The organism is Streptococcus parasanguinis (genome assembly GCF_047463195.1).
Lineage (GTDB): Bacteria > Bacillota > Bacilli > Lactobacillales > Streptococcaceae > Streptococcus > Streptococcus parasanguinis_R.
Window position 1 is genome coordinate 115,344 of sequence record NZ_JASHEI010000005.1, and the last position, 57,671, is coordinate 173,014.

General features: G+C 43.0%; 56 protein-coding genes and 2 tRNA genes (2 of these 58 cut by a window edge). 55 read left to right on the plus strand and 3 right to left on the minus strand.

The window, feature by feature from the left end; all coding sequences use genetic code 11:
- From QM870_RS05890 to QM870_RS06115, 46 genes are all read left to right on the plus strand, one after another.
- Positions 1–982: the 3' portion of a VanZ family protein gene (locus tag QM870_RS05890; protein ID WP_070590493.1), read on the plus strand. It extends 140 nt beyond the left edge of the window; the window shows 982 of its 1,122 coding nt (coding positions 141–1,122); its start codon lies beyond the left edge, outside the window; its stop codon occupies positions 980–982.
- A gap of 283 nt (positions 983–1,265) precedes the next feature.
- Positions 1,266–1,532 (plus strand): ACT domain-containing protein, encoded by a 267-nt coding sequence (locus QM870_RS05895; RefSeq protein WP_003004214.1) that lies wholly within the window; start codon positions 1,266–1,268, stop codon positions 1,530–1,532.
- Positions 1,533–1,550: 18 nt separating this feature from the next.
- The gene (locus QM870_RS05900; RefSeq protein ID WP_070595600.1) at positions 1,551–2,888 is read left to right on the plus strand and encodes a PFL family protein; all 1,338 of its coding nucleotides are present in this window, start codon (positions 1,551–1,553) and stop codon (positions 2,886–2,888) included.
- A gap of 81 nt (positions 2,889–2,969) precedes the next feature.
- Positions 2,970–3,659: a histidine phosphatase family protein gene (locus QM870_RS05905; protein WP_003004248.1), complete on the plus strand. Its 690-nt coding sequence runs from the start codon at positions 2,970–2,972 to the stop codon at positions 3,657–3,659.
- A 123-nt stretch (positions 3,660–3,782) separates the two neighbouring features.
- Positions 3,783–4,484 (plus strand): histidine phosphatase family protein, encoded by a 702-nt coding sequence (locus tag QM870_RS05910; protein WP_414369008.1) that lies wholly within the window; start codon positions 3,783–3,785, stop codon positions 4,482–4,484.
- The gene (locus QM870_RS05915; protein ID WP_037607303.1) at positions 4,474–5,247 is read left to right on the plus strand and encodes a M15 family metallopeptidase; all 774 of its coding nucleotides are present in this window, start codon (positions 4,474–4,476) and stop codon (positions 5,245–5,247) included. The genes QM870_RS05910 and QM870_RS05915 overlap by 11 nt, the downstream gene beginning before the upstream one ends.
- Positions 5,248–5,415: 168 nt before the next feature.
- Positions 5,416–6,450, plus strand: coding sequence for a heat-inducible transcriptional repressor HrcA (gene hrcA, locus QM870_RS05920; protein WP_070449781.1), 1,035 nt, complete (start codon positions 5,416–5,418; stop codon positions 6,448–6,450).
- 24 nt (positions 6,451–6,474) lie between these two features.
- The gene (grpE, locus tag QM870_RS05925; RefSeq protein ID WP_414369053.1) at positions 6,475–6,999 is read left to right on the plus strand and encodes a nucleotide exchange factor GrpE; all 525 of its coding nucleotides are present in this window, start codon (positions 6,475–6,477) and stop codon (positions 6,997–6,999) included.
- Between the two features lie 244 nt (positions 7,000–7,243).
- Positions 7,244–9,067: a molecular chaperone DnaK gene (dnaK, locus tag QM870_RS05930; RefSeq protein ID WP_414369010.1), complete on the plus strand. Its 1,824-nt coding sequence runs from the start codon at positions 7,244–7,246 to the stop codon at positions 9,065–9,067.
- Positions 9,068–9,236: 169 nt separating this feature from the next.
- Positions 9,237–9,869, plus strand: a complete 633-nt coding sequence (locus tag QM870_RS05935; RefSeq protein ID WP_414369012.1) for a DJ-1/PfpI family protein — start codon at positions 9,237–9,239, stop codon at positions 9,867–9,869.
- A gap of 154 nt (positions 9,870–10,023) precedes the next feature.
- On the plus strand, positions 10,024–11,157 hold the full coding sequence (dnaJ, locus tag QM870_RS05940) for a molecular chaperone DnaJ (RefSeq protein ID WP_003004734.1): 1,134 nt from the start codon (positions 10,024–10,026) through the stop codon (positions 11,155–11,157).
- Between the two features lie 161 nt (positions 11,158–11,318).
- Complete coding sequence (locus QM870_RS05945; protein WP_414369014.1) at positions 11,319–14,855, plus strand: family 20 glycosylhydrolase; 3,537 nt, start codon at positions 11,319–11,321, stop codon at positions 14,853–14,855.
- Positions 14,856–15,144: 289 nt separating this feature from the next.
- Entirely contained in the window at positions 15,145–15,891 is a 747-nt protein-coding gene (truA, locus tag QM870_RS05950; protein WP_003004657.1) for a tRNA pseudouridine(38-40) synthase TruA, read from the plus strand.
- Positions 15,884–16,645, plus strand: coding sequence for a bifunctional hydroxymethylpyrimidine kinase/phosphomethylpyrimidine kinase (locus tag QM870_RS05955; RefSeq protein WP_414369017.1), 762 nt, complete (start codon positions 15,884–15,886; stop codon positions 16,643–16,645). Before truA ends, QM870_RS05955 begins: the two co-directional genes overlap by 8 nt.
- The gene (locus tag QM870_RS05960; protein WP_049491359.1) at positions 16,635–17,105 is read left to right on the plus strand and encodes an ECF transporter S component; all 471 of its coding nucleotides are present in this window, start codon (positions 16,635–16,637) and stop codon (positions 17,103–17,105) included. The genes QM870_RS05955 and QM870_RS05960 overlap by 11 nt, the downstream gene beginning before the upstream one ends.
- 3 nt (positions 17,106–17,108) lie before the next feature.
- Positions 17,109–17,672, plus strand: a complete 564-nt coding sequence (locus QM870_RS05965) for a TIGR01440 family protein (protein ID WP_134974614.1) — start codon at positions 17,109–17,111, stop codon at positions 17,670–17,672.
- A gap of 128 nt (positions 17,673–17,800) precedes the next feature.
- Complete coding sequence (gene tig / locus QM870_RS05970) at positions 17,801–19,084, plus strand: trigger factor (RefSeq protein ID WP_021154454.1); 1,284 nt, start codon at positions 17,801–17,803, stop codon at positions 19,082–19,084.
- A 226-nt stretch (positions 19,085–19,310) separates the two neighbouring features.
- The gene (gene rpoE / locus QM870_RS05975) at positions 19,311–19,895 is read left to right on the plus strand and encodes a DNA-directed RNA polymerase subunit delta (protein WP_003010182.1); all 585 of its coding nucleotides are present in this window, start codon (positions 19,311–19,313) and stop codon (positions 19,893–19,895) included.
- A 387-nt stretch (positions 19,896–20,282) separates the two neighbouring features.
- Positions 20,283–20,978: a B3/B4 domain-containing protein gene (locus tag QM870_RS05980; protein WP_414369020.1), complete on the plus strand. Its 696-nt coding sequence runs from the start codon at positions 20,283–20,285 to the stop codon at positions 20,976–20,978.
- 173 nt (positions 20,979–21,151) lie between these two features.
- A complete protein-coding gene (locus tag QM870_RS05985; RefSeq protein ID WP_414369022.1) occupies positions 21,152–22,765 on the plus strand; it encodes a CTP synthase in 1,614 nt (537 codons plus the stop codon).
- A gap of 124 nt (positions 22,766–22,889) precedes the next feature.
- A tRNA-Leu gene (locus tag QM870_RS05990) sits at positions 22,890–22,975 on the plus strand.
- A gap of 80 nt (positions 22,976–23,055) precedes the next feature.
- Positions 23,056–23,508 carry a hypothetical protein gene (locus QM870_RS05995; RefSeq protein WP_414369024.1) on the plus strand — a complete coding sequence of 151 codons (453 nt, stop codon included), beginning with the start codon at positions 23,056–23,058 and terminating at the stop codon, positions 23,506–23,508.
- 344 nt (positions 23,509–23,852) lie between these two features.
- Positions 23,853–24,734, plus strand: a complete 882-nt coding sequence (locus QM870_RS06000; protein WP_003004573.1) for a class II fructose-bisphosphate aldolase — start codon at positions 23,853–23,855, stop codon at positions 24,732–24,734.
- A gap of 84 nt (positions 24,735–24,818) precedes the next feature.
- Positions 24,819–25,757, plus strand: a complete 939-nt coding sequence (locus QM870_RS06005; protein WP_414369026.1) for an alpha/beta fold hydrolase — start codon at positions 24,819–24,821, stop codon at positions 25,755–25,757.
- Between the two features lie 359 nt (positions 25,758–26,116).
- Entirely contained in the window at positions 26,117–27,109 is a 993-nt protein-coding gene (locus QM870_RS06010) for an ABC transporter ATP-binding protein (RefSeq protein WP_414369028.1), read from the plus strand.
- Between the two features lies 1 nt (position 27,110).
- Complete coding sequence (locus QM870_RS06015) at positions 27,111–27,929, plus strand: ABC transporter permease (RefSeq protein ID WP_414369030.1); 819 nt, start codon at positions 27,111–27,113, stop codon at positions 27,927–27,929.
- A gap of 1 nt (position 27,930) precedes the next feature.
- Positions 27,931–28,716, plus strand: a complete 786-nt coding sequence (locus tag QM870_RS06020) for an ABC transporter permease (protein ID WP_414369032.1) — start codon at positions 27,931–27,933, stop codon at positions 28,714–28,716.
- Between the two features lie 100 nt (positions 28,717–28,816).
- Positions 28,817–28,889: transfer RNA gene (locus QM870_RS06025), tRNA-Thr, on the plus strand.
- A 199-nt stretch (positions 28,890–29,088) separates the two neighbouring features.
- On the plus strand, positions 29,089–29,400 hold the full coding sequence (locus QM870_RS06030; protein WP_049506410.1) for a LiaF transmembrane domain-containing protein: 312 nt from the start codon (positions 29,089–29,091) through the stop codon (positions 29,398–29,400).
- Positions 29,401–29,699: 299 nt separating this feature from the next.
- A complete protein-coding gene (locus tag QM870_RS06035) occupies positions 29,700–30,146 on the plus strand; it encodes a LytTR family DNA-binding domain-containing protein (protein ID WP_003004160.1) in 447 nt (148 codons plus the stop codon).
- A 4-nt stretch (positions 30,147–30,150) separates the two neighbouring features.
- Positions 30,151–30,846 (plus strand): LiaF transmembrane domain-containing protein, encoded by a 696-nt coding sequence (locus QM870_RS06040; RefSeq protein ID WP_014712935.1) that lies wholly within the window; start codon positions 30,151–30,153, stop codon positions 30,844–30,846.
- Positions 30,847–30,964: 118 nt separating this feature from the next.
- Complete coding sequence (gene rpmB, locus QM870_RS06045) at positions 30,965–31,153, plus strand: 50S ribosomal protein L28 (RefSeq protein ID WP_001140948.1); 189 nt, start codon at positions 30,965–30,967, stop codon at positions 31,151–31,153.
- Between the two features lie 283 nt (positions 31,154–31,436).
- Entirely contained in the window at positions 31,437–31,802 is a 366-nt protein-coding gene (locus QM870_RS06050) for an Asp23/Gls24 family envelope stress response protein (protein ID WP_003004393.1), read from the plus strand.
- A 2-nt stretch (positions 31,803–31,804) separates the two neighbouring features.
- A complete protein-coding gene (locus QM870_RS06055; protein ID WP_013904691.1) occupies positions 31,805–33,469 on the plus strand; it encodes a DAK2 domain-containing protein in 1,665 nt (554 codons plus the stop codon).
- A 282-nt stretch (positions 33,470–33,751) separates the two neighbouring features.
- Complete coding sequence (locus tag QM870_RS06060; protein ID WP_342983558.1) at positions 33,752–34,306, plus strand: SP0191 family lipoprotein; 555 nt, start codon at positions 33,752–33,754, stop codon at positions 34,304–34,306.
- A gap of 134 nt (positions 34,307–34,440) precedes the next feature.
- On the plus strand, positions 34,441–34,632 hold the full coding sequence (locus QM870_RS06065; RefSeq protein ID WP_023027681.1) for a hypothetical protein: 192 nt from the start codon (positions 34,441–34,443) through the stop codon (positions 34,630–34,632).
- 72 nt (positions 34,633–34,704) lie between these two features.
- Positions 34,705–35,622: an ABC transporter ATP-binding protein gene (locus QM870_RS06070; protein WP_414369035.1), complete on the plus strand. Its 918-nt coding sequence runs from the start codon at positions 34,705–34,707 to the stop codon at positions 35,620–35,622.
- A complete protein-coding gene (locus QM870_RS06075) occupies positions 35,591–36,331 on the plus strand; it encodes an ABC transporter permease (protein WP_201087675.1) in 741 nt (246 codons plus the stop codon). Before QM870_RS06070 ends, QM870_RS06075 begins: the two co-directional genes overlap by 32 nt.
- Positions 36,328–37,425, plus strand: coding sequence for a sensor histidine kinase (locus QM870_RS06080; RefSeq protein WP_414369037.1), 1,098 nt, complete (start codon positions 36,328–36,330; stop codon positions 37,423–37,425). Before QM870_RS06075 ends, QM870_RS06080 begins: the two co-directional genes overlap by 4 nt.
- 1 nt (position 37,426) lies before the next feature.
- Entirely contained in the window at positions 37,427–38,026 is a 600-nt protein-coding gene (locus QM870_RS06085; protein ID WP_301362732.1) for a response regulator transcription factor, read from the plus strand.
- 188 nt (positions 38,027–38,214) lie between these two features.
- Entirely contained in the window at positions 38,215–39,915 is a 1,701-nt protein-coding gene (locus QM870_RS06090; protein WP_003004603.1) for an acetolactate synthase large subunit, read from the plus strand.
- Positions 39,908–40,384 (plus strand): acetolactate synthase small subunit, encoded by a 477-nt coding sequence (ilvN, locus tag QM870_RS06095; protein WP_023919316.1) that lies wholly within the window; start codon positions 39,908–39,910, stop codon positions 40,382–40,384. The genes QM870_RS06090 and ilvN overlap by 8 nt, the downstream gene beginning before the upstream one ends.
- 68 nt (positions 40,385–40,452) lie before the next feature.
- Positions 40,453–41,475 carry a ketol-acid reductoisomerase gene (gene ilvC, locus QM870_RS06100; RefSeq protein WP_003004157.1) on the plus strand — a complete coding sequence of 341 codons (1,023 nt, stop codon included), beginning with the start codon at positions 40,453–40,455 and terminating at the stop codon, positions 41,473–41,475.
- 76 nt (positions 41,476–41,551) lie between these two features.
- On the plus strand, positions 41,552–42,802 hold the full coding sequence (ilvA, locus tag QM870_RS06105) for a threonine ammonia-lyase IlvA (RefSeq protein ID WP_101770829.1): 1,251 nt from the start codon (positions 41,552–41,554) through the stop codon (positions 42,800–42,802).
- A 110-nt stretch (positions 42,803–42,912) separates the two neighbouring features.
- Positions 42,913–43,806, plus strand: a complete 894-nt coding sequence (locus QM870_RS06110; protein WP_003010253.1) for an SPFH domain-containing protein — start codon at positions 42,913–42,915, stop codon at positions 43,804–43,806.
- 108 nt (positions 43,807–43,914) lie between these two features.
- A complete protein-coding gene (locus QM870_RS06115) occupies positions 43,915–44,130 on the plus strand; it encodes a capsule biosynthesis transcriptional regulator (RefSeq protein WP_003004771.1) in 216 nt (71 codons plus the stop codon).
- A 118-nt stretch (positions 44,131–44,248) separates the two neighbouring features.
- On the opposite strand, the gene QM870_RS06120 is transcribed toward QM870_RS06115, so the two are convergent.
- Positions 44,249–44,989 (minus strand): amino acid ABC transporter ATP-binding protein, encoded by a 741-nt coding sequence (locus QM870_RS06120; RefSeq protein ID WP_003010256.1) that lies wholly within the window; start codon positions 44,987–44,989, stop codon positions 44,249–44,251.
- A complete protein-coding gene (locus QM870_RS06125; RefSeq protein WP_014712948.1) occupies positions 44,989–46,551 on the minus strand; it encodes an ABC transporter substrate-binding protein/permease in 1,563 nt (520 codons plus the stop codon). Before QM870_RS06125 ends, QM870_RS06120 begins: the two co-directional genes overlap by 1 nt.
- A 117-nt stretch (positions 46,552–46,668) precedes the next feature.
- On the opposite strand from QM870_RS06125, the gene QM870_RS06130 reads away from it, so the two are divergent.
- The 9 genes from QM870_RS06130 (at position 46,669) to sufB (ending at position 56,884) form a co-directional block, all read left to right on the plus strand.
- On the plus strand, positions 46,669–48,576 hold the full coding sequence (locus QM870_RS06130; protein WP_414369040.1) for a DUF2207 family protein: 1,908 nt from the start codon (positions 46,669–46,671) through the stop codon (positions 48,574–48,576).
- 108 nt (positions 48,577–48,684) lie between these two features.
- Positions 48,685–49,521 (plus strand): undecaprenyl-diphosphate phosphatase, encoded by an 837-nt coding sequence (locus QM870_RS06135; RefSeq protein ID WP_049485791.1) that lies wholly within the window; start codon positions 48,685–48,687, stop codon positions 49,519–49,521.
- A 135-nt stretch (positions 49,522–49,656) separates the two neighbouring features.
- On the plus strand, positions 49,657–50,394 hold the full coding sequence (gene mecA, locus QM870_RS06140) for an adaptor protein MecA (protein ID WP_003004768.1): 738 nt from the start codon (positions 49,657–49,659) through the stop codon (positions 50,392–50,394).
- Positions 50,391–51,548 (plus strand): glycosyltransferase family 4 protein, encoded by a 1,158-nt coding sequence (locus QM870_RS06145; protein WP_155173101.1) that lies wholly within the window; start codon positions 50,391–50,393, stop codon positions 51,546–51,548. The genes mecA and QM870_RS06145 overlap by 4 nt, the downstream gene beginning before the upstream one ends.
- Before the next feature lie 134 nt (positions 51,549–51,682).
- The gene (sufC, locus tag QM870_RS06150; protein ID WP_003004238.1) at positions 51,683–52,453 is read left to right on the plus strand and encodes a Fe-S cluster assembly ATPase SufC; all 771 of its coding nucleotides are present in this window, start codon (positions 51,683–51,685) and stop codon (positions 52,451–52,453) included.
- A gap of 66 nt (positions 52,454–52,519) precedes the next feature.
- A complete protein-coding gene (sufD, locus tag QM870_RS06155; protein WP_414369043.1) occupies positions 52,520–53,782 on the plus strand; it encodes a Fe-S cluster assembly protein SufD in 1,263 nt (420 codons plus the stop codon).
- A gap of 9 nt (positions 53,783–53,791) precedes the next feature.
- The gene (locus tag QM870_RS06160) at positions 53,792–55,018 is read left to right on the plus strand and encodes a cysteine desulfurase (protein ID WP_414369045.1); all 1,227 of its coding nucleotides are present in this window, start codon (positions 53,792–53,794) and stop codon (positions 55,016–55,018) included.
- Positions 55,005–55,439, plus strand: a complete 435-nt coding sequence (sufU, locus tag QM870_RS06165; protein ID WP_003010276.1) for a Fe-S cluster assembly sulfur transfer protein SufU — start codon at positions 55,005–55,007, stop codon at positions 55,437–55,439. The genes QM870_RS06160 and sufU overlap by 14 nt, the downstream gene beginning before the upstream one ends.
- Positions 55,440–55,471: 32 nt before the next feature.
- Positions 55,472–56,884, plus strand: coding sequence for a Fe-S cluster assembly protein SufB (sufB, locus tag QM870_RS06170; RefSeq protein ID WP_003010279.1), 1,413 nt, complete (start codon positions 55,472–55,474; stop codon positions 56,882–56,884).
- A gap of 56 nt (positions 56,885–56,940) precedes the next feature.
- Here the strand turns inward: sufB and QM870_RS06175 are convergent, their stop codons facing one another.
- On the minus strand, positions 56,941–57,671 hold the 3' portion of the coding sequence (locus QM870_RS06175) for a serine hydrolase (RefSeq protein ID WP_414369047.1). The gene runs 511 nt beyond the window's last position; only the last 731 of its 1,242 coding nucleotides appear in the window; its start codon lies off the right edge, out of view; its stop codon occupies positions 56,941–56,943.

The following is a 57,671-nucleotide window of genomic DNA, read 5'->3' on the forward strand; positions in this document are numbered from 1 at the left end:
TATGCTTTACTTGATGACGGTCTATCTCTTGGTGATCTTGCCTCTGCCAGATCCAAGTAAGATTCATACTAGCTACTCGGAAATGGTCAATCTCCATCCCTTTGCTTTTGTGGTGGATTTTTTCAAGGAGAGCCCCTTTGATTTAGCGCAGACTGGTACTTGGATTCAAGCCCTTAAGCATCCAACTTTTTATGTGCCTGCCTTTAATGTCCTGATGTTGATTCCTTTTGGGATGTATCTGCGCTATTATTTTAAGTGTGGTTTTAAGAAAACGATTCTTCTGACAGCCCTCTTTAGTCTCTTTTTGGAGCTGACCCAGTTATCAGGTCTCTATTTTCTGTATCCGGGTCCTTACCGCCTAGCAGATGTCGATGATATTATTCAAAATACTACCGGTGGTGGAGTGGGCTATTTGCTCGGTTGGTTCCTGGTTTGGTTATTGCCAACACGAGACGAAATTGACGAACATTCTTTCCGAGTAGGGACCAGAGTATCTGGTTTTCGGATGGGTCTTGCCTTCTTGATCGACTTTGTGATGCTATCCTTGCTTTACGAGGTAATCGAGCGTTTGGAGACGATTCCTTATGTAGCGGTTTTGGCTGTTTATTTTGGTTTGATTCCCTTGTGGCGAGGCAAAACCTTGGGAATGGCTTTATTGAAATTCCGCTTGCATTTTGACAAGCAAAAATGGCTTCGCACCATCTGGCGGGGAATCCTAGTAGTAGGTTATTTCTATCTGATTCCTCAAGGGTTGTTCTATTTGATTTCGCTCTTGAATAGCGACTTGACGGACAATTCCCTCTTAACCCTGTCCATGATTTTATTGCTCTTCTTTATGCTTTTATTGTACCTGATTCTCACTCTTGCCATCGTCTTACTCAATCGTCGCTTTCCCTTTGACCGTCTAGCTGGGGCTGAGTATGAGAGTACGGTGCGCGTGAAGAAAGAGCTCTTAAAGGATGAAACTGAATCATCAAAATAGAGAGAGTGGGACAGAAATCGGTAATTCGTTAGAATTTGATTTCGTCGTCTCACCTCCGCACAGTTGAGTAGGGCTGTAAAAGCTGATGAAATCAGCGTAGTAGAGCCCACTCAACCACTGCGTCTTGCTCGACAATCCAAAAACAATTGAGAGGCTAGGACTTTTGTCCCAGCCTCTTTATTTTTTTATACACATAAAAATATACGAACGTTCCCAGTTGAGAAGGGCGATTTTAAGGGGATTGTGCTACAATGGAAGCAAATAGATAGAATGGAGCAGTGAAATGAAAGCAATTATTACAGTCGTTGGTAAAGACCAAAAAGGAATCGTAGCGGGTGTTGCAACGAAAGTAGCAGAATTAGGACTCAATATCGATGATATCTCTCAAACTGTATTGGATGAATACTTTACCATGATGGCGGTCGTATCGTCAGATGAGAAAAAAGATTTCACACAGCTTCGTTCAGAGTTGGAAGAATTCGGTCAGTCTCTGCATGTGAAAATCAATATCCAAAGCGCAGCGATTTTTGATGCTATGCACAATTTGTAAGATAGGGGTTGAGAATTTATGGACATTAGACAGGTAACAGAAACCATTGCCATGATTGAGGAGCAGAACTTCGATGTTCGGACCATCACCATGGGGATCTCCCTTCTAGATTGTATCGATCCAGATATCGAAAAGGCGGCAGAAAAAGTCTACAATAAGATTGTGACAAAGGCCAAGGACTTAGTGGCTGTTGGGGATGAGATTGCGGCAGAACTTGGCATTCCAATTGTGAATAAACGGGTTTCAGTCACTCCAATTTCCATTATTGGGGCAGCAACCAATGCGACAGATTATGTACCCTTTGCCAAGGCACTAGATCGTGCGGCCAAAGAAGTTGGGGTCAACTTTATCGGTGGTTTCTCAGCCCTTGTTCAAAAAGGCTACCAAAAAGGGGATGAAATCCTCATTAATTCCATTCCTCGCGCCCTTGCAGAGACGGATTTTGTCTGCTCTTCAGTCAATATTGGATCGACCAAGACGGGGATCAATATGACAGCTGTCCGAGATATGGGCCGTATCATTAAAGAAGCATCCCAAGCAGATCCAATGGGGCCTGGTAAGCTCGTAGTTTTTGCCAATGCAGTAGAAGATAATCCTTTTATGGCGGGTGCCTTCCACGGTGTCGGTGAAGCGGATGTTGTCATCAACGTTGGGGTTTCAGGACCTGGTGTCGTCCAAAGGGCGATCGAAAAAGTTCCAGGAGCTAGCTTTGATGTATTGGCTGAAACAGTCAAGAAGACAGCTTTCAAGATTACCCGTGTCGGTCAATTAGTCGGTCAAATGGCTAGTGAACGCCTAGGAGTAGAGTTTGGAATTGTCGACTTGTCTCTCGCACCAACACCAGCTGTTGGGGACTCGGTTGCCCGTGTCCTTGAAGCCATGGGGCTTGAAGTGGTAGGAACCCACGGAACTACCGCAGCGCTGGCTCTGCTCAATGACCAAGTGAAAAAAGGTGGCATCATGGCTTGTAACCAAGTCGGTGGGTTGTCAGGTGCCTTCATTCCGGTCTCAGAAGATGAAGGGATGATTGCGGCGGTCCAATCAGGTCATATCAACCTGGAAAAATTGGAAGCCATGACAGCCATCTGTTCCGTCGGTCTAGATATGATTGCCATCCCAGCAGATACTCCAGATACAACCATTGCGGCCATGATTGCCGACGAAGCAGCTATCGGGGTGATCAACCAAAAGACAACAGCCGTTCGGATCATTCCTTATGGTAAGGAAGGCGATATGTTAGAGCTCGGTGGACTTCTTGGGTCTGCTCCGGTAATGAAGGTCAACAAAGCTTCTTCAGCTGATTTCATTGCCCGTGGTGGCCAAATTCCAGCTCCGGTTCATAGCTTTAAAAACTAAGAGAAATCTAGTATAATAGTAGAAAATAGAAAAGTCTGTGATGATGAAACTCCAGACTTTTTTCTTGAAAAAGGAGACAAGATGGCTAAAACAAGATTATTTGTGATTCGTCATGGGAGAACCATGTTTAATACCATTGGCCGTGCTCAAGGTTGGTCAGATACACCCTTGACAGCAGAAGGAGAACGAGGGATTCAAGCTCTAGGAATCGGCTTGCGTGAGTCCGGTTTGGAGTTTACTCGAGCTTATTCCAGTGATTCAGGCCGTGCCATTCAGACCATGGGGATCATTCTTGATGAATTGGGCTTGAAAGACCAGATTCCTTATCGCTTTGACAAACGGATCCGCGAGTGGTGTTTTGGTAGCTTTGATGGGGCCTACGGTGGGGAGCTCTTTCACGGTGTTGTGCCACGCGTGCTAGATGTAGAAGACTATAAGACTTTGACCTTGGAAGACTTGGCCAATGGCATCTGCCAAGTAGATACAGCAAATTGGGCTGAACCATGGGAAGTCTTGAAAAACCGAATCCTAGAAGGTTTTGAAGCCATCGCCAAAGAAGTAGAAGAAAATGGTGGAGGCAATGCCTTGGTGGTCAGCCATAGTTGGACCATTCAGACCTTAGTCTGCTTGGTCGAAGGAAAACCAAATCTCAATCTGCCTCTTTCAAATGGTAGTGTTACCCTTGTAGAATATGAAGATGGAGTATTGACGGTTAAGGGGTTCGGAGATAGCAGTTACCGTGAGGTCGGTGAAAGTTTGCAAGAATCCTAGTCCGTCCTGAAAGGCTGACCCTTTGGTCATGGCCTTTTCTTTTTCTCACAACTTGTAAGAGCTTTCCTACTTTCTTTTTGCAAAAAATGATATAATGAAAGAGATACATACGGAGGTAATACAATGACAAAAACCAGATTATATATTGCTCGTCATGGAAAAACCATGTTTAATACCATTGGACGGGCACAGGGCTGGTCAGACACTCCGCTGACAGAAGCAGGAGAGCGTGGAATTCGAGAATTAGGACTTGGTCTCAAGGAAGCTGGGCTTTCTTTTGAAGAGGCTGTTTCGAGTGATTCTGGACGCACCATTCAAACCATGGGAATTATTCTTCAAGAACTCGGTCTGACAGGAAAAATCCCTTATTGTTATGACAAACGGATCCGCGAGTGGTGTTTTGGCAGTTTTGACGGTGCTTATGATGGCGATCTCTTCATGGGGGTTTTACCCCGTGTCTTTAAGGTCGATGATTTCCATCAGTTGAGCCTAATGGAGTTAGCAGAAGGGATCGTCGAAGTGGATACAACTGGATGGGCTGAATCCTGGGGTACCTTGAGTGGCCGGATCCTAGAAGGATTTGAGGCCATTGCAAAAGAGGTAGAAGCAGCTGGCGGTGGCAATGCTATTGTGGTCAGCCACGGCATGACGATTACGACCTTGATTTATCTCATCGATCCAAAAGCGGTCGAAGAATTGGTCTTGGACAACGGAAGCGTGACGGTTTTGGCCTATGAGGATGGTGCCTTTCGTATTGAAAAGATTGGGGATATGTCCTATCGTAAGGTTGGAGCAAAACTTCTAGAGGGTGGCCATGACGAATAAGTATAGACGCGCAAGAAAAAAACGTAAGAAATGGTGGCCTTACCTATTGAGTTTCTTTCTTCTTGTGGTCCTTGGATCGGGAATTGGTGCTTACTTAGCGAAGCCAAGCTTGTTTTCAGGGCTTCAGTTTTGGAAGGCTAAAAAAACAGCTGTAACGACTCCCTCTTCTTCTAAGAAAAAGAAAGAAAAATCAGATTTACCAGCCGTTTCGACCAAAGACTGGCAGTTGATCTTGGTTAATCGTGACAATGTGAAGCCTGAGCTGAACCCACAATTGACAGATGTGGATGCTATCAAAGTGGATAGTCGGATTGTAGAACCAACTCGTCAATTCTTAGAAGCAGCTCGAAAAATTGCCCCAGAAGAAACCTTGATATCAGGCTATCGAAGTGTGGCCGAACAAACAGAGCTCTATAATGAACGTGTTGCGCAACTAGAGGCTAGTGGTCTTTCGCATGAAGAAGCTGAAAAGCAGGTGCAGACTCAGGTACAGGTCCCTGGTGCTAGTGAACACCAGACGGGACTTGCGATTGATATGAGTGTCGAAGCTGGCCAAAGTGATGAGTTGGGCATGCAGCTGGCTGCCATCGCACCGCAATATGGCTTTGTCCTTCGCTACCCAGATGGGAAGAGCAACATCACGGGTGTGAATTTTGAGAATTGGCATTTCCGTTATGTTGGCGTAGAAAATGCTCAGTATATGGCCAAGCATCAGCTAGTATTGGAAGAATATATTCAGCTATTGAAAAAAGCTGGCAAATAAGAGGAGATTCACTTCTCTAGGTCTTAAGAATGATTTTTAGCACTCTTGAAAAAAGAGTGCTAATTTTTTGGATTTTTCTCTTGACTTTCTTTTGGATGGGTGTATAATAGAATCATAGTTTAGCACTTGAGTGTTTAGAGTGCTAAAAAATGAAAGAGAGGTGAGGTCATGGTTACAGAACGTCAAAATGAGATTCTCAATCTTGTTGTCGATATCTTTACCAAGACCCACGAACCAGTCGGTTCAAAAGCGCTACAAGATGTCATTCAATCCAGTAGTGCGACCATTCGAAACGACATGGCTGCCCTCGAAAAACAAGGCTTACTTGAAAAGGCCCACACTTCGAGTGGCCGCATGCCTAGTCGAGCTGGTTTTCAATATTTTGTTCAGAACTCGCTTGATCTAGAGTTGATTGATGAGCAAGATGTCTACCAGGTGGTGAAAGCCTTTGATTTCGAAGCCTTTAAGTTAGACGATATCTTGGATGCTACAGCTAAGTTACTAGCCCAAATGACGGGCTACACCGCAGTCATTCAGGATGTTGAACCGACACGTCAGCGCTTGACTGGTTTTGAGATTGTTCCATTATCCAATCACGATGCCTTAGCGGTGTTGACCTTGGATGAATCAAAGCCCGTCACCGTCCAGTTTGCCATTCCAAAGAATTTCTTAACCAGTGATTTGGAAATCTTCCATCAGCTGGTTCAAGAACGCTTCATTGGAAATACAGTCTTGGATATCCACTACCGTTTGCGGACAGAGATTCCACAGATTGTACAGCGCTATTTCAAGACGACAGACAATGTCTTGGATCTCTTTGATTACGTCTTCTCGCAACTGTTTCAAGAACTGGTCTTTATAGAAGGAAAGGTTTCATCATTAGCCTACGCCGATCTTCAGACCTATCAGTTTTTGGACAATCCCCAACATGTAGCTCTCGAGTTGCGAGGGGGGATGCCAGAAGACCAAATGACCCAGATCCTGGTTGCAGAATCCCAAGAAAAGGCCTTGAAAAATGTGACGGTGATTAGTCACAAGTTCCTGGTTCCTTATCGTGGGATGGCCCTCATGCATGTGATCGGTCCCGTAGAGATGGATTACAGGCGTGTGATTAGCCTGGTCAATGTCATCGGACGGGTACTGGTTATGAAGTTGACGGACTACTACCGTTACCTCAACAGCAACCATTATGAAGTAAATTAAGATCAAATGAAAGGGGTGTATGCCTTGACAGAAGATATCAAAAAAGAAGACGTGAAAGAAGAGGAAGTTGCCCAAACAACTGAAGAAGTTGTAGAGGAAAGCAACCAACCTTCTGAGTTAGAAGAAGCACAAGCGCGTGCTGAGGAATTTGAAAACAAATACCTTCGTGCTCATGCAGAAATGCAAAACATTCAGCGCCGTGCTAATGAAGAACGTCAACAATTACAAAAATACCGTAGCCAAGATTTGGCAAAAGCGATCTTACCATCACTGGACAACCTCGAACGTGCCCTTGCCGTCGAAGGATTGACAGATGATGTGAAGAAGGGCTTGGAAATGGTCCAAGAAAGTTTGGTACATGCTCTGAAAGAAGAAGGAATTGAAGAAATTCCAGCGGACGGAGCCTTTGACCATAACTACCACATGGCCATCCAAACCTTACCTGCAGATAACGAACATCCAGCAGACACCATCGCACAAGTCTTCCAAAAAGGCTACAAACTCCATGACCGCATCCTACGCCCAGCCATGGTAGTGGTTTATAACTAGGCTGCCTTGTCCGAAACGACACTAAACTATGAAAGAAAGATAAGACGCAAGCCGGAGGCTTGCTAGGAAGATATTTCCCGCCGTGGTGAAAGTTTCAGTAGCTTGTGCTACTGAAACAGGGGATTTTTGAGACAGTAGGCTCAAAAATAAGTGATGAAATCCCGAAGGGAGTTGCTCACGTCCCCACCACTTAAGGGAAATATCAAAAAGAAAAAAAGAGAAAAAATAACAAGGAGAAAAACATATGTCTAAAATTATCGGTATTGACTTAGGTACAACAAACTCAGCAGTAGCAGTTCTTGAAGGAACTGAATCAAAAATTATCGCAAACCCAGAAGGTAACCGCACAACTCCATCTGTAGTTTCATTCAAAAACGGTGAAATCATCGTTGGTGACGCTGCAAAACGTCAAGCAGTCACAAATCCAGATACAGTGATCTCTATCAAATCTAAGATGGGTACTTCTGAAAAAGTTTCTGCTAACGGAAAAGAATACACTCCACAAGAAATCTCAGCTATGATCCTTCAATACTTGAAAGGTTACGCTGAAGATTACCTTGGTGAAAAAGTAACGAAAGCAGTTATCACAGTTCCTGCTTACTTCAACGATGCGCAACGTCAAGCAACTAAAGACGCTGGTAAAATCGCTGGTCTTGAAGTAGAACGTATCGTCAACGAACCAACTGCAGCAGCCCTTGCTTATGGTTTGGATAAGACTGATAAAGAAGAAAAAATCTTGGTATTCGACCTTGGTGGTGGTACATTCGACGTATCTATCCTTGAATTGGGTGATGGTGTCTTTGACGTATTGGCAACTGCAGGGGATAATAAACTCGGTGGTGACGACTTTGACCAAAAAATTATCGATTACATGGTTGAAGAATTCAAGAAAGAAAATGGTATCGACTTGTCAACAGACAAGATGGCGCTTCAACGTTTGAAAGATGCAGCTGAAAAAGCGAAGAAAGACCTTTCTGGTGTGACTTCAACTCAAATCAGCTTGCCATTCATCACTGCAGGCGCTGCTGGACCTCTTCACTTGGAAATGACCTTGACTCGTGCGAAATTCGATGATTTGACTCGTGACCTTGTAGAACGTACGAAAACTCCAGTTCGTCAAGCCCTTTCAGATGCAGGTTTGAGCTTGTCAGATATCGACGAAGTCATCCTTGTCGGTGGTTCAACTCGTATTCCTGCCGTTGTAGAAGCTGTTAAAGCTGAAACTGGTAAAGAACCAAACAAATCAGTGAACCCTGACGAAGTTGTGGCTATGGGTGCTGCGATCCAAGGTGGTGTGATCACTGGTGACGTGAAAGACGTTGTCCTTCTTGACGTAACGCCATTGTCACTTGGTATCGAAACAATGGGTGGAGTCTTCACAAAATTGATCGACCGCAACACTACAATTCCAACTTCTAAATCACAAGTCTTCTCAACTGCAGCAGACAACCAACCAGCCGTTGATATCCACGTTCTTCAAGGGGAACGCCCAATGGCAGCAGATAACAAGACTCTTGGACGCTTCCAATTGACTGATATTCCAGCTGCACCTCGTGGTATCCCACAAATCGAAGTTACATTTGACATCGACAAGAACGGTATCGTATCTGTTAAAGCGAAAGATCTTGGAACTCAAAAAGAACAAACAATTGTTATCCAATCAAACTCAGGTTTGACAGACGAAGAAATCGACCGCATGATGAAAGATGCAGAAGCTAACGCTGAAGCAGATAAGAAACGTAAAGAAGAAGTTGACCTTCGTAACGAAGTAGACCAAGCAATCTTTGCGACTGAAAAGACAATCAAAGAAACTGAAGGTAAAGGCTTCGATGCAGAACGTGATGCTGCCCAAGCTGCCCTCGATGAGCTTAAGAAAGCCCAAGAAGATAACAACTTGGAAGAAATGAAAGCAAAACTTGAAGCATTGAACGAAAAAGCTCAAGGACTTGCCGTTAAACTCTACGAACAAGCCGCAGCAGCGCAACAAGCTCAAGCAGGAGCAGAAGGCGCACAAGCAACAGGAAATGCAGGCGATGATGTCGTAGACGGAGAGTTTACGGAGAAGTAAAACAATCCAGTGGATTGTTTTAGCGGAACCTCCTGAAATAAAGAAAGGTTCCGAGATTTGAGGATTCCTTTAAGCCGAAACTCAATTCAGCCTAACTAGTAAATGATAAAAAGAAATCCAGAGGTTGCAACCCAGCCTCTGTTTTTCGGTAAAATAGAGGATATTGCCTATGAAAAAAGTACTTTGTATCATTTATCCAAATTTTTCTCTTTATGAGATAACCGCTTTAACAAGTACTTTAGCTCTGTCTTTTGACGTCACGATTGATTATGCCGCTTCAGATCATTCGATGGTGGTCTCTGAGGATGGCTTGCCCTGTCAACCAACGAAAACACTAGATCAAATCCGTATAGAAGAGTATTCTTGCGTGATTTTGCCAGGAATGGTCAATATAGGCCCTGCCCTACAGGATGAGAAATTGATTTCGTTCTTGAGGGACCTTGGTGAGCAAGATATCCTAATTGCAGCCATTTCTTCAGCGCCTCTTTTATTAGCGAAAGCAGGTCTGTTGGAGGATACGAAATTTACAGGTGGAATTTGGCAAAACTTCTTTGACTATTTTGAATTTCTTCCACGTGAGAATTTCCAACCGAAAGTCCTTGTGCAAGATAAACAGATCATTACGGCTATCGGTTTTGCCCATCAAGAGTTTGCAAGGAAAGTGATTCTAAGTCTAGGGTTGGCAGAGAATACGGACAACTACTTTAAGGAACAGAACGAGTACGCTGAAGAGGATTTGATATTTACTCTATCGGACCAAGAGTTTGATCAAGTGAAGCGAAGTATAGAAAACACCCTCTAAAGATGTACATGAAAATTATAGAAAGGAACAAAGAGTGTTCGGGGAATTGAACCCGAGCGGAAAGCTTGGAAATTAGATAAACCGCCTAAGAAATCAGGATTTCTTGTCGGTTTCCTAAATTTCAGTCGCTTTCTGTTCGCTCTTAGTATCTTGTATGAACAATACTGAATTTTATGACCGTTTGGGCGTTTCAAAGAATGCATCTCAAGATGAGATCAAGAAAGCCTATCGGAAATTATCTAAAAAATATCACCCAGATATCAACAAGGAGCCTGGTGCTGAGGAAAAGTACAAGGAAGTTCAAGAAGCTTATGAGACTTTGAGTGACGAGCAAAAACGGGCTGCTTATGACCAATATGGTGCTGCGGGTGCCAATGGTGGCTTCGGTGGCGGAGCAGGTGGTTTTGGTGGCTTTGATGGTGCTGGTTTTGGTGGCTTTGAAGATATCTTCTCTAGCTTCTTTGGTGGCGGTGCAAGTCGTAATCCAAATGCACCTCGTCAAGGGGATGACCTCCAATACCGCGTCAATCTCAAGTTTGAAGAAGCGATTTTTGGTGCGGAAAAAGAAGTCAAGTACCATCGGGAAGCTAGCTGTCATACCTGTCATGGTTCTGGGGCTAAGCCAGGGACTAGTCCGGTGACCTGTGGACGCTGTCATGGTTCTGGAGTTATCAATGTGGATACGCAAACCCCTCTTGGGATGATGCGCCGTCAAGTGACCTGTGATGTCTGTCATGGTCGTGGCCAAGAAATCAAAGATCCATGTACGACTTGTCGTGGAACAGGTCATGAAAAACAAGCTCATAGCGTGAACGTTAAGATTCCTGCCGGAGTTGAAACAGGTCAACAAATCCGCTTAGCAGGTCAAGGAGAAGCCGGCTTTAACGGTGGACCTTATGGTGACTTGTATGTCGTTGTCAATGTTGAGCCGAGCGATCGCTTTGAACGAGATGGCTCAACCATCTACTACAAGTTAGACTTGAACTTTGTCCAAGCAGCTCTTGGAGATACGGTCCATGTGCCAACTGTTCACGGAGATGTTGATTTGGTCATTCCTGAAGGAACCCAAACCGGTAAGAAATTCCGCCTCCGTGGAAAAGGGGCTCCAAGCTTACGTGGTGGTGCCATGGGAGATCAATATGTATCTGTCAATGTCGTCACCCCAACTGGTTTAAATGACAAGCAAAAAGAAGCCCTTCAAGCCTTTGCGGAAGCAAGTGATTTGAAGGTCAACCCAAAGAAAAAAGGGTTCTTTGACAAGGTCAAAGATGCTTTAGATGATTTATAAGAAAGAACGAGTTTCCTTTTGAGTAAGGAGCTCGTTTTATTTTGGATCGAATCCAAGAACTTCCTCTCCTAATTAAAGAATAATGAGAACCTTCATTGAATTTATTAAGATATCGTGGTAAATTTAAGAAAACGATTACAAAGACAATTTAGGAGGTCCTGATGAAATCACATCAACCACGTTATGCGATTCGCAAGTATGCAGTAGGAGCTGCTTCGGTGCTCATAGGATTTTTTGCTGGTGCTCATGTTGTAGCTGCAGATACGTCGAGCGTTACAGACAGTCCTTCAACGACAGTTCCAACTCAGCCAAGCGAGGGTGAGTCAACGATTTCTCTTAATGAGGAAGCTTCTCAGCCAACAGTAGAAAAACCAACGGCTCCTGCTCCAATCGTCGATCAAAGTCAACCGACACTGCCTGATCGTGAATTGCGGGTATCAGATCTTGACCGTTTGATTCGCGAAGAAGCAAGTTCTGTCGCAGAGTCGGATGTGGCAGCTCAACCAGCGACAGCAACGACGGAAACACCTACTAAAGATCCTGATCAGGAAGAAAAATTAGCCAAGAAAAAGATTGTATCGATCGATGCCGGTCGCAAGTACTTCTCACCAGACCAAATCAAGGAAATCATTGATGAAGCAAGTAAGACGGGTTATACAGACTTGCATCTTCTAGTTGGAAATGATGGTTTGCGCTTTGTGCTGGATGACATGTCTTTGAAAGTGGGAGATACTTCTTATTCTAGCCAAGCCGTGACAGATGCGGTTGAAAAAGGGACGAAGGCTTATTACGATGATCCGAACGGGACAGCCTTGACCCAGGCTCAAATGGATGATATTTTAGCCTACGCCAAATCGAAGAAAGTAGGTGTCATCCCAACCATTAATAGTCCAGGTCACATGGATGCGATTCTGACAGCCATGGAACAATTGGGGATCGAAAACCCTCACTTTAATTACTTTGGCACTAAAAAATCAGCCCGGACAGTTGATTTGGACAACCAAAAAGCCTTAGACTTTACCAAGGCTTTGGTAGACAAGTATGTGGCTTATTTCAGCGGCAAGGCAGACATTTTTAACATCGGTTTGGATGAATATGCCAATGATGCCACAGATGCCCATGGTTGGCAGGTTCTCCAAGCTAGCAAGCATTGGCCAGGTGAAGGCTACCCAGAAAAAGGCTATGAAAAATTCATCCAATATGCTAATGATCTAGCAGCTATTGTGAAAAAACACAAGATGAAACCAATGGCCTTTAATGACGGGATCTACTACAATGGCGATACTTCCTATGGCACTTTTGACAAGGATATCATTGTCTCCTACTGGACAGGTGGATGGAACGGCTATGATGTCGCTTCTTCAAAACTCTTGTCCGAACTAGGTCATCAGATTCTTAATACCAATGATGTTTGGTATTATGTGCTTGGACGGGACAAGGCTGGATCTGGTTGGTACAACCTTGATCAAGGCCTCGAAGGAATTTCCAAGTCAGCGATTGATGTAGTTCAAAAAAATGATGGAGCTAAGGTGCCCTTCATCGGTGGCATGGTAGCTGCCTGGGCAGATACGCCATCTGCAACCTACAAAAAAGACCTTCTCTTTAAGCTGATGCATGCCTTCGCGGACAAGAATGCGGACTACTTTGTAGCAGATCCTGAAGTCGTCGAAAAAGCTCTTTCAGAAGCTCCAACTGATTTGGATCACTATACACCGGAATCTCTAGTAGCCTTTGCGGCAGCTAAAAAAGCTTTAGAAGGGGCAGGAGCAGACACGACTCGAGCAGAGGCCAAAACCTTGATCGACAATCTCAAAGCAGCTCAAGATGCTTTGGTGTATACAGAAAGCTACGCGAAAGAAGTTGCTGCAAAAGAAGCAGCAGAAAAACTCGCCATGAAGAAGGTCATCTCGATCGATGCAGGTCGCAAATACTTCTCGCTGGATCAGTTGAAACGGATCGTCGATAAGGCCAGTGAGCTGGGTTATTCTGACTTGCACCTCCTTGTCGGAAACGATGGTATGCGCTTCGTTCTCGATGATATGACGGTGGAAGCCAATGGCAAAACCTATGCCAGTGATGATGTGAAAAAGGCCATTTTAGAAGGCACCAAGGCCTATTACGATGATCCAAATGGTCAAGCCTTGACCCAAGCAGAAATGGATGAACTCCATGCTTATGCGACTGCGAAAGGAATCGGCTTGATTGCGGCAGTCAATAGTCCTGGACACATGGATGCTTTGTTGGTGGCCATGGAAAAATTGGGCATTGAAAATCCACAAGCCAGCTTTGATACAGTTTCAAAAACAACCATGGATTTGACCAATGAAGCAGCAGTCAACTTTACCAAAGCCTTGATTGGTAAGTACATGGACTACTTCAAAGATAAGTCTAAGATCTTTAATTATGGAACGGATGAATATGCCAATGACGCTACCAGTGCGCAAGGCTGGTACTACCTCAAGTGGTATGACCTCTATGGTAAGTTTGCTAAGTATTCCAATAGTCTTGCAGCCATGGCGCGTGAAAAAGGCTTGCAGCCAATGGCCTTTAACGATGGCTTCTATTATGGAGATGAAGATGATGTCGCCTTTGACAAGGACGTCTTGATTTCATACTGGTCTAAAGGATGGTGGGGCTATAACCTCGCATCTCCACAGTACCTCGCAGACAAGGGCTACAAATTCCTCAATACCAACGGTGACTGGTACTATGTTTTGGGCCATAGAGGAGAGCAAAGCTATCCACTCGATAAAGCTCTTCAACATTCAGAAACCGTTCCATTTGAACAATTAGCTTCAACCAAATATCCTGATGTCAAGATACCGACATCCGGAAGTATGTTGGGAATTTGGGCTGATGAGCCGGCCAATGAATACAAGGAAGAAGAAGTCTTCCAGGTCATGGAAGCTTTTGCCAACCACAACAAGGACTATTTCAAAGCAGACTTCACTGCTCTTAGAAAAGCAGTTGATACGGTGCCAACAGATCTAGACATTTACACACCAGAATCTCGCGCAGCACTTGCGAAAGTCTTAGGTAGCTTGAATTGGAATGTGAGTCGTGCTCATCAAGATCAGGTGGATCAAGAAGTGGCTGCTCTGACCCAAGCCCTTGCGGGGCTCAAGCCAATCACGCAAGTAGGTAGCTTGGCTGAAAATGACGTCAAAGCCCTAGTGGAAGACAAACCAAGTCTTGAAATCGTAGAAAAAGAACTTGACTTTGACCTTGTGGAACGGACTAATCCAGATCTCGCTAAAGGAGAACGCAGAGTGATCCAGGCTGGGGTTAAAGGGCAAGGTCTTGAGTATGTAGAGGTTTCGGCGCTTGATCAAAGTCGAAAAGTAATCGCTACAGAAGTTGCTAAAGAGCCAGTTGCAGAAATTGTTGAAGTCGGTACCAAAGAAATTGTGATCCCAACAAGCCCTTCAGTAGAAGCGCCAGTGAAACCAGACGTGCTTGTAAACAAAATGGTTTCAGATCCTTCAACACCTCAAGTGATCTCAAAGGCTCAACCAGTAGCACCAGTAAATATCCCAACGCCAATTCCAGCAGTTGTGGAAAAAGAGGTTCGTTCAGAAACAGTAAACTCTAACAAGCAACTCCCAGAAACAGGAGTGGAATCTGCTTTGGGACTCGCTTTACTAGGGGCGATCTTAGGAGCAGCAGGAATGGACTTGAAAAATAAAAAAAGAGACTAAGACCTAGTTGACTTGTAATAGGTCGAAGTTAGGAGAGTGGGACAGAAATCGGTAATTCGTTAGAATTCGATTTCGTCGTCCCACCTCCGCACAGTTGAGTAGGGCTGTAAAAGCTGATGAAATCAGCGTAGTAGAGCCCACTCAACCACTGCGTCTTGCTCGACAATCCAAAAATAATTGAGAGGCTAGGACTTTTGTCCCAGCCTCTTTTTGTGTTTGCAAAACTGTACCCGGACAGTTTAAATTTTTCACTCTTGTAACCCCTTCTATATCTTGCTAAAATAGAACCATGACACGATACAAAGCAACCATTTCATATGACGGGACCTTGTTTGCAGGGTTTCAACGCCAACCGCATGCCCGTAGTGTGCAAGAAGAAATCGAGAAGACCTTGACGCGCCTCAATCAAGGAACCCCTGTTACCGTTCATGGAGCGGGGCGAACGGATTCAGGTGTCCATGCTCTTGGGCAGGTGATTCATTTTGATCTCCCCCAAGCGCGGGACGAGGAGAAGCTCCGCTTTGCCCTCGATACCCAAACCCCAGAGGATATTGATTTCATCCGAGTGGAGCAAGTAGAAGATGACTTTCACTCACGCTACAAGAAGCACAGCAAGACCTATGAATTTATCGTGGATTATGGTCGTCCCAAGAACCCCATGATGCGCCACTATGCCACCCACTATCCTTATCCTTTGGATGTGGAAAAGATGCAAGCAGCCATCCAAAAGTTGGAGGGAACCCATGATTTCACCGGCTTTACAGCTTCGGGAACCAGCGTGGAAGATAAGGTTCGTACGATTACAGAGGCTCGCTTGGTCGAGGATGCAGAACATCATCGCCTTGTCTTTACCTTTTCGGGCAATGGCTTTCTCTACAAGCAAATCCGCAATATGGTGGGAACTTTGTTGAAGATTGGAAATGATCGGATGCCGATCGAGCAGATCGATCTAATTTTAGAAAAGAAGGACCGCAATCTAGCAGGTCCTACAGCAGCGCCAAATGGCTTATATTTAAAGGAGATCCGTTATGAGTAATGAATTGATTCTAGCTATTTCAGGAAATGATATTTTTAGTGGGGGAGGTCTTCACGCAGACCTTGCAACTTATACGACTAACAAACAGCATGGCTTTGTAGCGGTGACTTGTTTGACCGCTATGACGGAGCACGGTTTTGAAGTGATTCCGGTGGATCCGACGACCTTTGCTCAACAGCTCAACTCTCTCAAGGATGTTCCTTTTTCTGCTATTAAACTCGGCCTCTTGCCAAATGTTGAAGTGGCAGACCTAGCTTTGGATTATGTCAAAGCTCATGCAGATATCCCAGTAGTGCTCGATCCTGTCTTGGTCTGCAAGGAAAGCCATGATGTAGAAGTTTCAGCTCTTCGAGACGAATTGATCAAGTTCTTCCCTTATGTGACCATCATCACACCAAACTTACCAGAAGCTGAGATCTTGACCCAAAGCAAGATTCAATCGCTCGATGATATGAAGGAGGTGGCGCGCAAGCTCCATGGATTGGGTGCGGCGAATGTCGTGGTCAAAGGGGGCAATCGTCTCAATAAAGAAAAGGCCATCGATGTCTTTTATGATGGTACAGACTTCACCGTCATTGAAGAGCCGGTCTTAGAAAAGAACAATACAGGAGCTGGTTGTACCTTCGCATCTAGCATTTCCAGCCAGTTGGTGAAAGGAAAATCACCGCTTGAAGCTGTCAAAGCTTCTAAAGACTTTGTCTTCCAAGCGATTCAACATTCAGACCAGTATGGAGTAGTACAATATGACATCTAATCGAACTCAACTCATTGCCCGCCTTTCCATTTTGACAGCCTTGACAGTTGTACTTGGCTACTATACCAAACTCCCAACTCCCACAGGGATTGTCACCCTGTTAGATCTTGGAGTGTATTTTACAGCCTTCTATTTTGGACGCAAGGAAGGTGCGATTGTAGGTGGTGTCGGAGCTTTTCTACTCGACCTCATTTCAGGCTATCCTCAGTGGATGTTCTTTAGTCTCCTCTTTCACGGGGGGCAAGGCTATTTCGCTGGCTTCAAGGGAAAAGCCCGTTACTTAGGCTTGCTTCTTGCGACAGTCGTCATGGTAGGCGGTTACGCACTAGCTTCTGCCCTCCTTTTAGGCAATGGATGGGGAGCTGCTATCTCGGACATTCCAAATAACCTTGCTCAGAATTTTGTCGGAATGGCTTTAGGCTATGTGGTCTATTATGCCTTCCAAAAGAAAGGAAACTAATTCATGGATTTGGAGCAACTGAAGAAGGATACAAAAGAAATCCTGGTAGATGTTTTGGCAAAAAGCCGTCTCCATCAGGGACAGATTCTAGTTCTCGGGATGTCTTCAAGTGAAGTTGCAGGAGGGCAAATTGGAAAGGCTTCGAACATCGACATTGCTGAAGCTATTGTCCAGGCCTTGCTAGATGAGTTGAATCCAAGAGGGATTTATCTAGCGGTACAAGGATGTGAGCACCTCAATCGCGCCTTGGTGGTCGAGCGGGAATTGGCAGACAAGAAGGAGTTAGAAATCGTCAATGTCCTTCCAAGTCTCCATGCAGGGGGAGCTGGACAACTCGCTGCTTTCAAGTATTTCAAGGATCCTGTTGAAGTAGAATTTATCACAGCCCAAGCGGGCTTAGACATCGGAGATACCTCAGTGGGGATGCACGTCAAGCACGTGCAAGTCCCAATTCGCCCTGTCATACGTGAACTAGGGGAAGCCCATGTCACAGCCCTCGCTAGTCGGCCAAAATTGATAGGTGGTGCCCGTGCTCTCTATCTAGACGATCCTATCCGAAAATCATAACTAGAACTAGCTTTTAGGGGCTAGTTTTTTTGGATGAAAAGAGAGGCAAAAACGTTTTAAAACTTGCAATTTCAAAGTTTTGTGGTAAAATTATAAGGAATGACTATATTATTTTAAGGAGAGACAGAATGTCTGTATCATTTGAAAACAAAGAAACTAACCACGGTGTATTGACTTTCACCATCAGTCAAGAGCAAATCAAACCTGCTTTGGACCGTGTGTTTGAGTCTGTTAAGAAAACCTTGAACGTACCTGGATTCCGTAAAGGTCATATTCCACGTCCAATCTTCAACCAACGTTTTGGTGAAGAAGCTCTTTACCAAGATGCTTTGAACGATCTTCTTCCAGCAGCATACGAAGCAGCTGTTAAAGAAGCTGGAATCGAAGTTGTAGCACAACCTACTTTTGATGTTGTATCTATGGAAAAAGGTCAAGACTGGACATTGACAGCAGCTGTTGTAACAAAACCTGAAGTAAAATTGGGTGCTTACAAAGACCTTGAAGTATCAGTAGAAGTTTCTAAAGAAGTAACAGACGCTGATGTGGATGCTCGTATCGAACGCGAACGCAACAACTTGGCTGAATTGGTTGTTAAAGAAGGTGCTGCAGCAGAAGGCGACACAGTTGTAATCGACTTCGTAGGTTCTATCGATGGTGTCGAATTCGACGGTGGTAAAGGTGACAACTTCTCACTTGGACTTGGTTCAGGTCAATTCATCCCAGGTTTCGAAGACCAATTGGTTGGACACTCTGCTGGTGAAACAGTTGACGTCATCGTAACTTTCCCAGAAGACTACCAAGCAGCTGACCTTGCAGGTAAAGAAGCGAAATTCGTGACAACTATCCACGAAGTGAAAGCAAAAGAAGTACCAGCTCTTGACGATGAATTGGCAAAAGACATCGATGAAGAAGTTGAAACTCTTGCTGAATTGAAAGAAAAATACCGCAAAGAATTGGCAGAAGCAAAAGAAGAAGCATACAACGATGCAGTAGAAGCAGCAGCGATCGATCTTGCAGTTGAAAATGCTGAAATCGTTGAACTTCCAGAAGAAATGATCCACGAAGAAGTACACCGTTCAATCAACGAATTCCTTGGAAATATGCAACGTCAAGGAATCTCACCTGAAATGTACTTCCAAATTACTGGAACAACTCAAGATGATCTTCACAAACAATATGAAGCAGAAGCAGAAAGCCGCACGAAGACAAACCTTGTGGTTGAAGCAGTAGCCAAAGCAGAAGGCTTCGAAGCAACTGAAGAAGAAATCAATGCTGAAATCGAACAATTGGCAGCAGATTACAACATGCCAGTTGAACAAGTTCGCAACCTTCTTTCACCAGAAATGTTGAAACATGACATCACAGTGAAGAAAGCCGTGAACGTGATCACAAGCACAGCAAAAGTAAAATAATTGAGAATAAAAAGAAGAGCCATGAGGCTCTTCTTTTTTCTGATTTCATGGAGAATCCTGGAATTTTCCTTTGACGAAAGGGGAAATTTATCGTACAATAGAGTGTAACGATAAAATGCGTGATAGATTTAGTGACGAGAAGTTTTCAATCTATCATCGAGGATAGGATGAGGTTTAAGACCCGATCCTTCTCCATTTAGGAAATGAAACATAAGGAGATTTACCCTTGGAATTAGAAGTATTTGCTGGACAAGAAAAAAGTGAACTTTCTATGATTGAAGTGGCGCGTGCGATTTTGGAATTACGCGGACGTGACCATGAAATGTACTTTAGCGATCTTGTAAATGAAATTCAAAATTACCTTGAAAAATCAAACAGCGAGATCCGTGAAGCTCTTCCATTGTTCTACACAGAATTGAATGTCGATGGAAGCTTTATCCCACTTGGAGATAACAAATGGGGTCTTCGTTCATGGTATGCCATCGATGAAGTTGACGAGGAAATTATCGCTCTTGAAGAAACAGACGAAGATGAAACTCCTAAGAAACGGAAGAAAAAACGTGTCAATGCCTTCATGGATGGAGACGAAGATGCGATCGACTACAACGACGACGATCCAGAAGACGAAGAAGTTTACGAAGCAGATCCAGCTCTTTCATATGATGAAGAAAATCCAGATGATGAAAAGAGTGAAGTCGAAGCTTACGATGCTGAAATCAATGAAATCGTACCAGATGATTTGGGTGAAGAAGTTGAATTGAGCGAAGAAGACGACGAAGAAGAGGATTCTGAAGACGAGGAAGAAGAATAAATCATATGAAACAAGGAAATTGTTCCTTGTTTTTTTATTGAAGACGAAGTTTTCCCAGAAACTTTCCTTAGGTGAGTACGGACGTCAGCGAACTTCTACGAAGTTCCATGACTAATTATTGAGCCTTAAGTCTCAATAATTCCGAGTGCCTGAAGCTATGAAGTTTCAGGCACTTTTCTCACGGCGGAAAGTTTCAGAATATCCTTTGATTTTTCAAAAGTAGAGGATGGTTTGCAAGTAATTTATTGACTTATATGTCAATAAAAATAGTTTATCTATCTTCTGAAAAAAAACAATTGTTCCTTGTTTCTTTTTGTTTGCATTGAAAACGGTGGCAAGTTAGAGTATAATGAACATGTAAGTATTTCCCAAATAGGAGGTGTTCAGATGGACTTTCGTTTAGATCAAAGTTTAGTAGCTCTTGGTATTGATACGGTTGTGGTCGGAATTGCTAGAAATGTGGATCCTCAAGCAGTTTTGCCCCCTTCTTTTCTTGAAAAGAAGAAAGAGCTTGAACAATGGGCGCTTCAGTGTCAGACAGAAGAAGTAGTGGCATCTCCTGTCATCAAAGGGTATACAGACCTCTTGCAAAAAGTAGGGCGTAGCATCAAGAAAAATCCCCCAACGGTCCTAGCTCTCATCCGAAATATCCAGCATCGAGGAGCTCTTCCTCAGATCAATAGCATCATCGATATCTATAATGTAGAATCTCTGAAGTCTTTTCTCGCGATCGGAGGACATGACTTAGATAAGATTGAGGGACCGATTGAATTTACAGTGAGTCAAAGAGACGATCTCTTCCTCCCGATACTTTCTAGCGAAAAACATGTTGCACCGACAGATCCTGTCTACCGGGATCAAAAAGGAGTTCTGGCTTGGTTGGATGTACGCGATAGTGACCATTACAAATTTGAGGAGACTACGCAAAACGCCCTCTTTGTCATTCAAGGAAATACCGAGACATCAGTCGAGATGCGTTTAGAAGCACTGGAGCGAATCCACAAGGACCTTGCTCTTTGCATGTCTCAACTTCAATTTGAGAAATTTCTCGTCACACAAAATGGAGTGGAAAAGGTCTCGTAAACAGCGAAAATCATTTTCATGAAATTTTCAATTTGACAAAGTAGACCATTTGCGGTAAGATATTGTTCGGGCACCTCATTTTGAGGTCGGAGCTCCCTAAGGATTAGGGAGCTATTTTTGTTTTTTCTGCAAAGAGGAATGGCCTCTACAACATTAGAAGAAGAGGAAAGCACATGTCAACAAAATATATTTTTGTCACGGGTGGTGTCGTATCATCCATCGGGAAAGGGATTGTCGCAGCAAGTCTTGGTCGCTTGCTCAAAAATCGTGGATTGAAAGTGACGATCCAAAAGTTTGACCCTTATATCAATATCGATCCAGGGACGATGAGTCCTTACCAACACGGGGAAGTATTTGTCACAGACGATGGTGCAGAGACAGACTTGGACCTTGGTCACTATGAACGCTTCATTGATATCAATCTGAATAAGTACTCAAATGTGACAACAGGGAAAATTTATAGCGAAGTTCTTCGCAAGGAACGTCGCGGAGAATACTTGGGCGCGACTGTACAGGTTATTCCTCATATTACAGATGCCTTGAAAGAAAAGATCAAACGAGCAGCGACGACGACGGATTCAGATGTCATCATCACAGAAGTCGGGGGAACAGTTGGAGACATTGAGTCCCTTCCTTTCCTTGAAGCTCTTCGTCAAATGAAGGCAGATGTTGGTGCTGAAAATGTTATGTACATCCACACCACTCTTCTTCCTTACTTGAAGGCTGCGGGAGAAATGAAAACCAAGCCGACGCAACACTCTGTGAAAGAATTGCGTGGTCTTGGGATTCAACCAAATATGTTGGTCATCCGTACAGAAAAACCAGCTGGTCAAGGAATTAAGAACAAGTTGGCTCAATTCTGTGATGTCGCACCAGAAGCTGTCATCGAATCACTTGATGTGGACCACTTGTACCAAATCCCATTGAACTTGCAAGCACAAAATATGGACCAAATCGTTTGTGACCATTTGAAATTGAATGTTCCTGCAGCAGATATGACAGAATGGTCTGCGATGGTCGACAAGGTCATGAACCTCAAGAAGCAGGTCAAGATTTCCTTGGTTGGAAAATACGTAGAATTGCAAGATGCCTACATTTCTGTCGTTGAGGCCTTGAAGCACTCAGGGTATGCCAATGATGCAGAGGTCAAGATTAATTGGGTCAATGCCAATGATGTGACAGCTGAAAATGTGGCAGAACTCCTTGGAGATGCGGATGGGATCATCGTCCCAGGTGGTTTTGGTCAACGGGGAACAGAAGGAAAAATTCAAGCCATCAAGTATGCGCGTGAACAAGACGTCCCAATGTTGGGTGTCTGCTTGGGTATGCAGTTAACCTGTATCGAATTTGCCCGTCACGTTTTAGGCTTGGAAGGGGCCAATTCATCCGAATTGGATCCAGAAACCAAGTATCCAATTATCGATATCATGCGGGACCAAATTGATGTGGAAGACATGGGAGGAACGCTCCGTCTCGGTCTTTACCCATCTAAACTCAAACGAGGATCAAAAGCAGCCGCTGCCTATGATAATCAAGAAGTGGTACAACGTCGCCACCGTCACCGTTATGAGTTTAACAATGTTTTCCGTGAACAGTTTGAAGAAGCAGGTTTTGTCTTCTCAGGCGTTTCACCAGACAACCGTTTGGTCGAAATCGTTGAAATCCCAGAAAACAAATTCTTTGTTGCTTGCCAATACCACCCAGAATTGTCAAGCCGTCCAAACCGCCCAGAAGGACTTTACACAGCCTTCATCACAGCGGCAGTTGAAAACCACGATAGCAAATAAAAATCAAGGGAGCAGGTCTATAGACCTGCTCCCTTTTTGTGAAAAAATGACAAACCCTGAAAAAAGTTTGAAAAAAATCTTGACAAAAAAGTTGTTGATTGATATACTAGTAAAGTACTCAATCGCGGGGATGGCGGAATTGGCAGACGCGCAGGACTAAGGATCCTGTGACCGCTTTAGGTCGTGAGGGTTCAAGTCCCTCTCTCCGCATCGGATCAAGATAGCTTTGGCTATCTTTTTTTGTTTTTAAATTTCTTTGTGGTAGAATAGGTGTGAGATGAGGTGAGAAAATGAAGAAGAAGTATCTGGTTTTGGTCGATGGCCTCTTTGCACTATTGGGAAGTGCCATTAATTTTTTCGGTCCTATCCTGATTTTAGCTATGGCGATAGGCGCATACAAGGATACTTTTAGATATTTTATCGCCTTAAACATATGGAATGTCCTCGTTTTTCTAGTAGCGATTGCTTCTAAGTATTTTCTCAGAAAAGAGAAAAGGATTAAAAAGTGGATTCCCAATCTTTTCTTGATAGCGGGCAGTATTCTCTTTCTTGCGTCAATCCTTGCTGTGTGTGAGTATATTCCCTTTCTTGAGGGAGTGCTAAACGGGCTTTTTGGAAAAATGTTCACCGACAGTCAATTATTTGCTGCTTATTTCTATTCTCAATGGGTTGTAGCAGCACTCCTTGTGATCTGCGGGATCGCCTTTCTCCTTTCGCTAAAAAATTTTAAAGAAGAGAATTGAGAGTGGGACAGAAATCGGTAATTCGTTAGAATTCGATTTCGTCGTCCCACCTCCGCACAGTTGAGTAGGGCTGTAAAAGCTGATGAAATCAGCGTAGTAGAGCCCACTCAACCACTGCGTCTTGCTAGACAATCCAAAAATAATTAAGAGGCTAGGACTTTTGTCCCAGCCTCTTTTCCTTATTTGCTAGGGTGAAAGCCTTAGGAGATAGGAGATTCCGCCCTATTTATTGGAAGAAATCTCTTAAAGCTACAGGAAAAACTAGCAATTTCATCTAAAAAGTGATAAAATAAACAATGTAAGTGGGATTAACCCCACAAAAATTTATAGGAGGCCTATAACAAATGGCAATCGTTTCAGCAGAAAAATTTGTCCAAGCAGCTCGTGACAATGGTTATGCAGTTGGTGGATTTAACACAAACAACCTTGAGTGGACTCAAGCTATCTTGCGTGCAGCAGAAGCTAAGAAAGCTCCAGTACTTATCCAAACTTCTATGGGTGCTGCTAAATACATGGGTGGTTACAAAGTATGTAAAGCCCTTATTGAAAACCTTGTAGAATCAATGGGTATCACTGTACCAGTTGCTATTCACCTTGACCATGGTCACTACGACGATGCTCTTGAATGTATCGAAGCTGGTTACACTTCAATCATGTTTGACGGTTCACACCTTCCAGTTGAAGAAAACCTTAAATTGGCGAAAGATGTCGTTGAAAAAGCTCATGCTAAAGGCATCTCAGTAGAAGCTGAAGTTGGTACTATCGGTGGTGAAGAAGACGGTATCATCGGTGACGGTGAATTGGCACCAATCGAAGACGCTAAAGCAATGGTTGCTACAGGAATCGACTTCTTGGCTGCAGGTATCGGCAACATCCACGGTCCTTACCCAGCAAACTGGAAAGGTCTTCACCTTGACCACTTGCAAAAATTGACTGAAGCTGTTCCAGGATTCCCAATCGTATTGCACGGTGGATCAGGTATCCCTGATGATCAAATCCAAGCAGCTATCAAACTTGGTGTTGCAAAAGTTAACGTTAACACTGAATGCCAAATCGCATTTGCAAATGCTACTCGTCAATTCGTACGTGAATACGATGCAAACGAAGCAGAATACGACAAGAAGAAACTCTTCGACCCACGTAAATTCTTGAAACCAGGTTTCGAAGCAATTACTGCAGCTGTTGAAGAACGTATCGACGTATTCGGTTCAGAAGGCAAAGCTTAATTAAAAACAGGAAAGCAAGGTCCCATGTGGATCTTGTTTTTTTGTATGGGAAAAGTTGCTTCCGGGATTTAATTTTTGTACAATATGCCTATGAAAAAATTTAAACAGTTTAGCTGGATCATTTTTGTTGTTCTTATCCTTTTTCTAGGAGGTACATTTGGTTTTCACCAACTTAGTTTGCAAAAAGAAAGTAAGCTTCTCACTCCTATCGGTAAAGAGGTCACGGTCAATGGACATCAAATGAATGTATACATTAAAGGTGAAGGATCTGAAACGATAGTTTTTCTTTCCGGTGCAGGTATCGCCTCTCCTATTTTAGACTTTAAGAATCTATCAGATTCCCTATCCAAAAAATACAAAGTAGTCGTTGTAGAGCGGGCAGGATATGGTTTTAGTGAAGATAGTGATCAATCAAGAGATGTGATGACGGTTTTTTCTGAGACCCGTCAAGCTTTGTCTCAAGCCGAAGTTTCGGGGCCTTATGTGATTGTTTCTCATTCAATGGCTAGTCTTGAAAGTCTGGCTTGGCAAGAGAAATATCCTAATGAAGTGAGGGCTTTGATCGGTCTTGATTGGGCCTTGCCAGCGAGTTATGAAGATTTAAAGGATAATCAGGCCTTGCTTACTGTGGCTTATTGGAGCAGTAAGATTGGCTTATTACGCTATTTCCCTGAGTCCTTTTATATAAAAAATCCAACTCTGACTGAAACTGAACGACAACAATATAAATTACTAGCATATAAGCAGTTGATGTCACAAGCCATGCTTCATGAATCCCGTTTGGCAAAGGAAAATGCCAAGAAAGTTCCATCTAGCATTAATTCGAAAATTCCAGCCTTACTCCTGGTTTCTAACGGTGAAGGCACGACCTTTAGCCAATCAGAGTGGCAACGTTATGCAGAGAGATTTGCAAGCGACCAGTCTAATGTTCAAGTCGATTATATGGATGTGCCTCACGACCTCTATCATTATCAAAGCGATGCTATTGTTTCTCGTATTAAAGAATTTTTAGAGAATAATTGAGGGCTTAAAAATCCATTGAGACTGATGATAATAATTAAATGCTGAAGGATTAACAGTAGAATCGTTAATTTTCTCGATTAAAAAAATTCTTTTTCTTAACAATAAGCCTGCCCCTAAGGGCAGGTTTTTTGGTGTCTTAAGGAAACTATTTAACAGAATTTTTGATTAAAAGTTTCATTTTAAGAGAGAAATCTCTAATTTCATAATCAATAAGCAAACGCTTGCATTCCTTTTTTTATTGGATTATAATAGGTTGGTATAAAGCCTTCTGTAATAATATTGAGTAAGTGTAGAAAGTAAGGATTTAGAATATTTGTAGTCAAAAATACAATGTTGCTTCTTACGATAGGGAGATAGATATGGCAATGATAGAAGTGCAACATCTTCGGAAAAATTTTGTGAAGACAGTTAAGGAGCCGGGGTTAAAGGGAGCCTTGCGCTCCTTTATTCATCCTGAAAAGCAGACCTTTGAAGCGGTCAAGGATTTAACTTTTGAAGTTCCAAAAGGGCAGATTTTAGGATTTATCGGGGCAAATGGTGCTGGGAAGTCAACCACCATCAAAATGCTGACAGGAATTTTAAAGCCGACATCTGGCTATTGTCGGATTAATGGCAAGATTCCCCAGGATAATCGCCAAGATTATGTCAAGGATATTGGAGTCGTTTTCGGACAACGTACCCAGCTCTGGTGGGATTTGGCACTGCAAGAGACCTACACGGTCTTGAAGGAGATTTACGATGTGCCAGACTCGCTCTTCCATAAGCGCATGGACTTTTTGAATGAAGTCTTGGATTTGAAAGAATTTATCAAGGATCCTGTGCGGACTCTTTCACTGGGTCAACGGATGCGGGCGGATATTGCGGCTTCCTTGCTTCACAATCCCAAGGTTCTCTTTTTAGATGAGCCGACCATTGGTTTGGATGTGTCGGTCAAGGACAACATTCGTCGGGCCATTACCCAGATTAATCAGGAGGAAGAGACAACTATTCTCTTGACTACTCATGACTTGAGCGATATTGAGCAACTCTGTGATCGGATTTTTATGATTGATAAGGGGCAAGAGATTTTTGATGGAACGGTTAGCCAGCTCAAGGAAACCTTTGGAAAGATGAAGACTCTCTCCTTTGACCTGACGCCAGGTCAAAATCATCTAGTCTCTCATTATGAGGGCTTGCCTGATATGTCCATTGATAGACAAGGAAATACTCTCAATATTGAATTCGATAGTTCCCGCTACCAGTCGGCCGATATTATCAAGCAAACCTTATCTGATTTTGAGGTCCGTGATTTGAAGATGGTAGATACGGATATTGAAGATATTATCCGTCGCTTCTATCGAAAGGAGCTCTAAGATGGTCAAATTGTGGAGACGTTATAAACCCTTTATCAATGCAGGGATTCAGGAGTTGATTAGCTATCGAGTCAACTTTATTCTTTATCGGATTGGCGATGTCATGGGTGCTTTTGTGGCTTTTTATCTATGGAAGGCTGTCTTTGATTCCTCCCAGGAGCCTTTGATTCAGGGCTTCAGTATGGCGGATATCACCCTCTACATCATCATGAGTTTTGTGACTAATCTTCTGACTAGGTCGGATTCTTCCTTTATGATTGGTGATGAGGTCAAGGATGGTTCCATTATCATGCGCTTGTTGCGACCAGTGCATTTTGCGGCTTCTTACCTCTTTACGGAGCTTGGTTCCAAGTGGTTGATTTTTATCTCTGTTGGACTGCCATTTTTAAGTGTCATTGTTTTGATGAAAATCTTATCTGGGCAAGGGATTGTAGAAGTGCTGGGATTAACTGTCCTTTATCTCTTTAGCTTAACTCTGGCTTATCTGATTAACTTTTTCTTTAATATCTGCTTCGGATTTTCAGCCTTTGTATTTAAAAATTTATGGGGTTCCAATCTACTTAAGACTTCCATAGTGGCCTTTATGTCTGGGAGTTTGATTCCCTTGGCTTTCTTTCCAAAGCTCATTTCAGATATTCTGTCCTTCTTACCTTTCTCATCCTTAATTTACACTCCGGTCATGATTATTGTTGGGAAATACGATGCTAGTCAGATTCTTCAAGCACTTTTGCTTCAGCTTTTCTGGCTTATAGTGATGGTGGGCTTGTCTCAGTTGATTTGGAAACGAGTCCAGTCATTTATCACCATTCAGGGAGGTTAGTATGAAAAAATATCAACGCATGCATCTGATTTTTATCAGACAGTACATCAAGCAAATCATGGAATACAAGGTCGATTTTGTGGTTGGTGTGTTGGGAGTCTTTCTGACTCAAGGCCTGAACCTCTTGTTTCTCAATGTCATCTTTCAACACATTCCCTCCCTAGAAGGTTGGACTTATCAAGAAATTGCCTTTATCTATGGATTTTCCTTAATTCCCAAGGGATTAGATCATCTCTTTTTTGACAATCTCTGGGCTTTAGGTCAACGACTAGTTCGAAAAGGGGAGTTTGACAAGTATCTGACTCGTCCTATTAATCCTCTCTTTCACATCCTCGTTGAGACCTTTCAGATTGATGCCTTGGGTGAACTTTTGGTCGGTGGCATTCTATTAGGAACAACAGTAACTAGCATCTCTTGGACTCTTCCAAAATTCCTGATTTTTCTAGTTTGTATTCCTTTTGCAACCTTGATTTATACTTCCTTGAAAATTGCTACAGCCAGCATCGCTTTTTGGACCAAGCAGTCAGGTGCCATGATTTACATTTTCTATATGTTTAATGATTTTGCCAAGTATCCTATTTCTATTTACAATTCGCTCCTTCGTTGGTTAATTAGCTTTATTGTACCTTTCGCCTTTACGGCCTACTATCCTGCCAGCTATTTCTTGCAGGACAAGGATGGACTCTTTAATATTGGTGGTTTGATTCTGATTTCCCTTGTTTTCTTTGTTATTTCCCTCAAACTTTGGGACAGGGGATTGGATGCCTACGAAAGTGCGGGTTCGTAATAGGAAGAATCTCAAAGCCTTGTCTCAGGAAAGGCTTTTTCTAATGGAGATGAAAATTTCTTGACATCTATTCTCAGAGTGCTATACTAAGAAGGTAATCGCCGATTTAGCTCAGTTGGTAGAGCAACGCACTCGTAACGCGTAGGTCACAGGTTCGATCCCTGCAATCGGCATAGGAAGAAACGGCTTTGAAGGAGCGAGACGACGAATGATGGTGATAACCGATTCGTTCTGTCTCGCTCTTTTTTTGACCGCATAGGCGCCATTTTTGACCGCTTAGTCAAAAGTCCTTGTCTCCATAGGGGCTCTTTGCTATCATAGAATCATCAAAGGAAGCAATACTTCCAATTAATAAAAACGAGGTATACGATGATGAAAAAATTACTTGGACTTGGATTTATTCTGGCAGCTCTTGCGGTTGTCACAATGGGAATGGTTGGCTTTCCAAAGATCGATGTGAATATCTGGCCTTTATTCCCCGTTCTCTTATTTGCTTTCTTTACGCTTGAAAATCTGTTGAAACAGGACTACAAGGCAAGTGTCATCTGTGCTTTAATTGCTCTGATGATTGCAAACGCGATCTACGATCTCTTGCCGGTTTCAAATGGCTTAGTGATCACAGCGGGTGTCCTTGCTTGCGTGGGTCTTAGTTTTCTTTTACCGGATAAGAATAGCAACAAATAAAGGAAGGAGGCTGGGACAAAAGTCCTAGCCTCTTAATTGTTTTTGGATTGTCGAGCAAGACGCAGTGGTTGAGTGGGCTCTACTACACTGATTTCATCAGCTTTTACAGCCCTACTCAACTGTGCGGAGGTGGGACGACGAAATCGAATTCTAACGAATGACCGATTTCTGTCCCACTCTCTCTTTACTTCTCAAAAACTACCTCTTGATGGGCAAAACGTGCCACTTACTGAAAAGCCCTTGTTTTGTTTTCAACAGCTGTTATAATGGTACTATCAAAACGTTGGGAAAGGAGTTTTATGAAAGTTAGAATCGAATTGGATCCATCAATGGACGAGCCTGAGATCTTGATTCGAGCCCCGCGCTTGACCCCGGAGTTGACCCAGCTGCAAGAGAGAATCCTAGAACAAAAGGTCGCTCCTTTGGCCTTTTACAAGGATCGAAGTGAGTATTTTCTGGATGTGGCATCGATCCTCTTTTTTGAGACGGACGGGGAGAAGATTTTTGGGCACACCAAGGACGAGGCCTATGAGGTTAAGCAGAAGCTCTATGAGTTGGAGGAGCTGCTTCCCATCGCCTTTTGTCGGATATCCAAATCCACCATTGTCAACGCAAAGCAGATCTATTCTCTAGAAAAGTCTTTTTCAGGAACTAGCACGGTCAATTTCTATCAGACCCATAAGCAGGTTCACGTATCCAGACGCTACTATCAACTCTTAAAAGAACGACTAAATGAAATGAGGTAATATCATGAGAAAAAAATTAATTGGAGTATTCTTAATCCTTTTAGCAGCCTTAATCCTCTTACAAGGCTATTTTGTAAAATGGGACATCAGCATCTGGACCTTAGCTTGGGTTACCTTGCTTGCCGTCCTGTCCCTCTCTAGTTTCTTAAAACGCCATTTTGGTTGGGGCTTCATCTATGGACTTTTAGCCCTCTTTTGTCTCAATGGGCAATACCATTTCCTTCCGGTGTCCAATTCAGTTGTCATCCTTTCCTCAATTCTCGCTGTGATTGGGCTCAATATTTTGTTTAAACCCTCTAAGAAAACAAAAGCCCGCCTAGCTTCCTATTCTGCTGGGTCCATGAGTAAGTCTGATGGCAATGACATTGATGTCACTTTTTCAACAGTGACAAAGTATCTCAATGACCAACACTTTACTCACGGAAGTGCAGATGTGAGTATGGGAGAAGCTTCGGTTTATTTTGACAATTGCCGCATCGAAGGTCCGTCAGCCCAGTTTGTTGTCGATGTTTCCCTTGGAAGTCTGAGCCTCTATGTACCAAGTGATTGGCGTGTCCATGTAAATGTGGATAATTCCCTCTCAGCGATCCAACATCAGGAAAATCCAAGTGCTCTGACAAGCAAGGATTTCTACATTACGGGCGATGTTTCCTTAGGAAATCTGGAAATTATCTATGTCGGAGCGAATTCGTTTTCTTAAGTCGGAAATGAAAAACTTTGGCCAAAAGCTTGCCAAGAGAGATTTTTTTTGGTAATATAGTACGGTATGTGGTGCTAGCACATCCGTTATATTAGATCTAATAGGAGGAAACACAGAAATGGCTAAAGTATGTTATTTCACAGGTCGTAAGACTGTATCAGGTAACAACCGTTCACACGCTATGAACCAAACAAAACGTGCCGTAAAACCAAATCTTCAAAAAGTAACTGTCCTTATTGATGGTAAACCTAAAAAAGTTTGGGCTTCAGCTCGTGCATTGAAATCTGGTAAAGTAGAACGCGTTTAATAAAGAAAGAAGGCTGGGCATAAAGTGTCCAGCCTTCGCTTTTGATAGGAATAGTAGCATGACGCAGTGGTTGATTGCTCAAAGCACTGCTTTGCGGGGGTGGGAAAATTGAAAAGGTTTGGGGAACCTTTTCAACTTTTTTTATTTTACGGAGTTCTTTCCCACTCCCTTTTCTTTTTCTCCAGAGACAGCTGTCACAGCGGGAGAAGAATAGTCCCTACCCTTTTACAGTTGACCTCTTTTATGGTAAAATAGAATATAAAATACTTTTGAGGTAGAAATTATGACAGTAAAAATCAATACAAAGGACGGTCAAATTGAATTGACTGATGAGGTTATCGCAACTGTTGTAGGCGGTGCCGCTACTGAGATCTTCGGTGTGGTTGGAATGGCCAGCAAAAATGCGATCAAAGATAATTTCCAAGCCCTCCTAGGGAAAGAAAACTTCTCTAAAGGTGTTGTTGTCAAAACAACGGAAGCAGGAACTATCGCAGTTGATGTTTACACTGTTTTGAGCTATGGAACAAAGATTAGCGAAGTCTCAAAAAATATTCAAGAACGTGTGAAATTTAGTTTGGAAAATCAACTTGGAATCACTACGGATACTGTGAATGTCTATATTCAAAATATCAAGATTGTGGGAGAATAATCGTGGCTAATATTACTACAAGTTTATTTCAAGAAATGGTTCAAGCGGGGGCTACGCGCTTAAATAAACAAGCGGAATATGTAAACTCTTTGAACGTCTTTCCTGTACCAGACGGGGACACAGGAACCAATATGGGAATGACCATCGAAAATGGGGCCAAAGAAGTATCTGACCGTTCTGCTTCAACTGTTGGAGAAGCAGCAGGGATCTTCGCTAAAGGTCTCTTGATGGGGGCGCGTGGGAACTCAGGAGTTATCACTTCTCAATTGTTCCGCGGATTTTCTCAAAGTGTCAAAGACAAAGAAGAATTGGATGGAGCAGCACTCGCAGCAGCCTTCCAGTCTGGTGTAGAAGTTGCTTATAAGGCCGTTATGAAGCCGGTTGAAGGAACCATTTTGACGGTTTCTCGTGGGGCAGCCATTGGGGCCAAGAAGAAAGCAGAATCTACCAATGATGCAGTAGAAGTTATGCGTGCCGCTCTTGAAGGAGCTAAAACAGCTCTTGCGAAGACTCCAGATATGTTGCCAGTCTTGAAAGAAGTTGGCGTGGTAGACTCTGGTGGTCAAGGGTTGGTCTTCATCTATGAAGGATTCTTGTCAGCCTTGACAGGTGAATTCATCGCTTCTGAAGAGTTCCAAGCAACACCTGCAACCATGTCAGAAATGATTAATGCAGAACACCACAAGTCAGTCGCTGGCCATGTGGCTACTGAAGACATCAAGTTTGGTTACTGTACAGAAATCATGGTCGCTTTGAAACAAGGTCCAACCTATGTCAAAGACTTCGATTACGATGAATTCCGTAACTATTTGAACAACCTTGGGGATTCCCTATTGGTGGTGAATGACGATGAGATTGTCAAAGTTCACGTCCATACAGAAGATCCAGGTCTTGTCATGCAAGAAGGTCTTAAGTACGGAAGCTTGGTCAAGGTCAAAGTCGACAACATGCGCAACCAACACGAAGCGCAAGTTGAAAAAGAAGAACGTCAAGCCAAACCAGTTGAAGAAAAAGAATATGCCATCATCGCAGTTGTAGCGGGTGATGGATTGGCTGATATTTTCAAAGCGCAAGGAGTGGATTACATCATCTCTGGTGGTCAAACCATGAACCCATCAACAGAAGACTTTGTCAAAGCGGTTGAAGAGTTGAATGCGCGCAACATCATTATCTTGCCAAACAACAAGAATATCTTAATGGCTGCTCAATCTGCAGCAGAAGTGATTGATCAACCTGCAGCAGTTGTTGAGACCAAGACCATCCCTCAAGGATTGACTAGTCTTCTTGCCTTTGATGAAAGCAAATCGATCGAAGAGAACTACGAACGCATGAGCGCTTCATTGGGTGATGTTGTGTCTGGTAGTGTGACAACAGCGGTTCGCGATACCACTATTGATGGGCTTGAAATCCATGAAAATGATAATCTTGGAATGGTCGATGGCAAAATCGTTGTTTCAAACCCAGATATGATGGAAACCTTGGAAGAAACATTCGCTCATATGTTGGATGAAGACAGTGAAATTGTGACCATCTATGTCGGTGAAGACGGCAGTGAGGAGTTGGCAAATGAATTGGCCCAAGCCCTTGCTGAGAAGTATGAGGATGTAGAAGTGGAAATCCACCAAGGTGGCCAACCCGTCTACCCATACTTGTTTAGTGTAGAATAATTGAACAGAAGGTTCCTTTCGGAACCTTTTTTGTATATAGAAAAACGAGGAGATTCCCTATGAAATCAGTGTGATTCAGAGGGATTGAGACTGAAGTGACCCTCCACGGAGGCTTTATTTGTGAGAAAAAGGAGTTTCTGCAAAAAGTCTCACATTCATCAGATTTTTATTCAAATGGAAGAGCTTGAAAAGAGGGGGAAATGCTTTGAACAGTGGAGTTTTTAGACAAGAAAGACGCGATATGTTATACTGGTATCAGTATGTGAAAGGAGAGTTATAAAAATGAAGAAATTTTTTGTAACCCTTGGGCTAGCCATTTTGGTATTGACTGGTTGTTCGCAATCCCAAACGAAGAAAACTACAACCGCTAGCTCATCTAGCAGTTCCACTGTTAAAAAAGAAGTAAAAAATGAAGAAAAAACCACAACCTTAGTTGGAGATATCAATGGAACAAAACACCGGGATATCATCAAGTCTAAGGGAGATAAGGTTGAAAACCTTCGCATCGAAGTGACGGCCGATCTGCCCCAACAACTTGGGACCATCGCAGCAGAGAAGTCGCCTGAAGAACTCACAGCAGCCATTCAAGCTTTGCTGGAGCAAAATGAAGACTACAAGAAGCTGAAAACCGTTCCTGGTTTTAGCTTGGAGTATAGCGTTACACCAGAGAAGAAATTGCTCTCAACCAGTGTGATTGACCTCAACCAAATTGACGCCAAGTCTCTAGAAGAAATTTCTTACTTCAAAGATGCTGGTCTCAATGATTTGAAAAACATGAAGGCAGATGCCTTGGTGAAGGCCTTGAAATTGCATGGCATGAAAGAAGAAGGCCAGTAAGAAGAATAGAAAAGTCGAGTGAAGTCACTTGGCTTTTTTTAGTGACTTTTGTCATGTGAGCGAGTGACAAAATCATCTAGTTGCCTCTTCTTCCTTTTCATATAATAAAGTCAGAAAGTAAGAGGTAAGGAAAAATGAAACAATGGTTCTATAAAGTGTTTACGTTAACAGTGGTGGGGATGGTCGTCTATTTGATCTTTTCAAAGGATGATAGTCTCTATTACCATTTCCCTTGGGAATTATTTGCTGGGATTGGCATCATGAGCTGGGCAGTTCAAGAAGGATTGAAAATGGTCAAGGCGGTAAAAAAGGAAATGGAGCAATGAAAAAAACGGGAGCGACCTTGGTCGTCTTTGTCATCATTCCAGCTAGCCAAGCCTGCTTGAAAGGAGAGTATCATGAGCATCATTAGAGTAGAGAACTTGAAAAAAAGTATCAAAGGAAAAGTCATTTTAGAAGATCTTTCTTTTGCGGTTGAACGGGGGGATTGTCTGGCCTTGATCGGGCCAAACGGAGCTGGGAAAACAACCTTGATGAACTGTCTTCTGGGAGATATGAAAGCGACGTCTGGGATCATTGAAGTAGAGGGGAAGGCTCCTGGTCATCCTCAGTTAAAGGCTAGTGTGTCCTATCTCCCTCAAGAGAATGCCATTGTGCAAAAGCTAACCGTGCAGGAACTGATCAACTTCTTTCGCTCTATTTATCCCAACCCCTTAACTGGAGAAGAAATTGATGATCTATTGCGATTCAGTCTGGAACAAAAAAAGCAATTGGCCAGTAAGTTATCTGGTGGGCAAAAGCGTCTCCTATCCTTTGTGTTGACCTTGATTGGTCGTCCGAGTCTTTTGTTTTTGGACGAGCCAACTGCTGGAATGGATACATCCACTCGCCAACGCTTTTGGGAGATCGTTGGGCATTTAAAGGAAGAAGGTGTGACCATTGTCTATTCTTCGCATTACATCGAGGAAGTAGAGCACACGGCTGATCGAATTTTGGTCTTGCATCAGGGGCATTTGCTTCGGGATACGACGCCTCTCGCTATGAGAAGCGAAGAAGTTGAAAAACATTTCACCCTGCCTTTGCGTTACCAAGCTCTAGTGGCAGAGATGGAAGGTGTTAGTGAAGTAATCATTAAACCCGATGCTCTTCAGATTGTGACACGTGATGCCAATAGTTTGTGGACTCGCTTGCAAGAAGAAGGATGCTCGATCCAAGAAATCGAAGTAACCAATCGAAGTTTATTGGATTCTATTTTTGAAAATACAAAGGAAGTAGGTAGAGAAGATGAAACGCATGAAAGCTCTCGGCGTGGTTGAGTGGCATTTGACTAGACGCCAAGCCATTTATTACTTGTTATCAATTGGGATGCCCACGGCCTTTTATCTCTTCTTTTCAGGGATGTACCAGGACACACCAGGGGCACCCGCTCACTTTATGAGGGATTATCTCCTTTCTATGACGGCATTTTCTATGATGTCTACGGCTATCTTTTCTTTTCCAACCGTTCTTGAAACCGATCGACTCAATAATTGGCAAAAAGTCTTGCGCCATACCCCCGTATCTATGGTAGAATATTATCTAATAAAGGTTGTGGGTCTCTTTGTCGATTTTCTCCTATCGATTGGAGTTGTCTTTACCGTGGGTCATGTGGTGCGCCATGTGAATATGTCCCTACAAGATTGGATTTTGTCGGCCTTTATTCTCATCCTAGGAAGCCTAGCGTTTGTGGCTCTCGGTCTGGTTTTGACCTTGCTTCCTTCTAGTCAATTGATGTCTGTTGTGGGTAATCTCCTTTACATGGGACTGGCTGTCATGGGTGGACTATGGATGCCGATTAGTCTCTTTCCAGAATGGATGCAAGCCATCGGCAAATGCCTACCAACCTATCAATTGATGGAGCTGATCAAGACCTTTTTAAACAAGGGGCAGATCAATGTTCTCGCTAGTGTCTATTTAACCTTGTTTACCCTGGTCTTGTTTACCCTTGTCATTGTTTATCGTCGTCATTCTGAGGTTCGTTCATGATTGAAAAACTCAAGCGTATCCATTATATGTTTTACGCTAGCCTAGTCTTTATGGGCTTTCCCTTTATCTCTATTTTATTAGGGGAGGTCCCCTACTGGCACTTCTTTTTAGCCCTCTTGTTTATTGCTTCCTATCTAGGAGTCTTGATTACTGAAAACAAAAAGCTGACCTGGATTTGTTGGCTATACCTCCTAGCCTATGTAGCAGGAAATACTCTTTTTATTAACGCCAACTATTTTTGGTTTTATTTCTTCATCAGCAACCTATTGGTCTATCACTTTGAGATTCGCAATTTTCGCTCTCCCTATCTTTGGACAGTTTTTCTATCGCAATTCCTGCTTTTTGGGGCCATCTTTTTCAAACAGAGTGCGATGGAGTATGAATGGGTATTTTTAATCATTATTTTCTTTTTTACCCATGCCATGACCTACGGCATGATTCGGATTCGGATGGTGGAAGAGTTGAAAGCTGACCATGCCAAGCAAAATGCCCAGATCAATCTCTTGCTGGCAGAAAACGAGCGCGATAGGATTGGCCGTGATCTGCATGACAGTCTAGGACACACCTTTGCCATGCTCAGTGTCAAGGCAGACTTAGCTGATCAATTCTTAGCATTGGGTCAGGTTGAGAAGGCGCAGGAGCAGGTGCAAGAGATTCAAGCTATCAGTCAAGAGTCCATGCACCAAGTCCGAGAGATTGTGGAGAACTTGAAGCAGCGAACCCTGACAAGAGAGCTAGAAACTGTCCAGCAAATGCTAGAAGTGGCGCAAGTCAAAGTGGAGATTCAGAATGAGCTCGATACAGCTAGCATCTCGCCGATCCTAGAGTCTGCTCTGGCCATGGTGTCTCTGGAATTAGCCACTAATATGATCAAACATGCCAAAGCGACGCAGGCCTTTCTCTCTTATTGCTCCACCGAGACAGGTGTAGAAATGGTTGCAGAAGACAATGGCATCGGCTTTAGTAAAGTTTCCGATAAGGATCTGCACTCGATCCGCGAACGGATTGCCTTATTGGGAGGAGAGCTGGAGATCAGTCATCAACACAAGCCGACCCGGATAGAAATACGGATCCCTTATCAAGAAAGGAAATAAGATGCGCTTATTAGTTGCTGAAGACCAAAGTATGTTACGCGATGCCCTCTGTCAGCTCTTGCTTTTGCAAGAGGATGTAGAAGAAGTCTTGCAGGCTGGAGACGGGCAAGAAGCTATTCGCTTACTCGAAACCCATCCAGTCGATATTGCTATCTTAGATATTGAGATGCCCATCAAAACAGGGCTAGAAGTGTTGGAATGGGCCAAAAGTCAACAACCCCAGCTCAAGGTCGTCATCGTTACCACCTTTAAGCGACCGGGCTATTTCGAGCGGGCTCTCAAGGCTGGAGTCGATGCCTATGTCTTAAAAGAACGCCGCATTACGGATTTGATGGCGACTCTTCATGCAGTTTTAGCAGGGCAAAAAGAATATTCGCCTGAATTAATGGAAGGGATCTTGACCCATCCCAATCCTCTAAGCCCTCAAGAAAAGGCAGTTTTAAAAGAAGTCGCAAAAGGGGCTTCTAACCAAGAAATTGCTGATCGCTTATTCCTCTCAAACGGGACCATCCGCAATTATATGTCAGCCATACTAACCAAGTTGGATGCGGAAAATCGGACGGAGGCAGCAAAAATTGCCCAAGAAAAGGGTTGGTTATAAGGAAGAAAAGTTTCTAGGATTTCCTAGAGACTTTTTTTGTGATAGACGTAGCATTTTTAGAAAAACTCTCATTCTTCGGATTTGGATAGAAAATTCAGAAAATTTACTATTTTTACTTGAAATATTTTCTAAAAATGGTATGATAGTAGCATGCTAATTTGATATATAAAGTACTGGAAAGGAGAGACATGGAGAAAATTACCTTAGAAACTGCAAAAACCGGTTCAGAGCTCGTTCTTGAAACCCTGCGTGATTTGGGCATTGACACGATTTTTGGTTATCCTGGTGGAGCGGTTTTGCCTTTATACGATGCCATCTATAGCTTTGAGGGTATCCAGCATATCTTGGGTCGTCATGAACAAGGATGCTTGCATGAGGCTGAAGGCTACGCTAAATCAACTGGAAAGCTGGGTGTCGCAGTCGTCACTAGTGGACCGGGGGCTACAAATGCCATTACAGGGATTGCAGATGCCATGAGCGATAGCGTTCCCTTATTAGTCTTCACTGGTCAAGTCAATCGTGCTGGGATCGGGAAAGACGCCTTTCAAGAAGCGGATATCGTGGGAATTACCATGCCCATCACCAAGTACAACTATCAAGTACGTGAGACGGCAGATATTCCACGAATTATCACAGAAGCTGTCCATATTGCGACGACTGGCCGCCCTGGCCCTGTGGTAATTGACCTTCCAAAGGATGTGTCTGCTTTAGAGACAGATTTTATCTATGAACCAAGTGTGAAGCTTCCAAGCTACCAGCCTACCATTGAACCTAATGAATTGCAGATCAAAAAGATTTTGAAGCAATTGAGTAAGGCTAAAAAACCAGTTCTTCTTGCTGGTGGTGGGGTAAGTTACGCTGGAGCTGCAAAAGAGTTGATTGCTCTAGCAGAGCGCTATCAGATTCCAGTAGTGACCAGTCTGTTAGGTCAAGGAACGATTGCGACCAGTCATCCTCTTTTCCTAGGGATGGGAGGGATGCACGGATCCTTCGCGGCTAATATCGCCATGACAGAGACGGATTTCATGATTAGTGTTGGTTGTCGATTTGATGACCGTTTAACAGGTAATCCAAAAACTTTCGCTAAGAATGCTAAGGTTGCCCACATTGATATTGATCCTGCAGAGATTGGCAAAATCATTGCTGTTGACATTCCAGTTGTCGGCGATGCGAAGAAGGCCTTGCAGCAGTTACTAGCAGAGCCAACGGTTCATAACAATACAGAAAAATGGATCGAGAAGGTGACCCAAGATAAGAACCGGGTCCGTTCTTACGACAAGAAAGAACGGGTTGTTCAGCCACAAGCTGTGATCGAACGCATTGGAGAGTTGACCAAGGGTGACGCTATTGTCGTCACAGACGTTGGACAACACCAAATGTGGGCGGCTCAATACTATCCTTACCAAAATGAGCGCCAATTGGTAACATCTGGTGGTCTAGGAACGATGGGATTCGGTGTTCCTGCAGCTATCGGAGCGAAAATTGCCAATCCAGATAAAGAAGTTGTTCTCTTTGTCGGAGATGGTGGTTTCCAAATGACCAACCAAGAATTGGCGATCTTAAATATTTATAAGGTTCCGATCAAGGTCGTTATGCTCAACAACCACTCGCTTGGGATGGTCCGTCAATGGCAAGAAGCCTTCTATGATGGTCGGACGTCAGAGTCAGTCTTTGATAGCCTTCCGGATTTCCAATTGATGGCGCAAGCTTACGGGATCAAGAATTATAAATTTGATAATCCTGAAACTCTGGAGAAGGATTTGGAAGTCATCACAGAAGATGTACCAATGTTCATCGAAGTAGACATTTCTCGGAAAGAGCATGTCTTGCCGATGGTACCAGCTGGTAAGAGTAATCATGAGATGTTGGGGGTGAAGTTTAATGCGTAGAATGTTAACAGCCAAACTTCAAAACCGATCAGGTGTTCTGAACCGCTTTACTGGAGTCTTGTCGAGACGTCAAGTCAATATCGAAAGTATCTCTGTTGGCGCAACAGAAAACCCTAATGTATCGCGGATTACTATTATCATTGATGTTGCTTCGCATGATGAAGTAGAGCAAATCATCAAACAGCTCAACCGCCAGATTGATGTGATTCGCATTCGTGATATCACAGATAAACCACACTTGGAGCGCGAAGTGATCCTGGTGAAAGTTTCTGCACCTGCTGAGAAGCGGGCGGAAATCTTGGCCATTATTCAACCTTTCCGTGCGACCGTGGTCGATGTGGCCCCAAGCTCTATCACCGTTCAAATGACGGGAAATGCAGAAAAGAGCGAAGCCCTCATTCGTGTTATTCGACCTTATGGGATTAAAAACATCGCCCGCACCGGTGCAACCGGATTTACTCGAGATTAATTCTCACCTTAACATTGTTAACCCCGCCTTAAAAAGGCAAATAATAAAATAGAAAAGAGATTTTACTTATGGCAGTTCAAATGGAATACGAAAAAGACGTTAAAGTACCAGCACTTGATGGTAAAAAAATCGCCGTAATCGGTTATGGTTCACAAGGTCATGCTCACGCACAAAACTTGCGTGATTCAGGTCACGATGTCATCATCGGTGTGCGTCCTGGTAAATCATTCGATAAAGCAAAAGAAGATGGATTTGAAGCTTACCCAGTTGCAGAAGCAACTAAATTGGCTGATATCATCATGATCTTGGCACCAGACGAAATCCAAAAAGATATCTACAAAGATGAAATCGCTCCAAACTTGAGCGCTGGTAAAGCTCTTGGTTTTGCCCATGGTTTCAATATCCACTTTGGTTACATCAAAGCTCCTGAAGACGTAGATGTCTTCATGGTTGCACCAAAAGGACCAGGTCACTTGGTACGTCGTACTTACACTGAAGGATTTGGTGTACCAGCACTTTACGCTGTTTACCAAGATGCTACTGGTAACGCGAAAGACATCGCAATGGACTGGGCAAAAGGTGTTGGTTCAGCACGTGTTGGTCTTCTTTCAACAACCTTCAAAGAAGAAACAGAAGAAGATTTGTTTGGTGAACAAGCCGTTCTTATGGGTGGTTTGACAAGCTTGATCGAAGCTGGATTTGAAGTTTTGACAGAAGCTGGTTATGCACCTGAATTGGCTTACTTCGAAGTCCTTCATGAAATGAAATTGATCGTTGACTTGATCTACGAAGGTGGATTCAAGAAAATGCGTCAATCATGTTCAAATACTGCAGAATTTGGTGATTTCGTAACTGGTCCACGTGTTATCGGTCCAGAAGTAAAAGAAAACATGAAAGCTGCCCTTGCTGATATCCAATCAGGTAAATTTGCGCGTGAATTCGTTGAAGACCACGATGCTGGTTTCCCACGTTTGAAAGCCTTCCGCAAACAAGCTGAAGAACTTGAAATTGAAAAAGTTGGTGCTGAATTGCGTAAAGCAATGCCATTCGTTGGTCAAAACGACGATGACGCCTTCAAAATCTACAACTAATTGTCTGTAGAAGACTAAGCAAGTTGGGACACCCTGGCTTGCTTTTTTCATCAAAACACAGCAACAGAGGTATGAAATGATAACAGCAAAAGATGTGGCTAAGGCCCATAAAATATTAAGTGGAGTCGTTGTCAATACGCCCCTTGAATACGACCACTATTTATCTGAAAAATATGGGGCTAAGATTTATTTGAAAAAAGAAAACGCCCAACGTGTTCGTTCGTTCAAGATTCGTGGAGCGTATTTTGCAATTTCTCAACTCTCAAAAGAAGAGCGTGAGCGTGGGGTAGTGTGTGCATCTGCGGGAAACCACGCGCAAGGAGTGGCTTATACTTGTAATGAAATGAAGATTCCAGCGACCATCTTCATGCCGATTACAACACCGCAACAAAAGATCGGCCAAGTCCGATTCTTTGGTGGGGACTATGTAACGATTAAGTTGGTCGGGGATACCTTTGATGCATCAGCTAAGGCGGCCCAAGAATTTACTCTTGCAGAAAAACGGACCTTTATTGACCCGTTTGATGATCCACACGTACAGGCTGGCCAAGGGACAGTGGCCTATGAAATTCTTGAGGAAGCTCGAAAAGAATCGATTGCCTTTGATGCTGTCCTTGTCCCTGTCGGTGGAGGAGGCCTCATTTCAGGTGTTTCTACCTATATCAAAGAAACAGATCCTCGGATTGAAGTCATTGGGGTAGAGGCCGAAGGAGCGCGCTCCATGAAGGCTGCTTTTGAAGCAGGTGGTCCAGTCAAATTACCAGAAATTGATAAGTTTGCAGACGGGATTGCTGTGCAAAAAGTGGGACAATTGACTTATGAAGTGACCCGTCAACATGTGGAAACTTTGGTTGGGGTCGATGAAGGCTTGATTTCAGAGACTTTGATTGATCTTTATTCCAAACAAGGGATCGTAGCTGAACCAGCAGGAGCGGCCAGTGTAGCATCCCTTGAAATCTTGCGCGAATACATCAAGGGGAAAACCATTTGTTGTATTATCTCAGGTGGGAATAATGATATCAACCGTATGCCTGAGATGGAAGAACGGGCTTTGATCTACGATGGGGTCAAACACTACTTTATCGTCAATTTCCCACAACGTCCAGGGGCCCTTCGTGAATTTGTAAATGATATCTTAGGGCCAAATGATGATATTACACGTTTTGAATACATCAAGCGTGCTAGTAAAGGAACAGGCCCTGTCTTGATTGGGGTTACTTTAGCCAATAAGCATGACTATGCAGGTTTGGTCAATCGTATTGAGCGTTTTGATCCGTCTTTCATTAACTTGAACGGAAATGAAACTCTCTATAATATGCTGGTCTGAGTATCATACAGAAACAATCAACTATTTAAGCAATATATTTTTATGGAATATATTGCTTTTTTATGAAGACTTGTGATATGATATGCGTAAATTAAAAGGAGGAACTTTTTATGCCTGGATTTTTTATCTTTATTTTATTCTTGCTAATGGTTGCAGGATTCATTGTGATCAGCTCACTATATGTGGTCAAGCAACAATCTGTTGCCATCATCGAGCGTTTCGGACGTTATCAAAAAATTAGCGATAGTGGCATTCATATGCGAGCGCCTTTTGGTATCGATAAAATTGCAGCGCGAGTTCAATTGCGCGTCTTGCAGAGCGAGATCGTGGTTGAAACAAAAACTCAGGATAACGTATTCGTTACCATGAATGTGGCAACACAATACCGAGTGAACGAAAGCAACGTAAAGGATGCCTACTACAAACTCATGCGTCCAGAATCACAGATTAAATCATACATTGAAGATGCTCTTCGTTCTTCTGTGCCTAAGTTGACCTTGGATGAATTATTTGAGAAAAAAGATGAAATCGCTCTTGAAGTTCAAAAACAAGTGGCAGAAGAAATGTCAACTTATGGATATATTATTGTTAAAACCTTGATCACCAAAGTTGAGCCAGATGCCGAAGTGAAACAATCCATGAACGAGATCAATGCAGCGCAAAGAAAACGCGTGGCAGCTCAGGAGTTGGCAGAAGCAGACAAGATCAAGATCGTTACTGCTGCCGAAGCTGAGGCGGAAAAAGACCGTTTGCACGGGGTTGGTATTGCCGAGCAACGGAAGGCCATTGTCGATGGATTGGCAGACTCTATTAAAGAGTTAAAAGGTGCGAATGTAGACTTGACCGAAGAACAAATCATGTCAATTCTCTTAACCAACCAGTACTTGGATACCCTAAATAATTTTGCAGATAAAGAAGGGAATAATACGATTTTCCTACCAGCAAACCCTGATGGCGTTGAAAACATTCGTACACAAATATTATCAGCCCTGAAAGCAAAGTAAACTTTTTATCATTTTTTAAAAAAGGTTCGTATTTTCAGCGATTTTAGTTGACAAAATGTGCAAAAAAATTTATATTAGTATTGGAAATAATAATATAGGAGAAAGATCATGGCTAAATCGAACTTTGAAAAAGTAGAATCAGTTGTTGGATGGGTACGTGATAAGAAAATTACAGGGTATCGTATCAGCAAAGAAACAAATGCCCGTGAAATGTCTATCATTGCCTTGGCTCAAGGACGTGCAAAAGTAAAGAATATCTCGTTTGAAACTGCACTTGGATTGATTGATTTTTATGACAAAAATCATCAAAAATTTGAAGATTAATTTGTTGTTCCAATTGAAAACCAGAGAGTTTGCTCTCTGGTTTTTTTGATGCCTCACAAGCAGAAGTGGTACAAAAAACAGCTTGCTTCCATACTGGTAAGCAAACTGTTTCAAGAGATTAATGTAAGAAGCGTTGAAGGAATTCCTTGGTCCGCTCTTCTTTTGGATTGCTAAAGATTTCTTTTGGATCTCCTTGCTCAGCGATGACACCCTTGTCCATGAAGATGACCCGGCTAGAGACATCGCGGGCAAATTCCATTTCGTGGGTTACGACAATCATGGTGAGTCCTTCTTTAGCGAGGTCCTGCATGATTTTCAAGACTTCCCCAACCATTTCTGGGTCTAGGGCAGAAGTTGGTTCATCGAAGAGAATGGCATCAGGATCCATAGAGAGGGCGCGTGCGATGGCGACCCGTTGCTTTTGACCACCTGAAAGTTGTTTCGGACGGGCAGCCCAATATTGAGATCCCATACCGACTTTTTCAAGGTTTTCCTTTGCAACTTTCTCTGCAGTTTCACGATCGCGCTTGAGGACGGTCGTTTGTGCAACGATCGTATTTTCCAAGACGTTTAAATTTTCGAAGAGATTAAAGCTTTGGAAAACCATCCCTAATTTCTCGCGGTAGTGGGTAAGATCATACTCAGGATCAAGAACATTTTGTCCACGATAGAGAATCTCTCCAGCAGTAGGAGTCTCTAGAAGATTGATGGAGCGAAGGAAGGTTGATTTTCCACTACCAGAGCTCCCGATGATGGAGATCACCTCTCCTTTTTCAACGGTGAGCGAAATATCTTTCAAGACTTCATTTTGACCGTAAGATTTTTTTAAATGTTGGATTTCAAGAATTTTTTCTGCCATTATTTCACCTCTTTGACTTGCATTTGATTTGCACCTGTAGTATAAGTATCAGAATCTAAGCGACGTTCGATGTAGCGAAGGATTCGTGTGATAGTAAAGGTGAGAACGAAGTAAATCACAGCGATGATCGTAAAGGTTGGGAAGTATTGGTAGTTTTGAGTTGCGACCGTATTTCCTGTAAAGTACAGTTCAACTACAGAGATAACATTCAAAACAGATGTATCCTTGATGTTAATAACAAATTCATTCCCTGTTGCTGGCAAGATATTGCGAACAACCTGTGGAAGGACGACCTTGCGCATGGTTTGTCCATGGGTCATTCCTAGAGCAGTCGCTGCTTCAAACTGACCTGGATCCACTGCTAAGATCCCACCACGAACAATCTCACTCATATAAGCTCCGGTATTGATGGATACGATAAAGATGGCGGCCCAGGTACGATCCAAGGAAATGTTAAAGGCTTGGGCGGAACCGTAGAAAATGACCATGGATTGAACGATCATCGGAGTTCCACGGAAGATTTCAATGTAGACATTGAGGAACCACCCAAAGGCAGTTTGGCATCCAGCAAGGAATTTATTTTTAGCCTTCGGAGCTGTCCGGAAGACACCGATTAACAAACCGATAATCAACCCAGCGATAGTTCCAGTCATAGAGATTAAGAGGGTCATTCCAGTTCCCCGTATGAACTGTGGGCCATTATCCTTTAAAATCTTCATCATTTGGCTAAAGAATGTCTGCTTATCATCACTAGCATCACTGGAAGCTGGTTGCTTCTTAATCATATCATCCATGAGTTTGACTTGGTCTTCAGACGAAATCTTAGCTAGTGCGGCATTGACTTGGTCAATTCTAGTGTCACCCTTCTTCATCCCGATAGCGATAGTTGCATCTTCTTCCCCAACTTCAAATCCTTTTTTGAATTGAATCATTTTAAATTTAGAATTAGCGGACTCGGCGGTTAAGGCTTCGGGACGTTCAGAAACATAGGCATCGATAACACCCGATTCTAAAGCTTGACGCATCTGGGCAAAATCACCCATTGCAGTTTCTTGCTTCACACCCTTGAGTTGGGAAATGAGAGAATAGAGGTAGACCCCTTGTTGAGAGGTGACCTTTGCATCCTTAAAGTCATCTAGACTAGTGGCGTTTGCATAGTTTCCATCTTTACGAACGAGCATGACCGGTTCACTGGTATAGTAGCTCTTGGAGAAGGCGACCTCTTTTTTACGTTCAGCGGTTGGACTCATCCCAGCGATAATCATATCGATTTTACCAGAAGTGAGGGCTGGAATTAAACCGTTCCAAGATGTTTTTACGATCAGAGGTTTTTTACCTAACTCCTCAGCAACTTTTTTGGCGATTTGGACATCGTATCCATTGGCATATTGATTGGTACCGTCAATTTTAACAGCTCCATTTGCATCATCTTCTTGGGTCCAGTTGAAAGGAGCGTAGGCTGCTTCCATTCCGATTCGTAAATAGTCATCTGCATGAGCAACCTGTGTGATTCCCAGGCAAATGAAAAGCCCTGTTAAGAGCGCGAATAATGTTTTTTTCATTTTTTCTCCTCTTCCTTATTTTAACTTCTCCTATTGTACAGTAAAATAGGCTGCATTTCAAACATGGTCCTCTTTTTATTTAAAAAATGCTATAATAATACAAAGGAGCGTGATCAAATGAAAAAGTATTTGTATGTTTTTTTCGCCTTTCTGGCCTGCCTTTTTGTCAGTCAGAATGTCCATGCATCTAGTCCATCTTATGATGTACTTTACTATGGTGGAACCTTGACCTTGGATACCTGGGACGACGCCACCTATGAGGAAGAACTGGTTTATTATTTCAAAGATTCTTATAGAGGGCAGTATGTCAGTCTAGGAACGGCAGGGAACATGCCACAAGGCTTTGCAATTGAGATACCGCCAAAGGTTGAGGTGGAAGGTCGTGAGCTTCAAAGAGAACCCGAGATTACGAATCTAGGTGATGGCTACCGAGTGAAAATTTATAACAGTGGTGTAGCGACAGATACAGTCAAAATTAAAGTTACATGGAAATTAAAAAATCTCCTCTATTCACACAAGGATATCTTGGAGTTGAACTGGAAACCGATCACAGATGGTGATCAGAAGGTGGATGAAGTTCAGTTTCGTGTTATTCCTAAGTTCGCGCCCGCAAATGCCCAATCGGAACTGTATATCCATACAGCCTTTATGGGACCGGATGTGACTGTAAAGAAAGAAGATGGAATCTATTCTGCCACTTTTTATAACCTAGGCAAAGGAAAGGCTGTGGAGTTGTATGGTTACTGGTTGAAGTCAGACCTAACTACCTTGTATGATTCTGGTCGAAATACAGGATTAACCAAATTGGATGAATTTCACAAGAACCAAGCTAAAATTGAACAGGAAAAATACTGGACACGCATGTTTTGGAACTGGATCTTGCCAGCCTTCATTATTGCACTCTGGCTTCTTTCTCTCTTGGGTCGCAATCGGTTCAAAAAAATGATTTGGCCTGGTGTGACCTATCCGACTGATACTCGTCTTTACGAGATTCCACAGGACATTGCACCTCTTGTCATGAGCTCGGTTGTTTATTCAGCTGAATTAGACGAGGCCTCCCCTACTAATAAAGAGAAGGCGACTCCGCCGGTGTTTACATTTGAAAAAATGCTTCAAGCTACATTGCTGGATTTGATGGATCGTGGAGTGATTGTCTACGAGCAACAAGGAAATGAAGTCGTTTTGACCAGGAAGTCTCATGGACATGTGGATGATTTTGAACGCTCCTTTATGAATATGGCTTTTGGGGATCAAGTTTCCTGTCCTGTTAACCGTCTTTTTGAGAATTATAAATTTAGTGATGATGTATACAAACATGCCAAAAAAGCAGATCAAGATGCCATTCGTTCACTAGGAAGTTGGGCTCAGGGTCGATTTGATACGGCTGTCAACCAAGTGGCCCGAGATGTTCATCGCAAGGTGGAAAATCTCCATTTGCCAAGCTACTATCGCCCTTTAGAGGCAAAAGAAGAAGCGCAAGCTAGACGAAGTCTCTTCTTTGGTTGGGCTGCTTGGTTTATCGCCCTTGGAGCAGAAATCTTTGCTATCTTTGGGATGGGTTGGTTCTCTGTTCCTTGTTTGATAGGGATCCTCATACTTTGGTTTATGCCAGTACGCTTCAATGGTGTCTTTAAGGCCTGCCTACGAGATGGGGTTGTCAATCTTGCGGGAGCTGAGCAACGCTATTACTGGGATAGTTTTGGTCGGATGTTGAAAGAAATTGCCCACCTTAACGATGCAGAGTTGCAGTCTCTGGTCCTATGGAACCGCTTATTGGTTTATGCGGCCTTGTATGGTGTAGCCGATCAGGTTACAAAGGTCATGAAACTTCGGAATATTCATTTAGAAAATCAAGCCTTAAACGCCTTCGTTTACACCCCGTTCTATCATGATGTGACCCACTCAAGTCATGCCATGTCTACTTATGGATCGACAGCATCGACAGCTAGTCATTTCACAGTTTCCTCTGGTAGTGGAGGAGGTTTCTCTGGCGGAGGAGGCGGAGGAGGCTTTGGCGCCTTCTAAGTAGCGCTGAGAATGGTCTTGGTCGCTCTTTCCCTTCTAGTTTAGAGGGCCTGGTCCAGTCCATAGATTTATGATATAATAGAGCAAATGTAAGTTTAGGAGAAAAAGATGTTTCTGATCGAATTAATCAAGGCGGTTCTTTTTGGGATTGTCGAGGGGATTACAGAATGGTTACCGATCTCAAGTACAGGTCACTTGATTCTGTTACAGGATTTTGTGCAGTTTAAAAATCAAGATCCAGCCTTTATGGAGATGTTCAATGTCGTGATCCAATTGGGTGCGATTCTAGCAGTTGTGGTGATTTATTTTGATAAATTGTATCCCTTCAAACCTGGGAAATCTCCACTAGAAGTACGTCGAACTTGGCAATTATGGGCAAAAGTTGCGGTTGCAACCCTCCCGCTTGTCTTTGTTTTTAAATTGGATGATTGGTTTGAGGCGCATTTCCACAATTCGATTTCCGTTGCGATTATGTTGATCACCTACGGGATTGCCTTTATCTATCTGGAAAGACGGGAACAAGTTGAGCCAGCAGTAACGGAATTGCATAAGTTACCTTATCGAACAGCTCTTTATATTGGACTATTCCAAGTTTTATCGCTATTTCCAGGAACAAGCCGTTCAGGTGCTACGATTGTAGGTGGTTTGATCAATGGTGTTAGCCGTCCAGTGGTGACAGAATTTACCTTTTATTTGGGGATTCCAGCTATGTTTGGAGCTAGCCTCTTAAAGGTTGGGAAATTCGTTCTTGGCGGGCATTCACTTGCACTAGGGCAACTTTTTATTCTACTGGTAGCGATGGGAGTAGCCTTTGTGGTCAGCATGTACGCTATCCGCTTCTTGACAGATTATGTGAAAAATCATGATTTCACCGTCTTTGGGAAATACCGGATCGTTCTTGGTTCCATCTTGTTATTGTATGGACTCTTCCGTGTTATTTTCTAAGAGAACGGTTGAACTTGATCAAATTGTTTTCTGAGGTTGGAGACTTTTGTCCCGACCTCTTTTCTATACATCCTTTTTTTGAATTCTATCCAATTTTTTAGTATAATAGTAAGACTAGAAGTATGAGGTTATGCTATGAAGATGAAGCAAATTAGTGATTCAACAATTAAGATCACGATCCAACTAGAAGACTTAGAAGAACGTGGGATGGAAATTGCTGATTTCCTTGTCCCACAAGAAAAAACAGAAGAATTTTTCTACGCCATTTTGGATGAACTCGAAATGCCAGAAAGCTTCCTGGATAGCGGGATGCTTAGTTTTCGTGTGACACCAAAACCGGATAAATTGGATGTTTTTGTTACCAAATCAAAAATTGACCAACAATTGGATTTTGAGGATTTGTCAGATCTTCCTGATATGGAAGAGTTGTCGCGCATGACGCCAGATGAATTTATCAAAACCTTGGAAAAAACGATTTCTGATAAGACAAAAGGGGATGCAGAAGCTATTCACCATTTGGAACAAGAAGAGTTACGGGACAATCAAGAACAAGATCCTACGTCTGAAGCACCAGTAAGTCAGTATATTTATTACATTTTGCGTTTTTCAAATATCCAGCAAGCAGTTGCCTTTTCAAAAACGGTCAGCTTTCCAGTGGATACCTCTGAATTATACAAAATGGGATCTGATTATTATTTAACTGTCTTGATCGATACAGAGGATCAACCAAATCAATATCCAACCTGGTTACTTGCCATCATTCGGGAGTATGCGGATGATTCAGAAGTGACACGGGCCGTTCTACAGGAACATGGTCACTTACTAATGGTGTCTGGTGCGATTGAGAATTTGAAGAAAGTTGCTAGCTTATGATGTCCTTTTCCTTGCAATTTGTTCTGGTGCTGATTGGGACTTTTATGATTGCCTTGGTATTGACGCCCTTGGTTCGCCTATTCTCCTTTAAGATTGATGCAGTAGATTATCCGAATGCACGCCGAATCAATACCAAGCCCATGCCAAGCGCGGGTGGCTTGTCTATTGTGATCGCTTTTTCGATTGCGACTCTCGTCTTTATTCCTATGCTGACATCCACCACCGCACCAATCAAAAGTTACCTATCTTATACCTTGCCGGTCGTGGGCGCAGGATGGATTATCGCTCTTACAGGCTTAATCGATGATGTAAAAGAGTTGTCAGCCAAGAAAAAGATGATCGGCATCCTGCTGGCAGCGAGTCTAGTCTGGTTTTTGACAGATTTTCGGCTGAATGATTTCAAGATTCCATTTGGTGGTCCCTTACTTCATTTTGAACCGTGGCTTTCTTATCTTTTGACAGTGATTTGGATTGTTGCCATTACCAATGCGGTCAATCTGATTGATGGATTAGATGGCTTGGTGAGTGGGGTCTCTATTATTTCCCTAGTGACAATGGGGATTGTGTCCTATTTCTTTCTACCAGTACCCAATCTCTTTCTGACCATGACGATCTTTGTCTTGGTTGCGTCCATCGCTGGCTTCTTTCCCTTTAATTACCATCCGGCCATTCTCTATCTGGGAGACACCGGTGCCCTGTTTATCGGATTTATGATTTCTGTCTTGTCCTTGCAAGGCTTGAAAAATGCAACGGCAGTTGCGGTAGTCACGCCAATGATTATCCTCGGAGTGCCGATTACAGATACCTTTTTAGCCATTATCCGTCGGACCCTATCTGGTCAAAAATTTTATAAACCGGATCGCAATCACTTGCACCACCGACTGCTGTCTCTGGGCTTGACACATCGGGGAACTGTACTTGTGATCTATGGAATTTCGATGATTTTCTCCTTAATTTCTCTCTTGCTCAACATCTCGAGTCGCATTGGGGGCGTCCTACTTGTGATCGGGCTCTTGTTTGGAGTAGAGTTGTTAGCAGAATTGATCGGGGTTCTGGGGCCACATCACAGTCCTTTGTTAAATCTTCTGCGCTATATAGGGAATTCTTCCTACCGGGAGGAAGTTCGTCAAAAACGAAAAGAAAAAACTAAATAAGAATAGTTCTAATCAAAAGAAAAGCCATTTAGGCTTTTTTTTGATATACTTGAAAGGTAAAAAAATACTTTGTGATGAAGGAATCGATGCTTTGAGAACCTTCTAGACTTCAAAGTAAAAAGAAAGGGAATGCAATGTCGACATTAGAAATTAAAGACCTTCACGTTGAAATTGAAGGCAAAGAAATTTTAAAAGGTGTAAACCTGACCCTAAAAACTGGTGAGATCGCAGCCATCATGGGACCAAACGGAACAGGGAAATCTACTCTGTCAGCTGCCATTATGGGAAACCCAAATTATGAAGTAACCAAAGGGGAGATTCTGTTTGATGGTGTCAACATCTTAGAATTGGAAGTAGACGAACGTGCACGGATGGGCTTGTTCCTTGCCATGCAATACCCTTCAGAAATCCCAGGGATTACCAATGCAGAATTTTTACGTGCAGCCATGAATGCTGGTAAAGAAGAGGACGAGAAGATCTCTATTCGTGATTTCATCAAAAAATTGGATGAAAAGATGGAATTGCTCAACATGAAAGAAGAAATGGCAGAACGCTATTTGAACGAAGGGTTCTCAGGTGGTGAGAAAAAACGCAATGAAATCCTTCAATTATTGATGTTGGAACCAACATTTGCCCTTTTGGATGAAATTGACTCTGGTTTGGATATCGATGCTCTTAAGGTCGTATCTAAAGGGGTTAATGCAATGCGGGGTGAAGGTTTTGGAGCGATGATCATCACCCACTACCAACGTTTGTTGAACTATATTACTCCTGACGTCGTTCATGTGATGATGGAAGGTCGTGTTGTGCTTTCAGGTGGACCAGAATTGGCTGCACGCTTGGAACGTGAAGGCTATGCCCAACTCGCAGAAGAACTCGGTTACGACTATAAAGAAGAACTATAACCTGATGACAAGTGATCTAATGTTGTCATAAAATCAAACAGATAGTATCTTTATTAGGAGAAAAAAATGAGTATTGAAAATATTACCCTCTTTTCGGAACTGCATGCTGAGCCAAGCTGGCTGCAAGATTTACGAAAAAAAGCTTTTGACAAGATCGATCAGTTGGAATTGCCAGCCATTGAACGCGTCAAATTTCACCGCTGGAACCTTGGGGATGGGACGATCACAGAAAGTGAGGCTTCTGCCAATGTTCCCGATTTTACAGCCCTCGATTCAAACTTAAAATTGGTCCAAGTTGGAACTCAGACTGTTTTTGAACAGGTGCCACAAGCCTTGGCAGACCAAGGAGTCCTTTTTACAGATTTCCATTCTGCCCTAGAAGAAATTCCTCAGGTAGTGGAAGACTACTTTATGTCTTCGGTTAAATACGACGATGATAAACTAGCAGCTTACCACACGGCTTATTTTAATAGTGGGGCTGTCCTTTATATTCCAGAAAATGTCGAAATTTCAGAACCCATCGAAGGTATTTTCTACCAGGATAGTGATAGTGATGTACCTTTTAATAAACACATTTTGATTATTGCAGGTAAAAACAGCAAGTTTAGCTATTTGGAACGCCTAGAATCAAAAGGTGAAGGCTCAGCAACAGCAACTGCGAATGTGACGGTTGAGGTGATCGCCAGCTCAGGTGCCCAAGTGAAATTTGCGGCGATTGACCGTCTGGGTGAAAATGTCACAGCCTACATCAGTCGACGTGGGAAACTAGGTCAGGATGCCAGCATTGATTGGGCTATCGGTGTTATGAACGAAGGTAACGTGGTTGCAGACTTTGACAGTGACTTGGTTGGAAACGGAAGTCATGCAGATTTGAAAGTCGTTGCTTTATCAAGCGGTCGTCAGGTGCAAGGAATTGACACCCGCGTGACCAACTTTGGTTGCAACTCGATCGGAAATATCTTGCAACACGGGGTTATTCTTGAAAAAGGAACCTTGACCTTCAACGGAATTGGTCATATTATCAAGGGGGCTAAAGGAGCAGATGCTCAGCAAGAAAGCCGTGTCTTGATGTTATCGGATCAAGCACGTTCAGATGCGAACCCAATCCTCTTGATTGATGAAAATGACGTCACAGCAGGCCATGCTGCATCGATCGGTCAAGTGGACCCAGAAGACATGTATTACCTCATGAGTCGTGGTCTGGATCAACACACAGCGGAACGATTAGTGGTGCGTGGTTTCTTGGGATCTGTTATTGTTGAAATCCCAGTTAAAGAAGTACGTGATGAAATGATTGCCACCATTGAAGAAAAGTTATCTCAACGCTAAGGAGAAACAATGCTAGATAAAAATACGATTGCTCAAGATTTTCCCATTCTCGATCAACTAGTTCACGATGAGCCTTTGGTTTATCTAGATAATGCAGCGACGACGCAAAAACCTAAACGTGTTCTTGAAGCAGTTAATCACTATTATTTGCAAGATAACGCCAATGTTCATCGTGGAGTCCATACTTTGGCTGAACGAGCGACAGCAGCCTATGAGGCAGCGCGTGAGAAAGTCAGAAAATTTATCAATGCTTCATCAACCAAGGAAGTGCTCTTTACAAGAGGGACAACGACCGGACTCAACTGGGTAGCCCGCTACGCAGAAGAAGTCCTAAAGGAAGGGGATGAGGTCCTGATTTCCATCATGGAACATCACTCCAATATCATTCCTTGGCAGCAAGCCTGCAAGAAGACAGGAGCAAAACTGGTCTATGTCTATCTAAAAGATGGCTTACTGGATATGCAGGACTTAAAGAGTAAGCTTAGTGAGAAGACAAAATTTGTCTCCATCACCCATGCTTCCAATGTCTTAGGGGTGGTCAATCCGATCAAGGAAATTGCTCGATTAGCTCATGAAGTTGGAGCGATCATGGTCGTAGATGGGGCTCAATCAACCCCTCATATGGCCATTGATGTACAAGACTTAGATGCGGATTTCTTTGCTTTTTCTGGCCATAAGATGGCTGCACCAACAGGGATTGGTGTCCTCTATGGGAAGGAAGATATCTTAGAGCAAATGTCTCCGATCGAGTTTGGGGGCGAGATGATTGACTTTGTTTACGAACAATCTGCCTCTTGGAAGGAATTACCTTGGAAATTTGAAGCTGGAACACCCAATATGGCTGGTGCAATCGGTCTTGGTGCAGCAATCGATTACTTAGAAGAGCTGGGTATGGACCAGGTAGAAGCGCATGAGCAAGAATTGATTGCTTATGTGTTTCCAAAATTACAGGCGATCGAAGGCTTGACCATCTATGGTTCCCAAGACTTAGCCCAACGTTCTGGCGTCATTTCCTTCAATCTAGGAGATCTCCATCCGCATGACTTAGCAACAGCACTAGATTATGAAGGGATTGCTGTTCGTGCAGGTCACCACTGTGCACAACCGCTTCTTCAATACCTACAAGTCCCAGCGACAACGAGAGCAAGTTTTTATATCTACAACACCAAAGCGGACTGTGATAAATTAATTGAGGCATTGATCAAAGCAAAGGAGTTTTTCAATGGCACTTTCTAAATTAGATTCGCTGTACATGGCGGTCGTAGCCGATCATTCAAAACACCCCCACCACCAAGGACAAATTGAAGATGTTGATCAGATCCAACTCAACAATCCAACTTGTGGAGATGTGATCCAGTTAAGTGTGAAATTTGATGAGAATGACAGGGTGGAAGATATTGCCTTTGTGAATTCAGGCTGTACGATCTCAACGGCTTCAGCTAGTATGATGACAGATGCTGTAATGGGAAAAACAAAAGAGGAAGTCGAGGAATTGGCACAGGTCTTTTCAGAAATGGTCCAAGGCCAGTCAGATCCTCGCCAAGAGGAATTGGGAGACGCAGCCTTCTTATCTGGAGTCTCAAAATTCCCACAACGGATTAAATGTGCGACCCTCTCCTGGAATGCTCTTAAAAAAGCGATCGAACGTAGCAAATAATTAAAAGAAGAAACAGAGAAAGAAAGGAAATTATGGCTGAAGAAAGAGTCGAACCGAAACCAATTGATCTCGGTGAATATAAATTTGGATTTCACGATGACGTTCAACCCATTCTCTCTACCGGGAAGGGATTGAATGAAGCGGTTATTCGTGAATTGTCTGCAGCAAAAAATGAACCAGAATGGATGCTCGAATTCCGTTTGAAATCTTTTGAAACCTTCAAAAAGATGCCCATGCAAACCTGGGGAGCTGATCTATCAGAAATTGACTTTGATGATTTGATCTATTATCAAAAACCTTCGGATAAACCTGCCCGTTCATGGGACGAAGTTCCAGAGAAAATCAAGGAAACCTTTGAGCGTATCGGGATTCCTGAAGCAGAACGTGCTTACTTAGCAGGGGCTTCTGCTCAGTATGAATCAGAAGTGGTTTACCACAATATGAAAGAAGAGTTTGAAAAGTTAGGGATTATCTTTACCGATACGGATTCTGCCCTAAAAGAATACCCTGACCTTTTCAAACAGTATTTTGCGAAGTTAGTACCACCAACGGATAACAAATTGGCTGCCCTCAACTCAGCAGTCTGGTCCGGTGGAACCTTCATTTATGTACCAAAAGGCGTAAAAGTAGACGTCCCTCTTCAAACTTACTTCCGTATCAACAATGAAAATACAGGTCAGTTTGAGCGTACCTTGATTATCGTAGATGAGGGAGCAAGTGTTCACTATGTAGAAGGCTGTACAGCGCCAACCTACTCAAGCAATAGCCTCCATGCAGCGATTGTTGAGATCTTTGCCTTGGATGGTGCATATATGCGTTACACGACCATCCAAAACTGGTCTGACAATGTCTACAACTTGGTTACCAAGCGGGCCAAAGCTCAAAAAGATGCCACAGTTGAGTGGATCGACGGAAACTTAGGTGCCAAGACAACCATGAAGTACCCATCTGTTTATCTGGATGGAGAAGGAGCGCGTGGGACCATGTTGTCCATTGCCTTCGCGAATGCAGGTCAACACCAAGATACAGGTGCTAAGATGATCCACAATGCACCTCACACTAGCTCGTCTATCGTATCTAAATCCATCGCGAAAGGTGGCGGAAAGGTAGACTACCGTGGACAAGTGACTTTCAACAAGAACTCTAAGAAATCAGTTTCTCACATTGAGTGTGACACTATTATCATGGATGATTTATCTGCATCAGACACGATTCCATTTAATGAAATCCACAACTCACAAGTTGCTTTGGAGCACGAGGCCAAGGTTTCAAAAATTTCAGAAGAACAACTTTATTATTTGATGAGTCGTGGTTTGTCTGAATCAGAAGCGACAGAAATGATTGTCATGGGATTTGTAGAGCCCTTTACAAAAGAACTTCCAATGGAATACGCCGTTGAGTTAAACCGACTCATTAGCTACGAAATGGAAGGATCTGTAGGATAATTCATTTTCATCAATCAAAAATCACAATGGATTTGACTCCATTGTGATTTTTTTACTTATAATTTTTCGTTGACATAACGAACAAATTCATTCCACCAAACCTTTAAGAAAAAGCTTTTCTCAATGGTTCTTCCTGCTACCATATCGACTGTTGGTTCTTGATCTTCTAAGTAGCCACGTCCGATTTTATCTGGATCAGTGTAGTGTAATTTTCCAAGATTTGTGCCTGATTTGACAGGTGCTCGGAATGATTCTTGGTCACTCTTGAATTGAATTTTTGGTTCTGCTTGACTGCCTTGCTTTTCAACGATATAGAAGTCTTTTTTTGCAACAGCTAAAACAGTCTCTGACTTCCCATCCATGATAGTTGCCTTACTTTTTCCGTAGGGATCTCCTTCTTTAACGACAATGGAAGAAACAAAGGTTCGTACCACGTAGTTCATCAGAGAAGAAGTAGCCACAAAGCGTGCATATGGATCACCGTCAACTGCCTCCACTCCTAGGACAACCGTGATCATATGGATGCCATTTTGCGTCGTCGATGCAGCAAAGGTGATGCCTCCTTTGGTAGAGTTGCTGACCCGAAGGCCGTCGACTCCCGAACGGTAATTCGGCATGCCTTCTAGCATCAGGTTGGGGTTTTCAATCTGCGTGTTTGAAAAAAGAGCAGTGGGTTTTGAAGTATATTTGGTCACTTCAGGAAAATCCTGGAGTAAGTGCTTGGCAATAACAGCAATATCATAAGCACTCAATTGATTTTCGTCTTCTTTCCCGTCAGGATCTCCGC

Excerpts from the sequence above, each read along its gene's own strand:
- QM870_RS05995 (WP_414369024.1), top strand. The coding sequence starts at position 23,056 with ATGAAGAAGAAGTATCTGGTTTTGGTCGATGGCCTCTTTGCACTATTG.
- QM870_RS06060 (WP_342983558.1), top strand. The coding sequence starts at position 33,752 with ATGAAGAAATTTTTTGTAACCCTTGGGCTAGCCATTTTGGTATTGACT.
- QM870_RS06075 (WP_201087675.1), top strand. The coding sequence starts at position 35,591 with ATGAAACGCATGAAAGCTCTCGGCGTGGTTGAGTGGCATTTGACTAGA.
- QM870_RS06000 (WP_003004573.1), top strand. The coding sequence starts at position 23,853 with ATGGCAATCGTTTCAGCAGAAAAATTTGTCCAAGCAGCTCGTGACAAT.
- QM870_RS06160 (WP_414369045.1), top strand. The coding sequence starts at position 53,792 with ATGCTAGATAAAAATACGATTGCTCAAGATTTTCCCATTCTCGATCAA.
- sufU (WP_003010276.1), top strand. The coding sequence starts at position 55,005 with ATGGCACTTTCTAAATTAGATTCGCTGTACATGGCGGTCGTAGCCGAT.
- QM870_RS06070 (WP_414369035.1), top strand. The coding sequence starts at position 34,705 with ATGAGCATCATTAGAGTAGAGAACTTGAAAAAAAGTATCAAAGGAAAA.
- ilvC (WP_003004157.1), top strand. The coding sequence starts at position 40,453 with ATGGCAGTTCAAATGGAATACGAAAAAGACGTTAAAGTACCAGCACTT.
- QM870_RS06090 (WP_003004603.1), top strand. The coding sequence starts at position 38,215 with ATGGAGAAAATTACCTTAGAAACTGCAAAAACCGGTTCAGAGCTCGTT.
- truA (WP_003004657.1), top strand. The coding sequence starts at position 15,145 with ATGACACGATACAAAGCAACCATTTCATATGACGGGACCTTGTTTGCA.
- QM870_RS05935 (WP_414369012.1), top strand. The coding sequence starts at position 9,237 with ATGAAAAAAGTACTTTGTATCATTTATCCAAATTTTTCTCTTTATGAG.
- QM870_RS05895 (WP_003004214.1), top strand. The coding sequence starts at position 1,266 with ATGAAAGCAATTATTACAGTCGTTGGTAAAGACCAAAAAGGAATCGTA.
- ilvN (WP_023919316.1), top strand. The coding sequence starts at position 39,908 with ATGCGTAGAATGTTAACAGCCAAACTTCAAAACCGATCAGGTGTTCTG.
- QM870_RS05945 (WP_414369014.1), top strand. The coding sequence starts at position 11,319 with ATGAAATCACATCAACCACGTTATGCGATTCGCAAGTATGCAGTAGGA.
- QM870_RS06145 (WP_155173101.1), top strand. The coding sequence starts at position 50,391 with ATGATGTCCTTTTCCTTGCAATTTGTTCTGGTGCTGATTGGGACTTTT.
- QM870_RS06040 (WP_014712935.1), top strand. The coding sequence starts at position 30,151 with ATGAGAAAAAAATTAATTGGAGTATTCTTAATCCTTTTAGCAGCCTTA.
- dnaK (WP_414369010.1), top strand. The coding sequence starts at position 7,244 with ATGTCTAAAATTATCGGTATTGACTTAGGTACAACAAACTCAGCAGTA.
- QM870_RS05955 (WP_414369017.1), top strand. The coding sequence starts at position 15,884 with ATGAGTAATGAATTGATTCTAGCTATTTCAGGAAATGATATTTTTAGT.
- QM870_RS06115 (WP_003004771.1), top strand. The coding sequence starts at position 43,915 with ATGGCTAAATCGAACTTTGAAAAAGTAGAATCAGTTGTTGGATGGGTA.
- QM870_RS05915 (WP_037607303.1), top strand. The coding sequence starts at position 4,474 with ATGACGAATAAGTATAGACGCGCAAGAAAAAAACGTAAGAAATGGTGG.
- sufD (WP_414369043.1), top strand. The coding sequence starts at position 52,520 with ATGAGTATTGAAAATATTACCCTCTTTTCGGAACTGCATGCTGAGCCA.
- sufB (WP_003010279.1), top strand. The coding sequence starts at position 55,472 with ATGGCTGAAGAAAGAGTCGAACCGAAACCAATTGATCTCGGTGAATAT.
- QM870_RS06030 (WP_049506410.1), top strand. The coding sequence starts at position 29,089 with ATGAAAAAATTACTTGGACTTGGATTTATTCTGGCAGCTCTTGCGGTT.
- ilvA (WP_101770829.1), top strand. The coding sequence starts at position 41,552 with ATGATAACAGCAAAAGATGTGGCTAAGGCCCATAAAATATTAAGTGGA.
- QM870_RS06080 (WP_414369037.1), top strand. The coding sequence starts at position 36,328 with ATGATTGAAAAACTCAAGCGTATCCATTATATGTTTTACGCTAGCCTA.
- QM870_RS06130 (WP_414369040.1), top strand. The coding sequence starts at position 46,669 with ATGAAAAAGTATTTGTATGTTTTTTTCGCCTTTCTGGCCTGCCTTTTT.
- QM870_RS05905 (WP_003004248.1), top strand. The coding sequence starts at position 2,970 with ATGGCTAAAACAAGATTATTTGTGATTCGTCATGGGAGAACCATGTTT.
- QM870_RS06085 (WP_301362732.1), top strand. The coding sequence starts at position 37,427 with ATGCGCTTATTAGTTGCTGAAGACCAAAGTATGTTACGCGATGCCCTC.
- QM870_RS06015 (WP_414369030.1), top strand. The coding sequence starts at position 27,111 with ATGGTCAAATTGTGGAGACGTTATAAACCCTTTATCAATGCAGGGATT.
- sufC (WP_003004238.1), top strand. The coding sequence starts at position 51,683 with ATGTCGACATTAGAAATTAAAGACCTTCACGTTGAAATTGAAGGCAAA.
- QM870_RS06120 (WP_003010256.1), bottom strand. The coding sequence starts at position 44,989 with ATGGCAGAAAAAATTCTTGAAATCCAACATTTAAAAAAATCTTACGGT.
- rpmB (WP_001140948.1), top strand. The coding sequence starts at position 30,965 with ATGGCTAAAGTATGTTATTTCACAGGTCGTAAGACTGTATCAGGTAAC.
- QM870_RS06010 (WP_414369028.1), top strand. The coding sequence starts at position 26,117 with ATGGCAATGATAGAAGTGCAACATCTTCGGAAAAATTTTGTGAAGACA.
- QM870_RS06050 (WP_003004393.1), top strand. The coding sequence starts at position 31,437 with ATGACAGTAAAAATCAATACAAAGGACGGTCAAATTGAATTGACTGAT.
- mecA (WP_003004768.1), top strand. The coding sequence starts at position 49,657 with ATGAAGATGAAGCAAATTAGTGATTCAACAATTAAGATCACGATCCAA.
- QM870_RS05900 (WP_070595600.1), top strand. The coding sequence starts at position 1,551 with ATGGACATTAGACAGGTAACAGAAACCATTGCCATGATTGAGGAGCAG.
- QM870_RS06135 (WP_049485791.1), top strand. The coding sequence starts at position 48,685 with ATGTTTCTGATCGAATTAATCAAGGCGGTTCTTTTTGGGATTGTCGAG.
- QM870_RS05980 (WP_414369020.1), top strand. The coding sequence starts at position 20,283 with ATGGACTTTCGTTTAGATCAAAGTTTAGTAGCTCTTGGTATTGATACG.
- QM870_RS05960 (WP_049491359.1), top strand. The coding sequence starts at position 16,635 with ATGACATCTAATCGAACTCAACTCATTGCCCGCCTTTCCATTTTGACA.
- QM870_RS06035 (WP_003004160.1), top strand. The coding sequence starts at position 29,700 with ATGAAAGTTAGAATCGAATTGGATCCATCAATGGACGAGCCTGAGATC.
- tig (WP_021154454.1), top strand. The coding sequence starts at position 17,801 with ATGTCTGTATCATTTGAAAACAAAGAAACTAACCACGGTGTATTGACT.
- QM870_RS06005 (WP_414369026.1), top strand. The coding sequence starts at position 24,819 with ATGCCTATGAAAAAATTTAAACAGTTTAGCTGGATCATTTTTGTTGTT.
- QM870_RS06125 (WP_014712948.1), bottom strand. The coding sequence starts at position 46,551 with ATGAAAAAAACATTATTCGCGCTCTTAACAGGGCTTTTCATTTGCCTG.
- QM870_RS05985 (WP_414369022.1), top strand. The coding sequence starts at position 21,152 with ATGTCAACAAAATATATTTTTGTCACGGGTGGTGTCGTATCATCCATC.
- QM870_RS06020 (WP_414369032.1), top strand. The coding sequence starts at position 27,931 with ATGAAAAAATATCAACGCATGCATCTGATTTTTATCAGACAGTACATC.
- hrcA (WP_070449781.1), top strand. The coding sequence starts at position 5,416 with ATGGTTACAGAACGTCAAAATGAGATTCTCAATCTTGTTGTCGATATC.
- QM870_RS06110 (WP_003010253.1), top strand. The coding sequence starts at position 42,913 with ATGCCTGGATTTTTTATCTTTATTTTATTCTTGCTAATGGTTGCAGGA.
- QM870_RS06065 (WP_023027681.1), top strand. The coding sequence starts at position 34,441 with ATGAAACAATGGTTCTATAAAGTGTTTACGTTAACAGTGGTGGGGATG.
- QM870_RS05965 (WP_134974614.1), top strand. The coding sequence starts at position 17,109 with ATGGATTTGGAGCAACTGAAGAAGGATACAAAAGAAATCCTGGTAGAT.
- QM870_RS05910 (WP_414369008.1), top strand. The coding sequence starts at position 3,783 with ATGACAAAAACCAGATTATATATTGCTCGTCATGGAAAAACCATGTTT.
- dnaJ (WP_003004734.1), top strand. The coding sequence starts at position 10,024 with ATGAACAATACTGAATTTTATGACCGTTTGGGCGTTTCAAAGAATGCA.